The 57,671-nt window shown below is 55.3% G+C and carries 45 protein-coding genes, 1 tRNA gene and 1 other RNA gene (1 of these 47 running past the window's edge); 19 read left to right on the forward strand and 28 right to left on the reverse strand.

All coding sequences use genetic code 11. From position 1 onward, the window contains the following. Nucleotides 1–180: 180 nt before the first annotated feature. Nucleotides 181–1,524 (reverse strand): Na+/H+ antiporter family protein, encoded by a 1,344-nt coding sequence (locus AC13CY_RS11175; protein ID WP_062362828.1) that lies wholly within the window; start codon nt 1,522–1,524, stop codon nt 181–183. Between the two features lie 207 nt (nt 1,525–1,731). Here AC13CY_RS11175 and AC13CY_RS11180 point away from each other — a divergent pair, with 207 nt between their 5' ends. The 6 genes from AC13CY_RS11180 to AC13CY_RS11205 all read left to right on the forward strand — a co-directional run bounded on the left by AC13CY_RS11180 (nt 1,732) and on the right by AC13CY_RS11205 (nt 6,967). Next, nucleotides 1,732–3,126 (forward strand): GntP family permease, encoded by a 1,395-nt coding sequence (locus AC13CY_RS11180; RefSeq protein WP_074210648.1) that lies wholly within the window; start codon nt 1,732–1,734, stop codon nt 3,124–3,126. Nucleotides 3,127–3,188: 62 nt separating this feature from the next. Then, nucleotides 3,189–4,397 (forward strand): MFS transporter, encoded by a 1,209-nt coding sequence (locus AC13CY_RS11185; RefSeq protein ID WP_044628013.1) that lies wholly within the window; start codon nt 3,189–3,191, stop codon nt 4,395–4,397. 224 nt (nt 4,398–4,621) lie between these two features. Continuing rightward, a complete protein-coding gene (locus AC13CY_RS11190) occupies nt 4,622–5,389 on the forward strand; it encodes a DUF1538 domain-containing protein (protein WP_128082409.1) in 768 nt (255 codons plus the stop codon). Next, complete coding sequence (gene umpB, locus AC13CY_RS11195) at nt 5,386–6,201, forward strand: Na,Li,K/H(+) antiporter subunit UmpB (RefSeq protein WP_054641502.1); 816 nt, start codon at nt 5,386–5,388, stop codon at nt 6,199–6,201. The genes AC13CY_RS11190 and umpB overlap by 4 nt, the downstream gene beginning before the upstream one ends. Further along, nucleotides 6,191–6,544, forward strand: coding sequence for a P-II family nitrogen regulator (locus AC13CY_RS11200; protein ID WP_044628015.1), 354 nt, complete (start codon nt 6,191–6,193; stop codon nt 6,542–6,544). The genes umpB and AC13CY_RS11200 overlap by 11 nt, the downstream gene beginning before the upstream one ends. Nucleotides 6,545–6,559: 15 nt before the next feature. Then, nucleotides 6,560–6,967, forward strand: coding sequence for a CBS domain-containing protein (locus AC13CY_RS11205; protein WP_044628016.1), 408 nt, complete (start codon nt 6,560–6,562; stop codon nt 6,965–6,967). On the opposite strand, the gene AC13CY_RS11210 is transcribed toward AC13CY_RS11205, so the two are convergent. The 3 genes from AC13CY_RS11210 to AC13CY_RS11220 are packed head-to-tail and all read right to left on the reverse strand — an operon-like array spanning nt 6,960 to nt 9,656. Then, nucleotides 6,960–7,895 (reverse strand): metal ABC transporter permease, encoded by a 936-nt coding sequence (locus AC13CY_RS11210; RefSeq protein WP_044628017.1) that lies wholly within the window; start codon nt 7,893–7,895, stop codon nt 6,960–6,962. The genes AC13CY_RS11205 and AC13CY_RS11210 overlap by 8 nt on opposite strands. 9 nt (nt 7,896–7,904) lie before the next feature. Beyond that, the gene (locus AC13CY_RS11215; RefSeq protein WP_044628018.1) at nt 7,905–8,729 is read right to left on the reverse strand and encodes a metal ABC transporter ATP-binding protein; all 825 of its coding nucleotides are present in this window, start codon (nt 8,727–8,729) and stop codon (nt 7,905–7,907) included. A gap of 6 nt (nt 8,730–8,735) precedes the next feature. Next, nucleotides 8,736–9,656, reverse strand: coding sequence for a metal ABC transporter substrate-binding protein (locus tag AC13CY_RS11220; RefSeq protein ID WP_044628019.1), 921 nt, complete (start codon nt 9,654–9,656; stop codon nt 8,736–8,738). Nucleotides 9,657–9,809: 153 nt separating this feature from the next. Between AC13CY_RS11220 and mntR the strand changes: the two genes are divergently transcribed. After that, nucleotides 9,810–10,286, forward strand: a complete 477-nt coding sequence (gene mntR / locus AC13CY_RS11225; RefSeq protein WP_054641501.1) for a manganese-binding transcriptional regulator MntR — start codon at nt 9,810–9,812, stop codon at nt 10,284–10,286. 213 nt (nt 10,287–10,499) lie between these two features. Here mntR and brxL read toward each other — a convergent pair whose 3' ends face one another. From brxL to AC13CY_RS11310, 17 genes are all read right to left on the reverse strand, one after another. Further along, the gene (brxL, locus tag AC13CY_RS11230) at nt 10,500–12,584 is read right to left on the reverse strand and encodes a protease Lon-related BREX system protein BrxL (protein WP_074210649.1); all 2,085 of its coding nucleotides are present in this window, start codon (nt 12,582–12,584) and stop codon (nt 10,500–10,502) included. Nucleotides 12,585–12,656: 72 nt separating this feature from the next. Continuing rightward, nucleotides 12,657–15,287 (reverse strand): BREX-1 system phosphatase PglZ type A, encoded by a 2,631-nt coding sequence (gene pglZ, locus AC13CY_RS11235; RefSeq protein WP_074210650.1) that lies wholly within the window; start codon nt 15,285–15,287, stop codon nt 12,657–12,659. Continuing rightward, nucleotides 15,288–16,034, reverse strand: coding sequence for a hypothetical protein (locus AC13CY_RS11240; protein ID WP_074210651.1), 747 nt, complete (start codon nt 16,032–16,034; stop codon nt 15,288–15,290). After that, nucleotides 16,012–17,196 (reverse strand): AAA family ATPase, encoded by a 1,185-nt coding sequence (locus tag AC13CY_RS11245; protein ID WP_074210652.1) that lies wholly within the window; start codon nt 17,194–17,196, stop codon nt 16,012–16,014. The genes AC13CY_RS11240 and AC13CY_RS11245 overlap by 23 nt, the downstream gene beginning before the upstream one ends. 40 nt (nt 17,197–17,236) lie before the next feature. After that, complete coding sequence (locus AC13CY_RS11250) at nt 17,237–17,557, reverse strand: hypothetical protein (protein ID WP_074210653.1); 321 nt, start codon at nt 17,555–17,557, stop codon at nt 17,237–17,239. Nucleotides 17,558–17,578: 21 nt separating this feature from the next. Continuing rightward, a complete protein-coding gene (locus tag AC13CY_RS11255; RefSeq protein WP_172514445.1) occupies nt 17,579–17,803 on the reverse strand; it encodes a hypothetical protein in 225 nt (74 codons plus the stop codon). Between the two features lie 287 nt (nt 17,804–18,090). Next, on the reverse strand, nt 18,091–19,785 hold the full coding sequence (locus AC13CY_RS11260) for a P-loop ATPase, Sll1717 family (RefSeq protein WP_172514444.1): 1,695 nt from the start codon (nt 19,783–19,785) through the stop codon (nt 18,091–18,093). A gap of 125 nt (nt 19,786–19,910) precedes the next feature. After that, a complete protein-coding gene (gene pglX, locus AC13CY_RS11265) occupies nt 19,911–23,612 on the reverse strand; it encodes a BREX-1 system adenine-specific DNA-methyltransferase PglX (RefSeq protein WP_483052526.1) in 3,702 nt (1,233 codons plus the stop codon). Beyond that, complete coding sequence (locus AC13CY_RS11270) at nt 23,609–25,078, reverse strand: ATP-binding protein (RefSeq protein WP_483052527.1); 1,470 nt, start codon at nt 25,076–25,078, stop codon at nt 23,609–23,611. Before AC13CY_RS11270 ends, pglX begins: the two co-directional genes overlap by 4 nt. A gap of 178 nt (nt 25,079–25,256) precedes the next feature. After that, a complete protein-coding gene (locus AC13CY_RS11275) occupies nt 25,257–25,637 on the reverse strand; it encodes a type II toxin-antitoxin system VapC family toxin (protein ID WP_089675692.1) in 381 nt (126 codons plus the stop codon). Beyond that, entirely contained in the window at nt 25,637–25,897 is a 261-nt protein-coding gene (locus AC13CY_RS11280; RefSeq protein WP_062374361.1) for a type II toxin-antitoxin system Phd/YefM family antitoxin, read from the reverse strand. Before AC13CY_RS11280 ends, AC13CY_RS11275 begins: the two co-directional genes overlap by 1 nt. Nucleotides 25,898–26,130: 233 nt before the next feature. Continuing rightward, on the reverse strand, nt 26,131–29,814 hold the full coding sequence (brxC, locus tag AC13CY_RS11285) for a BREX system P-loop protein BrxC (RefSeq protein WP_483052528.1): 3,684 nt from the start codon (nt 29,812–29,814) through the stop codon (nt 26,131–26,133). A gap of 192 nt (nt 29,815–30,006) precedes the next feature. Continuing rightward, nucleotides 30,007–30,630, reverse strand: a complete 624-nt coding sequence (locus tag AC13CY_RS11290) for a DUF1788 domain-containing protein (protein ID WP_289111458.1) — start codon at nt 30,628–30,630, stop codon at nt 30,007–30,009. 149 nt (nt 30,631–30,779) lie between these two features. Next, a complete protein-coding gene (locus AC13CY_RS11295) occupies nt 30,780–31,382 on the reverse strand; it encodes a DUF1819 family protein (protein WP_228219535.1) in 603 nt (200 codons plus the stop codon). A 205-nt stretch (nt 31,383–31,587) separates the two neighbouring features. Continuing rightward, an RNA gene (gene ffs, locus AC13CY_RS11300) (signal recognition particle sRNA small type) lies at nt 31,588–31,684 on the reverse strand. Nucleotides 31,685–31,729: 45 nt separating this feature from the next. Next, a tRNA-Met gene (locus AC13CY_RS11305) sits at nt 31,730–31,806 on the reverse strand. 102 nt (nt 31,807–31,908) lie between these two features. Next, nucleotides 31,909–32,841 (reverse strand): choline ABC transporter substrate-binding protein, encoded by a 933-nt coding sequence (locus AC13CY_RS11310; RefSeq protein ID WP_062359358.1) that lies wholly within the window; start codon nt 32,839–32,841, stop codon nt 31,909–31,911. A 208-nt stretch (nt 32,842–33,049) separates the two neighbouring features. Between AC13CY_RS11310 and betI the strand changes: the two genes are divergently transcribed. The 11 genes from betI (at nt 33,050) to AC13CY_RS11365 (ending at nt 47,772) form a co-directional block, all read left to right on the forward strand. Continuing rightward, nucleotides 33,050–33,658, forward strand: coding sequence for a transcriptional regulator BetI (gene betI, locus AC13CY_RS11315; RefSeq protein WP_044628022.1), 609 nt, complete (start codon nt 33,050–33,052; stop codon nt 33,656–33,658). A 10-nt stretch (nt 33,659–33,668) separates the two neighbouring features. After that, complete coding sequence (betB, locus tag AC13CY_RS11320; protein ID WP_172514439.1) at nt 33,669–35,138, forward strand: betaine-aldehyde dehydrogenase; 1,470 nt, start codon at nt 33,669–33,671, stop codon at nt 35,136–35,138. Between the two features lie 55 nt (nt 35,139–35,193). Then, entirely contained in the window at nt 35,194–36,870 is a 1,677-nt protein-coding gene (betA, locus tag AC13CY_RS11325; protein ID WP_062359360.1) for a choline dehydrogenase, read from the forward strand. Nucleotides 36,871–37,075: 205 nt separating this feature from the next. Further along, nucleotides 37,076–39,562, forward strand: a complete 2,487-nt coding sequence (locus AC13CY_RS11330; protein WP_273681909.1) for an acyl-CoA dehydrogenase — start codon at nt 37,076–37,078, stop codon at nt 39,560–39,562. A 369-nt stretch (nt 39,563–39,931) separates the two neighbouring features. Continuing rightward, nucleotides 39,932–41,032: an ABC transporter ATP-binding protein gene (locus AC13CY_RS11335; RefSeq protein ID WP_062359362.1), complete on the forward strand. Its 1,101-nt coding sequence runs from the start codon at nt 39,932–39,934 to the stop codon at nt 41,030–41,032. Further along, nucleotides 41,025–42,125: an ABC transporter ATP-binding protein gene (locus AC13CY_RS11340; RefSeq protein ID WP_058577767.1), complete on the forward strand. Its 1,101-nt coding sequence runs from the start codon at nt 41,025–41,027 to the stop codon at nt 42,123–42,125. Before AC13CY_RS11335 ends, AC13CY_RS11340 begins: the two co-directional genes overlap by 8 nt. Then, nucleotides 42,118–43,005 carry a carbohydrate ABC transporter permease gene (locus AC13CY_RS11345; protein ID WP_062359363.1) on the forward strand — a complete coding sequence of 296 codons (888 nt, stop codon included), beginning with the start codon at nt 42,118–42,120 and terminating at the stop codon, nt 43,003–43,005. The genes AC13CY_RS11340 and AC13CY_RS11345 overlap by 8 nt, the downstream gene beginning before the upstream one ends. Nucleotide 43,006: 1 nt before the next feature. Further along, nucleotides 43,007–43,900 carry a carbohydrate ABC transporter permease gene (locus AC13CY_RS11350; RefSeq protein WP_044628029.1) on the forward strand — a complete coding sequence of 298 codons (894 nt, stop codon included), beginning with the start codon at nt 43,007–43,009 and terminating at the stop codon, nt 43,898–43,900. 11 nt (nt 43,901–43,911) lie between these two features. Further along, nucleotides 43,912–44,184, forward strand: coding sequence for a DUF2160 domain-containing protein (locus AC13CY_RS11355; RefSeq protein WP_044628030.1), 273 nt, complete (start codon nt 43,912–43,914; stop codon nt 44,182–44,184). A gap of 82 nt (nt 44,185–44,266) precedes the next feature. Then, nucleotides 44,267–46,006 (forward strand): ABC transporter substrate-binding protein, encoded by a 1,740-nt coding sequence (locus AC13CY_RS11360; protein ID WP_044628031.1) that lies wholly within the window; start codon nt 44,267–44,269, stop codon nt 46,004–46,006. 125 nt (nt 46,007–46,131) lie between these two features. Continuing rightward, the gene (locus AC13CY_RS11365) at nt 46,132–47,772 is read left to right on the forward strand and encodes a glycerol-3-phosphate dehydrogenase/oxidase (RefSeq protein ID WP_044628032.1); all 1,641 of its coding nucleotides are present in this window, start codon (nt 46,132–46,134) and stop codon (nt 47,770–47,772) included. 102 nt (nt 47,773–47,874) lie between these two features. On the opposite strand, the gene AC13CY_RS11370 is transcribed toward AC13CY_RS11365, so the two are convergent. The 7 genes from AC13CY_RS11370 to AC13CY_RS11400 form a co-directional block, all read right to left on the reverse strand. Next, nucleotides 47,875–48,099, reverse strand: a complete 225-nt coding sequence (locus AC13CY_RS11370; protein WP_044628033.1) for a hypothetical protein — start codon at nt 48,097–48,099, stop codon at nt 47,875–47,877. Nucleotides 48,100–48,630: 531 nt separating this feature from the next. Then, nucleotides 48,631–50,115, reverse strand: a complete 1,485-nt coding sequence (glpK, locus tag AC13CY_RS11375) for a glycerol kinase GlpK (RefSeq protein WP_058577770.1) — start codon at nt 50,113–50,115, stop codon at nt 48,631–48,633. 149 nt (nt 50,116–50,264) lie between these two features. Next, complete coding sequence (locus AC13CY_RS11380; RefSeq protein ID WP_483052529.1) at nt 50,265–51,023, reverse strand: DeoR/GlpR family transcriptional regulator; 759 nt, start codon at nt 51,021–51,023, stop codon at nt 50,265–50,267. A gap of 116 nt (nt 51,024–51,139) precedes the next feature. Next, nucleotides 51,140–52,978: an SLC13 family permease gene (locus tag AC13CY_RS11385; RefSeq protein ID WP_483052530.1), complete on the reverse strand. Its 1,839-nt coding sequence runs from the start codon at nt 52,976–52,978 to the stop codon at nt 51,140–51,142. Between the two features lie 129 nt (nt 52,979–53,107). Further along, on the reverse strand, nt 53,108–53,911 hold the full coding sequence (locus AC13CY_RS11390) for an enoyl-CoA hydratase-related protein (RefSeq protein ID WP_137092870.1): 804 nt from the start codon (nt 53,909–53,911) through the stop codon (nt 53,108–53,110). Next, nucleotides 53,908–56,088 carry an acetate--CoA ligase family protein gene (locus tag AC13CY_RS11395; protein ID WP_483052531.1) on the reverse strand — a complete coding sequence of 727 codons (2,181 nt, stop codon included), beginning with the start codon at nt 56,086–56,088 and terminating at the stop codon, nt 53,908–53,910. The genes AC13CY_RS11390 and AC13CY_RS11395 overlap by 4 nt, the downstream gene beginning before the upstream one ends. Nucleotides 56,089–56,154: 66 nt before the next feature. After that, entirely contained in the window at nt 56,155–56,964 is an 810-nt protein-coding gene (locus AC13CY_RS11400; RefSeq protein ID WP_089674754.1) for an enoyl-CoA hydratase/isomerase family protein, read from the reverse strand. A gap of 188 nt (nt 56,965–57,152) precedes the next feature. Here AC13CY_RS11400 and AC13CY_RS11405 point away from each other — a divergent pair, with 188 nt between their 5' ends. Further along, nucleotides 57,153–57,671, forward strand: partial view of a MurR/RpiR family transcriptional regulator gene (locus tag AC13CY_RS11405; RefSeq protein WP_083024107.1) — the 5' portion only. Its footprint extends 375 nt past the window's final position; only the first 519 of its 894 coding nucleotides appear in the window; it begins with the start codon at nt 57,153–57,155; its stop codon lies off the right edge, out of view.

Below are 57,671 nucleotides of genomic sequence, written 5' to 3' on the forward strand. Positions count from 1 at the left end.
TAACTTCCTATGGCTTCCTTCAGACCCCACCGTTGGCCAGTGACGCCCTTGCCAGTCGGATTGTCTTCCCCTCAGTCGGGGTGACGCCATCTTCTTTCAGATGGCCGGGTTTGCCGGCTTCGCCGGGCAAACAAAAAAGGCCGCCCGCCATTTGGCGGCCTTTTTCGGATGATGCGCAGATCAAAGCGTCATGGCCGCCAGCCAACCAAACGCAATCAGCGGAAGGTTATAGTGAAGGAAGGTCGGCACGACGCTATCCCACATATGGTCATGCTGGCCGTCCACGTTCAATCCTGAGGTGGGCCCCAAAGTGGAATCCGAGGCTGGCGACCCCGCATCGCCCAAGGCGGCAGCGGTGCCCACCAGCACTACGGTCGCCATGGGTGAGAAACCAAACTGCACGGCCAGTGGTACGAAGATCGCCGCAATGATGGGAATGGTTGAGAACGAAGAGCCGATGCCCAGGGTAATGAACAGGCCGACCAGCAGCATGACCAAAGCGGCCAAGCCACGATTATCGCCAAACAGATCGAAGGCACCCGCCACCAGCGAGTCGATATCGCCGGTGGCTTTCATGACTTCCGCAAAGCCTGCCGCCGAAATCATGATAAAGCCAATCAAAGCCATCATCCGCATACCGCTGGTGAACAAATCATCAGCCTCGCGCCATTTGAAAATACCACCCAATGACAGCAAGCCGATACCCACCAAGCCTCCAACGATCATCGAGCCAGTGTAGAGCTGAAGGCCTAACGCCGCCACGATCGCCACGCCTGACATGACTAACCCTAAGAGGTGCGGTTCGACAGGCGTGTGCGTCTGGCCATTGAGCGCGGCCACGTCCTTGCTCGCGTAGCTACGCTGGCCGCGGTAGCTAAACAGTAGGGCGACCAACAGGCCCATGGCCATGCCTCCCACCGGAATCGCCATGGCCATGGGCACCATGCCACGCGAGATCTCCAGCCCTAGTGGCTCTCCGGCACTGTTCAGGTTTGCCAACAAAATATCGTTCAAGAAGATCGCCCCGAATCCTACCGGCAGCAGCATATAGGGTGCCGTAAGACCAAAGGTCAGCGCGCAGGCAACCGCGCGGCGGTCCAGCTGCAAGCGATTCATCACCGCCAGCAGCGGTGGAATCAGCACGGGAATGAACGCGATATGGACCGGAATGGCATTTTGTGAGGAGATGGCGACCAGTAACACGGCCACCAGCAGCAACATCTTCACCCGCGCTTGGTGGGCGGCGGTCGCCTCTTTACCTAGCAAGGTGATCAATCGATTTGCCAGCATGTCCGGTAACCCAGAACGAGAGATGGCCACGGCAAAAGCGCCTAAGGTTGCGTACGCCAGCGCCACCTGCGCGCCTCCGCCGACGCCCTCGTTGAACGCGCTGAGCGTATCGTCCAGGGAAAGGCCTCCGACCAGCCCCCCTACTAACGCACCGACCACCAGCGCAAATACGACGGACACACGAAGAAGCGACAGTGCCACCATGACGAGCACTGCGAGAATTACTGCATTCATGGAAATACCCTGGGTTATTGGAAGGTCATCAACGCCAAAGGTGGCGGATTTTAACAGATGAGGCGCGCTTAAGCAGGCGAAAGTGACGCTCTCTTTTGGTTACGACTTTAGTCACAACGCTATTGCTGCTATGCAACATAATGCCTAGTATCCCGGCCTTCGTTTACACGCACCGATAACTAAATTAACAAATACTTAGGATCCTGTATGGGCATGCTCGCTATTATCGTCTCATTGTTGCTGTTGATGCTGCTGGCCTACCGAGGTATCTCGGTCCTCCTGCTTGCGCCGTTAATGGCCGCGTTAGCGGTTTTACTATCAGGCGACGGCGCTTTTTTACTGCCGATTTACACCAACACCTTCATGGGCGCCCTGGGTAACTATGTTATGCAGTTCTTCCCGCTTTTCTTGCTTGGTGCGCTCTTCGGTCAGTTGATGGCAGATTCAGGCGCCGCTCAGTCCATTTCCAACGGTATCGTCAAGCGGCTGGGCACGCATCACGTGGTGCTGACGGTCGTCATGGCCTGCGCCGTTCTGACCTATGGCGGCGTCTCGCTGTTCGTCGTGGCCTTTGCCATTTACCCGATCAGCCGTGAGCTGTTCCGCCAGGCCAATGTGCCCAAGCGCCTCATCCCCGCCTCCATCGCTCTAGGCTCCTTCACCTTTACCATGACGGCGCTGCCCGGCACGCCAGCCATCCAAAACGCGATTCCCATCCCTTACTTTGGCACCAACAGCTTCGCGGCACCGGGGCTTGGCATCATTGCTGGGTCGATCATGCTAGGTCTAGGAACGTTCTACCTTCAGTCGCGAGTCAAGAAAGCCGCTGCCCAAAGGGAGGGTTACGGTACCCACACGGAACGTGAAACCGATACCCACAGCGACGTCGACACAGCACCCGGCATGCCGCTGGCCATCGCGTTGATCCCACTGGTTATGGTGATTGGTCTCAATGCCCTCTTTACTTACTGGGTATTCCCGGCGATGGACCTGAGCTTCATCAGCGACGCGTTCGATAACGTCACACCCAGCCGACAGACCGGGCTTTGGGCCATTCTGATTGCCCTGCTGAGCGCCTCGGCTTGGCTGATCATCACCCGCTGGCGCCACTGGCAAGACTTGAAAGCCACCATCAATCAAGGCTGCTTTGGTTCGCTGCTACCTATTTTCAACACGGCCTCTGAAGTGGGTTACGGCGCGGTCATCGCCAGCTTGGCAGGCTTTGCCATCCTTCGCGATGCGGTGCTCAATGTCTCCCCCGGTAACCCCCTCATCTCCGAAGCCATGGCGATGAGCGTGCTGGCAGGCATCACCGGCTCCTCCTCCGGCGGGCTCTCCATTGCACTCCAAACCTTGGGTAGCGAGTATCTGGCCATGGCGCAACAGGCTGGCATCGACCCAGAGCTCATGCACCGCGTGGCGACGCTGGCCGCGGGCGGCATGGATACGCTCCCCCATTCCGGCGCCGTCATCACACTTCTGGCCATTTGCGGGCTGACCCACCGCCAGTCGTATGGCAATGTCGCCATGGTCACCATCGTGCTCCCCATCGCCGCGCTGATGAGTGTGATTACGCTCGGCACCCTATTTGGAAGCTTCTAAAATCGCCAATGCCATGCGATAGTTGATTAACGCGTTAACCAATCCACCATAAGAGACGTGCCATGGCCCTTCAGAAACACCATACGCTGCTGTTGATCGTGCTCGCCAGCTTGGTTATTTCCACGGCCATGGGGCTACGTCATGGGTTCGGGCTGTTTCTCGAGCCCATGAGCAGCGATTTCGGCTGGGGGCGCGGCGTTTTTGCGTTCGCACTGGCCGTCCAAAACCTCATTTGGGGGCTGTCCCAGCCATTTACCGGGGCGCTGGCCGACCGTTTTGGCGCGGCCAAAATCATCGTGGCGGGCGGCATCCTCTACGTACTGGGGCTCTGCTTCATGAGCCTTTCGACCAGCGCGCTCGGCATGACCGTCAGCGCGGGTCTGCTGATTGGCTTCGGCCTATCGGGAACGACGTTTTCGGTGATTCTGGGCGCCGTCGGCCGGGCCGTTCCCGCTGAGAAGCGCAGCATGGCCATGGGGATCGTCAGTGCGGCGGGCTCGTTTGGTCAATTTGCCATGCTGCCCGGCACGCTGGGATTGATCGAGTGGCTAGGCTGGTCCTCTGCGCTCCTGGCCATGGGGGCGATTGCCGCACTCATGATACCGCTGGGCGCCATGCTCAAAGACCGGCCCAGCCCGAAGGCACTGGGCGACTTGAGCCTGCGCGATGCGCTTAACGAAGCGGCGGGGCAAAAAGGATTTTGGCTACTTTGCCTGGGCTTTTTCGTCTGCGGCTTCCAAGTGGTGTTCATTGCGGTCCACTTGCCAGGCTACCTGTTCGATAACGGCTTGGCCGTCCAAGTCGGCACCACGGTGCTCGCGCTGGTGGGTCTGTTCAATATCGTGGGCACCTACACCGCTGGCTGGATGGGGGGTATCTGGTCGAAACCGCGCCTATTGAGCTGGCTTTACCTCATCCGGGGCGTGATCATCACGGCCTTTATCGCCCTACCCCTGACGACGACCAGCGCTTATCTCTTCGGGATCGCCATGGGGCTGTTATGGCTCTCCACCGTTCCGCTCACCAACGGTATCGTCGCATCGGTGTTTGGCGTTCGCCATCTCTCGATGTTGGGCGGCATCGTGTTTCTCTTTCATCAGCTGGGCTCGTTTATGGGCGTGTGGCTGGGTGGATTTTTGTACGACCTCACCGGCCACTACGATACGGTGTGGCAGATTGCCATCGTGCTGTCCGTGGTCGCCGCCGCGCTCCACTGGTTCATCAGTGAGAAGCCGCTGGCACGCCCCTCTGCGGGACAGGTGACGACATGATGCGTTCAAGTCTATGGTGGAGTTTGATTGCCCTACCGATAGTGAGTGGCTTGATATTGCTGGCATGGTGGGGCTGGCACGCACTAGACCCTTCGATGCTGCTGTTAGGCAGCCAACTTTGTTGACTAGAGAACACTCGCAACGTGTCCTAGATCAAAAGAGACGACATGCGTAACCATTACACTGATGAGTATAGACGTATCAGCCATTGAAAAAGGGCACTAATGAACTTTATTCACTCTCTCGCCCTGCAGCTCAAAAACAGTCTTCGGGATTTGCTACCCGTTGTGCTGGTTATGAGCTTCTTTCAAACGCTCGTCATCCAACAACCTCTTCCCGATACATTGGCGCTTTTCGATTTAGCACTAGGGCTACTGTTTGTAGTGATCGGGCTAACGCTCTTCATCAAGGGGCTAGAGCTGGGACTGTTTCCTTTAGGAGAGAACCTCGCACGTGCTTTCGTTCATAAAGGTTCTGTCGTTTGGCTCCTTCTATTTGCTTTTGCACTGGGGTTTGGATCCACCGTCGCAGAGCCAGCACTGATTGCCGTGGCGGCTCGTGCAGCGATTGTCGTCTCCGAAAGCGGTCTGATCGAGAATAGCAGTCTCGCCCAAACGTCCTTTGCGTTCACGCTCCGCATGATCGTAGCGCTTTCCGTAGGCACCGCCGTGGTCGTTGGCGTACTGCGTATCTTTAAAGGCTGGCCGCTGCATTTGATGATCATTGGTGGTTATATTCTTGTACTGCTCTTGACGCTGTTAGCGCCTGCTGAGCTCGTTGGCATTGCTTATGATTCGGGAGGTGTCACGACATCGACCATTACTGTCCCTCTTGTTACGGCACTCGGCGTTGGCTTGGCCACGGCCATCAAAGGCCGCAACCCTATGCTGGACGGCTTTGGTTTGATTGCATTTGCTTCCGTTATGCCCATCATTTTCGTACTGCTTTTCGGTATTGTTGGCCTTGATCTCGTTGCAGAGGGAAGATCATGAATATGCTGGCTGTTTTTTGGGGGACGCTACGCGATATTCTTCCCATCGTGGCGATTATTTTTGGCTTCCAATATTTGGTGATCCGCAAGCCGGTCAAACGGTTTCTTAAGGTCGCTATTGGTTTTTTCATGGTATGGGTAGGACTCTCTGTCTTTTTGATAGGGCTAGAGCAAGCCCTGTTTCCCATGGGTGAGTTGATGGCCAGCCAATTGACACACCCCGATTTTCTACCTGCCATGACAGAGGGAGCTCAGCGGCATTGGAGCGACTACTACTGGGTCTATATTTTCGCGTTTACGATTGGCGCAAGCACTACGATTGCCGAGCCATCGCTGATCGCGGTGTCGATCAAAGCTGGCGAAATATCCGGCGGTACGATCAACCCTTTTACCCTGCGGCTCGCCGTTGCCCTCGGCATGGCCGTTGGAATCACCCTGGGCGCATGGCGCATCGTCATGGGCCTACCTTTGCAGTGGTTCGTGCTAGGAGCGTACTGCCTAGTGATTGTCCAAACCCTACGATCCCCAAAGTCGATTATTCCCCTTGCATTCGATTCCGGGGGCGTCACGACATCGACCATTACCGTGCCGATCATCGCCGCGCTAGGTCTTGGATTAGCCTCCTCGATACCCGGTCGTAGCGCGTTAATGGATGGCTTTGGAATGATCGCGCTTGCCTGCCTATTCCCTATTATCACGGTAATGGGATACGCCCAAATTGCTCGATGGCGAAGCAATAGGCCATCGAAAATACAGCCGCTCTCAGGCACGTCAGTGACAAAGTCTCATCAAGGAGATACCCATGCGCTTTAAACTCATTGTCGCGCTTGTAGAAGATGAGCTAAGCGACCAGATACTTCAGGCAGCTAGAGATGCTGGAGCCACCGGCGCCACTGTCATCAATAACGCGCGTGGCGAAGGCTTAAAAAAAGCAAAAGGCATTTTTGGCATGGACATTACGTCGCAACGTGACGTGCTGCTCTTTTTAGTGGAGGAGCATATTAGCCGTTCAATTCTCGAAGCGATCGCGGAAGTGGGTGCATTTGACGACACGTCGGGAACAGGCATCGCCTTTCAGCTAGACGTCGAGGATGCGGTAGGCGTCGCACACCAAGTGAAATCCCTCGAAGATGCATTCGATCAACCGCTAGGCTAGAGAGAGGCTTTAACAATGGCAAGCTCATCACTGACGGAGCGCACTGCCCAGGACGTCATGCACTCCCGCTATGTGACGACCGATGGTTTTATGACCGTTACTGACGGCATTGAACTAATGAGGCAATACGATGCCACCGCTATCATCGTTGATAGGCGCGATGAGAAAGATGAACTGGGGCTTGTGTTAGCCTCTGATATTGCTAAAAAAGTGCTCGCAGTCAATCGCTCTGCAGACCGTGTAAGCCTTTACGAAATCATGAGCAAACCGATCATTAGCGTCCGTCCGGAAATGAATATTCGCTATTGCGCTCGCCTGTTTGCTCAGTTTGGTTTATCCCAAGCACCGGTCGTCGATGCAAAACACAGCGTCATTGGGATCATCGACTACCCACGGCTCGTCATCGGGTGGGAAACTAATTAGCGCCTCCCAAGCTTCGATGCCGCCAAAGCCGCATCAGCACACCGTGCTTTGGCGAAAACAGCAGCGCCGTGAAGAAGCACCCCGTTGCTACCAAGACGATGGTGCCACCGGACGCTACGTCAAACGCAAACGAGAGCCATAGCCCCAACACGGCAGACCCCACCCCAATCCCCACGGAGATAAACAGCATCGTTTTGAAGCGGTCGGTCAGCAAGTGGGCCGTGGCGCCCGGCGTAATCAGCATGGCCACCACGAGGATGATACCGACGGTTTCCAAACTGGCCACGATGGTGAGCGTGAGCAGTAGAATCAAACCGTAATGTATCACTCCCGTATTGAAGCCAAGCGCTTGGGCCTGCGTGGGATCGAAGGCGTAAAGCATGAGCGGACGATAAGCCAGCCATACCACCAACAGCGCAACAAGGCTGGCCGCCAACGTGAGCAATAGTGCCGACTGCTGCACTCCGAGCACGTTGCCAAACAGGATATGCATCAAGTGAGTGCTAGAGGCGATCTTACTGATCAAGACCACGCCCAGCGCAAATGCCCCGGTAAACATGATCCCCATGGCGGCATCGGATTTGATGCGCGTGTGCCGCTCGATTGCCCCAATACCGAGCGACGTCAGCGCTCCAGTGACGAAGGCACCGATAAAAAAAGGCAGGCCCAGCAGGTAGGCAACCGCCACCCCAGGCAGCACCGCATGAGAGATCGCATCCCCCAGCAACGACCAACGCTTGAGCACGACGTAACACGAAAGCATGCCGCAGATGGCTCCCACCATCATCGACGTGAGCAGCGCACGCTGCATGAAGGCGTACTGAAACGCCTCTGATACGCTGTCGGGCATTAGGTTCACGGGCACCATCAGCGCCGCAATGAGCCCCGCCACCAGCGCACTACTCCAAACATCCAACGTTTCTAACATTCAAGTCGCCTATTCTTTGCTGGCAAATGCAGGAAGGCGGACACGCCCGACATCCGCTGGAGAATTTGCAATAGAACTCACCGCAAGTTCGGCCAACTTGCTATCGCTCAGCATTTCGTCGGGCGCGCCCTCGCCGCGAATGAATCGATTGATCAGTACCACATGGTCCACGTAGCGACGCGCGCCCGGCATATCGTGCGTCACCATCACGATGGTTCGCCCGGCTTCGCGTTCGCGTTTGAGCACGTCGAGAATGAGTCGCTCGCTAGGTGGGTCGACCCCCGCGAGCGGCTCATCGAGCAGCAGGATACTCGCCTCTTGCGCTAACGCACGCGCTAGCAGCACGCGTTTTTTTTGTCCGCCCGATAAGGCCCCGATCGGCCGCTCGGCATATGCCAGCATATCAACGTCGTTTAACGCCTTTTCCACCGCATCACGATGCCGTGACGAATGCCAACGCGCAGGAAGCAGCCTCCGCCACCACGCATCTTGACGCATGTGGCCATAGCGGGCGCTCATCACGGTTTCCCACACCGAAATAGGGAAGTCCCACTCGATGGCCTCTCGCTGGGCCATGTAGGCAATGCGCCCGGCTTTTCGATGATGCTCGATGGCTTGACCAAATGCCGTCACGCGGCCGCGTAAGGGTTTCATACTACCGGTCAGCACGTGAAACAGCGTCGACTTGCCAGCCCCATTCGGTCCGACGATGGCCGTCCAACGCCCGCTTGGCAGCGAGAGGTGAATATCCTCTAGAACGGGCTGACGCTGGTAAGCCGCATAGACACCGCTCACATCGATGGCGCTGGCGGGTTGAGACGGTAGTGAGGACATTGTGATTTACTCGCTAGCCAAGTAGCGACGCAGCAAGGCAACGTTATGACGCTGCATGGCAAAGTAATCGGCAGCCTCCCCGTCAGGCTCACTCAACGAGTCGACATACAGCGGCCCGGCAACGGGAAGCCCCGTATCACGTGCGATACTGGTCACATGGCGGTCAGAAATCGTGCTTTCCCAAAACAGTGCCGCCGGTTGACGCTCGTTGATTCGATCGATGACCCGCATCAACTGACGCGGAGAGCCCTCTGTTTCGGCATTGGTCCCCCAAACGCCGTCGTGCTCGAACCGATACGCGTCGGCAAAGTAGAGAAAGGCTGCTTCACTGGAGAGCAGCACGCGGCGCTCTTCGGGAATGGCTTCGAGCGTTTCTTGGAGCTCGACATGTAGGTCGTGCAGTTGCGCTTCCAGTGCCGCTGCACGCTGCTGAATCGCATCGGCTTGATGGGGCAGGCTATCCTCCAACGTGTTGGCAATGGCTTGTACATAGGCACTGGCAGCCCGCGGGTCCATCCACAGGTGTGGGTCCACGTCGCCTTCCATCTCACCGGTGACGATCGTTTGCGTCGGGTAACCCGACGCCTCTGCCACGGCGATCATAGGTATGTCATCGTTGACCGTCGCCGATACTTGGCGCATCCACTGCTCGAGCTGATAGCCGTTATAAAAAACGATGTCGGCGTCCTCGAGCGCAGCAAAATTATCTGGGGTTAGCTCCCACTCGTGCACTTCGGCGTTGATCGGTGTCAGCACCGTGACGTTCGCATCATCGCCGGCCACTTTCTTCACCAAGTCGCCAAGAACTGAAAACGTCACGGCAATCTCGATGGGCGGATTTTGCAACTCATCGGCCTGAGCACTGGTCACAACGCCACACCAGGCGAACGGCACGCTCAAAGCTGCTAGCAAGTATGGTTTAGCCACTGGATCTCTCTTCTGTGCTAGGCTCGTGTTACAGATAACTTTAGCTCAACAAAAAAGCAATGTGCAAACAGTTTAGCCTTGGCTAACAATTATCTTCAAAAATGCGCTACCATCGCCAATTAACGTTTCCACTAACTTTGATAACCTTTGCCAATGAGTGATCACCAACAGCGGCGCACCTCCTCCCCCTCTGGACACAGTGGTGATGCACTACCGCCTGTGGAACAGCACGCACAGCAGTATGAAACGGTGCGCAATGCACACGAAACCGAGTTGATCGAAGATTATGTCGAGCTAATTGGCGATTTAATTCGGCATCGCGGCGAGGCACGCGCCGCCGATATCGCCAATCGTATGGCAGTAAGCCAAGCAACCGTATCGAAAATGATTCGTCGCTTGAATGAACTAGGATTAGTGACCAGCAAGCCCTATCGCTCGCTTTTTTTGACCGAAGAGGGTCAGAAAATGGCGGAAACGTCTCGGGCTCGCCACGACATTGTATTGCACTTTTTACGGGCGCTCGGCGTAGATGACAGTACGGCAAGAATTGATGCCGAAGGGATGGAGCATCACGTCAGCGATAAGACGCTCACCATCATGCAGCGCTTCACCGAACAGCAGATTAAGTAGCCGCCCTCTCTCCCTAGCGGGGCACCCGAAGTGTAAAGTCATCGAACCACGTTAAGTGATTCGATGACTAAACCGAATGTTATCGGCCTCTAGCATAGAGCGTATTCAGATCTTGATATTATCCGCCACCTTCCAGACACCAGGTGAATTCCTTAGTGCCTTCTGCAGTGCGTGCGAAACTATGAATGCAGTATCACGGTAGACTCATTAACCTTAATCTACCCCAAGCGCTTTGACCACTGCGTCAATCGGTTCGGCATAGAAACTGGTTTGAAACTTGGTGAACAGCTCACCGGGGATGGTAGGAATATCCATGGCACTGCTCATGGGCAGGGTGACGCGCTTGCCACCGGCGTCGAAGGCAACCTGCAGGCATTCCGCTAAGCTTTCGACGGGTTTTAGGCTTCCTCCCAGGCTCATATCGCCCAGCACGACCATTTGGCTCTGAGTAGGTTTACCTACCAGCCCTGAAGAGAACGCGACCAAGCTGGCGAGTGAGAGGTCACGCAAAACGCCGCTATTTTGCAGGTCGACCACATGCAGGTGGAAATCGTGCTCTAGCACCTTGCGGGCTCCGCTGATGCGGCTGGCATTGGCCTTGAAGTAATCGAACGCCATTTTGACCTGCTCTTTGGCGGCGGTGGAGTTCCAGAGCCCTGACATGGCCAGCTTGCCACTGCCTGCGGTTACCTGCATTTCGATGCGATAAACCCCCGGCATGCCCTTATCACTCAGGCCAATGGTATGCACCACCCCTGGCTTGCCCTGGCCTTCTGGAATCAGGCCGCCACCGCCCTGCTCTTTCACCGACACAAAGTGCTCTTCCAGGGTCTCTTTGTCGATGTAGCTGAAATGAACATCGTAAAACTCCATGCCACCAATCTTTTTCAGCTGCTCCTTCACGCGGCGGCGTACCTGCATGGCGTACTCAAGGCAATCCCGCACATCATCTTTCATCAGCCCTTGTGAACCGCCGCCATGGGGAAACATCAGCTTCAGCAGGCCCGACACCGTTTTACGTACCGCGATCACGTCACGCTGGTTGAGGTTATCACCCAACGAGAAGTAGCGATCAATCGCATCAGCGAAGCTGCGCTTGCGCATTTCACGGAAGAATTCCGCTAGGTAATCGACGATAAACCCATAGCGCTGAGTGAAGAATGAGGGCCGCATCTTGGGGATTTCCCAGCCGGGAATATAGGCATGGAAGCGATCAAAGAACGCGGCATCAATCATGGCATCAGGGAATGGCGTCAATAGGTGGCTGGTTTTCACCAGCGACTCCACGCTTTGGTTGATGTTGCCAACGAACACCATCGAGGCTGAGGCTTCCATCTGTTCGCGCCCACGGGCAAAAGAACCAGAGGCCATGTAATCCTTCATGATCTGCACCCCGTCCTTATCCTTGAACGAGATACCGGCCACTTCATCGAATGCCACCAAATCCCACATACCCACCAGGCCAATGCGCCGTGAGCTCATGTTGTAGAACAGATTAGCCACCGTGGTTTGCCCGCCGGAGACCAAAATGCTGTTGGGCGAGCACTCTTTGTAGATATGGCTTTTGCCAGTGCCCCGTGGCCCTAGCTCGCAGACGTTGTAGTTGTTCTCGACAAACGGAATCATCCTGGCCAGCAGATGCCACTGCACGCTCTCATCCAGCTCGGCAGGTTCCATACCAATCGAGCGAATCAGCACCTCACGCCATTGAACATTGGTGAACCCACGCCGCCCTTCAAACAGCTCGTCCATGTTCATGTGAGGCATCTGAATCGGCTTGAGCAGGCTGACACCAAACGGCGAGCTTGTTTGCCCCTCTTCATGAAAGTAGCTGAGCGTGGCAATCACCCAAATACCGCCTACCAGCAGCTTCTCGTGCTCTTTAACAATGCCTGCAGATATTTCGGCATCTTTGATGCCCAGGTTACTGAACGCCGCTTCATAGCGGTCTTTTTTCTCATTAAGACGCACCGTGACACGATCAATCACCTTGAAGCTGCCGCGTTCGCGCACGATGGATTTCACTTTCTCCGCTTCATCCGGGCGAACGTAGTTATCCGTCAGAATGGCCTTGACGTTTTCCAATCCCGTAGCGATCACCTCCGCATCGTCTGAGGCGCAGTACATACCCAACAGGTACTCCAGCACGTACACGGGCACGTTAGCGCCCTCTTTCACGCGCTGGGTGAGATCCTTACGCACCACGCGGCCCGCAAAGTGCGTGTTGAGCAGCGTATCCAGATCGGCGTCCTGAAGGGCATCGGTCACGTGCGTGGCGGAAGATGAGTCAAAATCCATGTGGGCGGTCACTCCTGAACGACGAAAAAAGCACAATGCACAAACATAAAAGCTTCCCAGCTGATGACGGGCCTAGAAAAAATCATCCGTAAACGCGAGATCGATCACCACTCGGTAGCGCTCCCGCTCGGTGCCCAGGTCTTTATCGCGCAGCACCAGGAAGTAGTCATTCTTACGGTCAAATGACGTGCCCGATAGCGAGAGGCGCACCGACTTCATGCGCTCGTTCATATTGTCGCTTGCGCTATCGAAGGTCACGACTTCTTCACTGGAAACCACCTCGCTGCCCGCGTAAATCGCCACCGACAGCGTGACCGGGCGGAGGCGCTCGCTGACCGCTTCGGTTTGCAGCAGGTCGAAGCGCTGAATGTTATTGACCATCTTCAGCGATGCCTTGGGTGAGATCACTTCCACCTTGCGGCTAGTGCGCTTTTCTACCTTCTCGCCCCGTAGCTGCTGAACGGTGAGCACGGGCACCACAATTTCCTGGGGCATAATGCCCCCGTGTACAAAGCGCGCCCCGCCGACAAAGTGAAAACGGTGTGCGCCTTTGGGTATCCAGAACTGGGTGTCGCAGGCGGTGCCTGCCGTATCGCGGGTATGGCCGTGCCACACGCTGGGGTTGTCGGGCAGCGACTCGCCCAGCACATAGCGCTTTTTGCTTTTGAAGGCCGACGTTGGCTTGTCTGACAGCGCCGTGCGGTCGGTAGCATCCAACGCGCTGCGCTGGAACAGGAAACCGTGGTCGGCGGTGACCAGCACCGTGCTGGTGTTCAGGTGCATGAGAATTTTACGGGTCAGCTGATCCAGCTCATCAATGGCATCCTCCACCGCTGCAAACGTCTCGCTTTCAGTGTTAGCGGCATCCCCACGGGCATCCACCACGTTGTGGTAAACGTACATCAGCTGCACGCCTTTGATCTTTTCACGTCCTTCTTCACGGCTCCAGCCTTTTACGTCCTCGGCGGTCACGGCTAACGCCTCCCCGCCTAGCGCGGCTTTGAGTAACTTACTGCGGTTCGCCGTGCCTTGGGTGGATTGGCCATTTACCAACACCGTATCGCTGCCCGGCTGATAGCTGAGCTCTCGGTGCGGTAACAGCGAGGCCATCCCCAGCGTGGTGTAGCTAGGCACCACACCTAACTGGCTTTTTAACGTCGCTTCGCTATAACGCTTAGCATTAATGCGCTCACGCAGCTCTTCCGCCGCTTCATAGCGGAAGGCATCGCTAATCACCACCACCACACGCTTTTGACGGCTAGCGGCTAGCTGGGGCTGCACCCAGTCGCGGTAAAAGTGTTGCTGGCTGGGGATATTGGGCAACTTCCAATGAGTGAGCCGCTGTTCGGCTTCCACGCGCTCGCTCCAGTTACGGGTGAGCTGGCCTAGGAACCACTCGTCATAACAGCGCTCAACAGCGGCATCCAGGTTTTTAAGCAGCTCCACGCCAGTGGCATCCGATGCCACCGCGTAATGACGATAGGCGGTATCAAAACGGTAGAGATCTGTTTGGTAAGCGTGGTAGAGCGCCTCAACACTCTCGTAATGAAAGCCTTTGGCATGCTGGTGACGCAGGCTAAACAGCGCAATCGCTGCCGTCAGTGCGGCATACAGCTGCCGATAGCGCTCGCGGCGGGCATCGTTTTTATGCCGCGATGCCCAATAACCGTCCAGGCGCGCCACAATGATGCTGTCGAACAGTTTCAGGTCGCGGGCATCCGCCGTGGGAATCGCCTGGCAGAGATCGACAATGATCTGCTTCTCCACCACCTCAAACGTCGCCACATGGCTTAGCTGCTCTAGCGGCACATCCTGCAGCTTGTCATCAATGCGCTGGGCATCTGCCACCCACCCGGAGATCACATCGAACGCGGGGTAAAAGCGCGAGCTATCTCGCCAGCGGGTGAGCAGCGCCCGCGAAGATGCTCGCGCATTAACAGAGGGAATGGCCACCTGACGCGCCCAGTCAGGAATATCAGAAATGCTCTCGCAGTAGCCAGTAATCAATAACCGCAGCATTAGCTGGCCGAAGTTTAGCGGCGCTTCACCGTTGAGTTCTGCTTGGCTAGCGGGGTAACCCACCTCGGCCTGCAGAGCACGCACCAGCGCAGGCACCAAGGCGTACTTCTCGGCTTCGACCAACGCCGCTGGGTTCGTCTCTAACCCCAGCTCATTGGCCACCGCTTCTTCAGCCAAGTGGAACAGCAGCGTGGCCACGTCAAGAGACGTGGCCCCCACCACCACGGCCAGCATCGCCAGATCCAGCTCATCTTCACTAAGAGAAGGCGTGACCAAACGCTTCAACGCTTCGATTCGCTTACGACTGGCCAAGAACGCCTGCCGCTGCGCCAAGTGCTCGCGCAGTACATGGCGGGTTAGGCCCAGCTCATTGAAAATCATTGAAACGCGGTCGGCGTAAAAGCGGCCAGAGTACAGCTTGATATCCAACAGCCAGTCCTCTTCTGGGGCTGGCTCGGCGTAGGGAAAATAGAGCAGCGTGGGCGTTTCCGGCTCTTCCAGCTCCAGGCGTAGCTTCACGCCCAGGGTGGACTCCCCCGCCATATTGATCACCTGAACGCCTTCCAGCGCGAGCTCATCCAACGACTCAGCAAAGTGGCCAGGGGCGTCGTACCAGAACACAATCCGATGACGGTCGGTGAAGAAGGCGTGTTGTAAGCCCTGCTGGAGTTGGTCGAGCTGCATCTAACTTCCCTGCCGAATAATCAAGTTCACAACTGCTTCCAGCCGGTGTTTAAAAGCATTTAGAGAAGGCATATCGATATTCTCCCAATGTATATTTCCGTCTTTGGCAGTTTCAGATAACTCATCTGCCGAGGTTTGCCCCTGGAGCGCCGCATCAAGCTGATTTTTGAGCGCATGGGGGCTATCATCATTGCCCGAGGCTTCCTCCAGCGCAGCGCAATGTTGGTAAGGAGACTCTGGCTTCAATGCACATAACAACCAAGCTTCGGATTTAGGCATAGGAATCATCGCTACGCCATGTGGAAAACCTTCCGCCTCAAAGCCTTGCAGCACGGAGTTATATTTCGTTTGCCAATCGCCACGCCCAGCAGATGCCGTACCGTCACTATCGCGAAACAGCACCGCAATCACGTCGTCACCAATCTCAGCTGCTAGTTCTTTTGCACACTGCGCTAATGCACGCGCATTATTAAAGTAATAGCCTGTTTCTTTTGCGCGTTTTTTACCCGGCAAACGACTAGGCTTCTTCACGGCGGATGGCCTTGTCGCAACCAGGTGCTGCTTACTCACAAAGTTAACAAGTCCGGCTTGAAGGTGAGAGAACTCATAGCCCTGCACCTGTTCTACCCACTGATCCACCAGCCATGCCATTGGCCCCGGCTTAAAAGCTTCCACGCGACAGGCTTCTGCCGCTGGGTAGCACACGCCTATATCACTGGGGCCTTCACCGCTTAGCAGCAGATACATCCTTGCCCCCCTTAGCGCTAAGCGATTGAATTTCAGTGGCTAACTCCGTTAGCTGAGTATCAATAAACGCCTCACCCGGCCCCATAAACTGCAGTTTCTCTGCCAGTGAAGGTATTTCAAACAGACGTATTGACTGGGTGGCCCCTTTGGCATTTTTATACAAATAAATAACGCCTTGCTTGGCAACCTCGTCTTCCAAATAATTGAGAATAACAGGACTATGCGTGGTCACCATCACTTGGTGCTCGCTCTCGACCAGTGCATCTACCAAAAACTCGACAAGCTCTGGGTTAATGCCGTTTTCAATTTCATCGAATAGTAAAAAATGCTCATCGGACGCCAGCTGTGAAAGCACCGCCAGTAGGCGTAGCAAACCATCATTAACATGGCGCGCAGGCGTGCTCAGTACCTTGCCGCTAAACTGCTCGGCAATATCCAGATGCTTCCAACCAGAGCGCAACGAGCGGGTATCAATACTGGCCAGCTGAGGGTAGGCATGTTGCAGTTTCTCCAACAGCCGCTGACGAACCTCACTACCCTGCTCATGCAGATACGCAGAAAGCTTTTGTCCGCCCAAGCCTAAATGCCCTGCTGAATCTCGTGTGCGTTGGCGAAGGTGCTCTGGCGAAAGTAAATCCAGCGAGCGAATATTGGCTAGTACTTCTTTAAGCGCCTGCAGCGGCTCACCTATCTGTTTACGTTTTAGCTGCGAGAGAATCGAGCCTTGGTACTCGAACATAATTTCGCTTCTTACATCACGTAGACTGCCCTGCTTCACGCTGCGGTCTATCCAGAACTCAGCATCTTCTACTTTCAAGAGCCGCACACCATCACAGAAAGCCTCTTCCGTTGTGCAGCGCAACGACTGTCGATTAAAGCTGGCTGACCACTCAATTAAACCGTGCTTTTCCGTCTCAACCTGAACCGAAATATCGACATTTTGCTTAGCCGTCAGCTTCGAACCCAGGTCTCGCGGCTCCCATTGGCGCTGTTCTAACCAGCTATCAATATCACCGCGCATCTGCTGCGAAATGAAGTCCAACGCCTGAAGCACGGTTGATTTACCCGCACCGTTAAGCCCCACCAAGCAGCTAAAACGCGACAAGCCTATTTCAAAATCAACCAACGATTTGAAATTATCGATGCGTATTTGATGAATCATGTGGATGTCACCCCTATACAATTTGCGCTGCTGTCACCCATTAGGTTTGAAGCTCCATTTCCACCGCTGACTCATCCCCACAGTGAATGAAAAAGCACCCTTTGGCGGTACGCAAGGATGAGAGCTTAAACCAGCCACGGCCAGATTTCTCATCGCCCTCATCATTGCCCGACCAACTGAAATCGATACGCTTGCCGCCTTCTGAAAGGCGGTAGTCAAGCTGGCCTTCAACAGCACCGAAGATAAAATAGCCGAGTCCATTATCATCAAACCGGAAGTGGCCCGGCTCAATCAAATCGACAAAGTCCTGATCCCACGTTTCCATCCAGGTGATACGCCAGCGGCCAATAGGAGTTGTCATCAAAGCTCCATACATTGCACTTTATGGATTGATTTCATCTGCGAAGATATCATGCTCAATAGCATCCTCAATCGCGGAATCTAGGCGTATAAGCAACGCCTCAAACGACTCGCCAGGCCGCCTAGCTAACATCGCAAGGCAATTAGCTTCATCGCTTGCAGAAGCACCGCAGCGCACCGGCCCAATTCTACCGATGGTGATTTCACCCTCGTTATCAATCAGCTCTTCGATATTTTTTAGCTTCATCAATACGGCACCTTTTAATTGCGGGGCACAAGCGGTTTTCCATACAAAAGCCCCTTCAGCTCAAGAGTAGCGATCTTGTCGCTACGAACATCCGCCAGAATCTGATTCACCGCTGCTTGCTGACCTCATACTTCGCCATGCGGTGACTCTTCAATTAACTACGGCCTACCTTCGCTGCTGTTCCCATTTACAAACCAACGCAGTCATTCCCGCGTACACTTGGCGGTAATTCTTTCCGCCGGACACGCACGGGCGACCTATCACTCATAAAAAAACGTAAGGCATTGCTATGCCTTACTCTGCACCTGTTTCTTTGGCATTGGTGATGCTTTGTATAAAATGGGCAACTCATACCCTCTTCTCTTTATATCAGGATGAGCATCAGCGATCTTCAAAAAACCTATTACTTGCAAAAAAGATATAAAATCGATTGCATCGTCTTCTGTGATATCAGGAATATTTCCTTTGATCCACTTAAAGTCAAATTTAGTTTTATTTCCTCTTTTAGCCAAAAAAACCTCAAAGCTTTTAGTCCATCTACCTTCTAAAGTACCCACATTCTTAACATAGGTATTTTTAGCCGACACATAAGCATCATACACACATTTCTTTTTGAACAAATCCCATTCCCAGTCATTATTTACCAAGACAAGCTCAGAAATCTGGTCAGGATTTTCTTCATAATAAGACGCAACCTGGTTAACCACTTCTTTAAGAAAAATAAGAATATAGCGAGGAGTACAAACATTATTACCATCTAAAAAATGACTACTCAAAAACTCAAAAGTTGAAATCTCCACATACTCTTGCTTATCATTACAATAATGGATGAGATCCCTAGGAAACAGCTTAGTGATAATCGATTTATCGAATTTCTCAAAAAGACTGGTCTCTCTTTCAACTTTTTCTTTTTTTCTAAAAAGAAATTTCACAAATTTCGGCGCATTAGGACTCAGTAGTATCTTTTCTCTTAAACTTAAATCAAACTCACTTAGGTCAGTTGCTTGCAAAATCTCTTCAGGGCGCACAATTTTTTCATTTTTAAGCGCAATAATTATTCTAGTAGCCAAAAATCTAAGGGTTTCATCCTTACTCCACCGCAAAAAAATTACATTATCACTTACTTTGTCATAGCCTAATGAAGAAAAGTCTAGTCTATCAAACAAGTCTGCGCGAAGAAAAACTTTTAGGTTTATATATTGATCTGAAGAAAGGTCGTCATCAACATCTAAGAGGGCACTTATAAATTCTTTTTGGGTTATATATTCAACACCAGCTACAAACTTGTCAATTTTGTCTATAATTACGGTAGCACGCTTAAAACCACGTTCTTTTATAGCCTTAGAAATAGCCCTCTGAACTTCTTCTAAATTTATTTTTCCTTTATCAGCTTCCTTTTTATCTAATAAGCCAGCTTCAAAAGAAATAGGGTTATCAGCGATACGCGCTTCTAATTTCACCTTTGCACTTGAAACCAAATTCTTTATTTTAGTGACAATATCCGAATAGCTATCTGCACTATTTGAAGCAATTAGAAAACCGTTAATCTCTTTTTCAGCATCGCTCGCAGGGAACCCCTCCTGTTGTGAAATTGATATTGCCACTTTAGATAGAACATTAAACTTCCATAACAACTGATAGAGTGTCTTTTCTTCCTTTCCTTGATAGTACTCTTTAACGAACTCACCTAACTCATTAAACGAAATAGCTTCTTCTAAGCTTACTATCATATCTTCCTTGTAAGAACCGATATTCTGGGAATTAAATTTCAAAAGCCTAAATAGCGTACTCTTCCCTGTGCCTATTGCTCCGACAATAATTGAATTTTTATTTAAGAAAAACTGACGCACTGATGACGTCACAATAAACGCTTCTTCAGCAACACAATCCCTATGCCCATCAGCACTACCAAAGTTAAGAGTTCTTAAACAACTTATTGGAAAATGATCCGGAAGTGATTTTTTAGCTTTTTTATTACCCACTCAACATTCTCCATTTGAATGATTAGCAAACATATCACATAGCAACGCTTTATAGTTGAATTCACGCACCGCCGCATTGATCCGGCAAATGCAGCATACTTCCGCCGCAGGCAGCCTTCTAAATCTTACACCGCCTTCTCCCCCGTCACGGCCTTCACTTCCGCCAACAAATCCCCAAACTTCCCGTAGTTCACCTTCACCCCATCATCCAGATCCAGTGAAATACGCTGGTCGGCGTAGTGGCGCAGCTTCTCGTCGAAGGTGTTGAGTTCGGCTTGTTGCTTGTAGAGCTTGCTCAATTCCTTCTCGATGGCTTTTGCTTCGGCGGCGGAGGTGCTGGCGTCTTTGTCTTGCTCTAGCTTTTCCACGTAGCTGGCGAGCTTGGTGGTGAGCGGGATGACGTAGTCGGTGCGCATCTCGGCTAGGGTGCTTTCGTTGTAGCGGTGCAGGTAAACCAAACACTCGAAGGCTTTCTGCTTGCCGGAGGAAAACAGCCAGTAAATGGGGCGTTTCTTGTAGGTGCGCAGGTGGTCTTTGAAGAACTGGGTGCTTAGGTAGCGGCGAATGGTGTCCAGGGCAGCCTCGCCTTTCTTGGGCTTAATGGCGTGCAGGCAGAGGCTTTCGGCGACGAAATCGAGGTTTTCTTGCAAATGTTCCTCACCCCACACAGTACGCACGAAATCGCGGAAGCGGTTGGTGGCGTCGTCGGGGAACCATTCCTGATCGGTGAGCGGGATGATGGCATTGTCATCCGGGGCGAAGTTTGGCTCGGGGATCTGGGCGAGGTAGTCGCGGACGGTTTCGCCCTGACTGGCGAGGATCAGGCCGGGCTTGTCCAGCGAGTAGCGGCCCATCATGCAGCCGATGGCGTAGCTGACCAGCTCTTTGAGAGTGTCGCACTGAAGCAGAGCTTCCAGCTCTTCCTCGGAACGGTTGCCGCCGTAGCGGTAATGGGGGTTGCAGGTGAGGGTTATATCCTTCAGTAGCACATCTGAAGAAACTTCATTCTGCAGACCGTAGATGTTGATAAATAACGTGTTATTTTTCTCCTCCAACAACTGCATGCCACGCGTCATTTCGCTCCAAGTAGCTCGTATATTATGGTAATTATCTTTTAACCTTTTCCCGTGATCATGACCACCAAAAAGGGGAAAAGTACTGAATCTCCACGATACCTCATAGAGGTCCCAATCACATTTTGCTATACTTATAGCATTTTTATAAATCAAATTTAGCTGATCTTTTTCACGCTGTATTGATTCAACATCAAAAGGAAGGTCACCTACACTACTAGATATAAAATGTAGCGTGGGATTCATAGTTTCGATAAGCTTCGTCCCTACCTTAGAGCACAAGAACGGCAAAAAAATATCAGCATCCACACCAAACAGCGACGGTGCTTCAACATTAAAAACGAAACCTGACTCTAAAAGGCGCGCACTAAAATGCGAGCTAGTTGTATGAGACCAAGTAACAGCTTCTTGATAATAGCGGTGTGTATTTTTTATTATCCTTGTGGGTGAGCCATATAGCTTGGTAGCGAATTTATACAGTTCCTCACCACCGCCTTTCCAGTTCAAAACAAAATCATTATTTCCATACCATTTGCGATACGGCCCACCTTTTTTATGTGGAAACCATTTACAATCACTAAGCCTTGCTAGATCAGCATTTTTCGCTTCAAATTCTACGTTCTTTACAGATACTTCGAACCACAACCTGAGAAATCTGTTGTTATCACTTGTTTGAAGACCTGACCCTGTCTCACCCAGCTCTCCAATCTTGGGAAATTTAGCGTAGGCTTCATAAACACCATCACCCAAGTCATACGCCACCGGACTCCCCGGAATCTTCTTAAAATCATCCGGCTTGGCGTCATAGAACCAGCCGCAGTCGCGGTTCTGAATGGCTTCAAGCGTCTTCGGGCCTTGATTGGCAGAGCCACGAAAATCCGACAGCCGAATATAGCTGCCGGTGTAGCTTGCGATATGGCCTTTACTCAGCGTGAAGGTACATATTGGCACCGTTGCCCCATCAAAGCCTGAGTATTCCAACTGAATCAAGCTGGTGATGACATCTTCTTCAATCAGTCGCTTACGCAGCTGCTCGTAGCTGGAGATAAACATCCAGACGAAGGGCGTCATAAAGCCAAGCTGGCCATGCTCCTTGGCAAAGTCTAGATTGCGGACGATATAGGCCGAAAATAGATCCTTTTCGTAGCCTTTGTAGGCATCTTTTAGGTATTTCTTCACCGCTGGCGTTTGATACTTACTGCCCATATACGGCGGATTCGCCACTACCGCATTGTAGCGCTGCGCCAATACCCAAGCCTGCTGCACTACCGGCACCAGCCGCTGGGCGGCGGCCTTTTGCATCATATCGCCGATGTTGGTGAGTTCGGTCAGGTCTTGCAGCAGTGCTTTCAGCGGCACTTCCCATTCATTGGGCACTTCAATCAGCGAGCCGAAGGTTTTGGCATCTTGAAAGCGCTCAATCAGGTCGGCCATCAGCTTGTAAGTGGCATCGTTGCTGGAAAGGTCTTGCTGTTCGCTCTCAAACAGACTTTGGGATTGGCCCTGGTGCCAGTCGCCGGTGAGGTTTAAATCGCGCCATAGGGTGTTGGCATCCAGGTGTTGGCTGCTTTGCATGGCCAGCACGTTCAGCCGCACATTCCTGCCTAAAATGCGTCGGTCGTCTTCGCGGGCTTTCATCAACAGCGCAAAGCCGGCAAGCTGGGCGGCGCGGTCGTCGATATCCAGGCCGAACAGGTTGTTTTCCAGAATCAGCTTGGGGATGTCGCGGGTGCGGTAGCCGCGCTCTTCGTAGATCGCCTTCAGCACGTTGTAGGCTTCGACCAGAATATGGCCGGAGCCGCAGGCGGGGTCGAGTACCTTGATGGTCTCGGGGTCGATACTCTCCGGGGTGATGGCATCCAGCTGGGCCTGTACTTCTGGCTCCTGCTCGGCGGGCTCGATGTAGTACGGCATCTCGGCCTTGAGTGGCGAGCCTGGGTAGGTTTGCAGCCACTGGCGGCCTACCGAGTTCTGCACCAGGTATTGCACGATCCAGTTGGGGGTGAACAGCTGGGTGGCGGCGGGGATGTCTTCGCTTTTCACCACCTTGCCGATCACTTCGTCCTTCTTATCGCTGATGTAGAACTGGTAGAGCCAGCCAATCACTTCTACGTCCTGCCAGTCGTCTTCGGGAATCGCTTCCACCAGCTCGCGGATCAGCGAATCGGTCTTGGTCAGGTTGTTGGGCAGCAGCAGTTCGCTGGCGTCGTCCAGCGGCTCGAACAGGAACGGCATGGCGTCATGCAGGGCGTGGCACTGGGCCAGCAGCAGCTCGCGGTAGAGGGTTTCATCCTGGGTGCCGTCGAGCTTGAGTTCGCGCACGCGGGCGGTGTCTAGCCCTGGTAAATCTACCTCTAAGCATTCCTCCAGAATCTGGAACTGCCCGGCTTCGCCCCCTGCCCCACTCAGCACGCGGCGGCCGTGGTCCAGGTAGCCGTGAATCTCCATATAGCGAATGGCGCACAGGCGGTTGAACCAGCTATAGGCGGCCTGCTCTATCGCTTGAGTAAAGCCATCGCGCTGCACCCACGCGGCCAGCGCTTCCCGTGCGCGCTTTAAGTGGGCGGGCACGGTGTGGGTTTGGCCATCCTGAGCAGTCATCACCAACACATCGCCCTTTAGCTCCAGGGGGGCAATCACCACACCGCCTTTGCCCTCCGGGCTAATGCCCACTCGGGCCGCCTGGCGCGTCATGGTGTCGATAAAGCGGGCGCGGGCCTTGGGGGCGTATTTTTTGATGTTGGCGGTGTTCATGTTAGATCCTTGAAAGTGTCTTGCAAAAAGCGCTGGCCTTGAGGGGTTAAGCGGTATTGTTGAAGGCGGCTATTGGGCTTTTCGGGCAGCGTCATTTCAATCAGCTGCTGCTGGCGTAAATTGCCTACTTGTTTATTGAGCTCACCGGAAACGCCCTTGTGACCCAGCTCACGCGCTATGGCAGCTTTACCCAGCGGCTCCTGCTGCAGTATCAACAGCACTCTGGCTGCCAGCGCTGACTCTAGCCGTGACTCTAGCCGTGACTCTGACTGCACTGACTCAGCCTGGGTCACTGAAGCTGACTGCTGGATAGAAACCGGCGTTGCCAGCCGAATACTCAAACGCACGCGGTTGGCAATTTCTTCAATATGCGGTTCAGGCAGCCCTTGGACTTGGGCTTCCGAGAAAATACGCTTCACACCGCTGCCCCACTGCTCTATCAGCCCAAGCTCACGAAACACGCGGGCAATCACTGGGTTGCGAATCATCGAAACGCCGCGTTTCATGTCTTCAATGGTCATGCCGGGCATCAGTAGTCCTGGGCTTTCAATCTCGATACGGTCGTCATAAAACGCAATGCGTATGGGGCTGCCGCGTTGGGAGTAGTCGCTGTGTACCAAGGCGTTAATAATCGCTTCACGCAGGATGGTCAGCGGGATACTCCACACATCGCGGCGACGCATGGCGCCAAACTCTGCCTGCTTGAAAGCATGTTTTTTGAGAAACAGCTCGATGTCATCAACCGCTTGGGGTAACGGCGCGTGAATATCTGTCTGGTCGAAAATCTCGACCTTATCGGTGCCGCGAAAACGGCCGCACTGAATCCAGGCATCTTCAAAGTGCCATTGGCGCTCGCGGCCAAACAGCAAAATTCCGCCCACGCTGGGTACTAGGCGACCTTGATACGAGACAAGTAGCCGTAACGTGCGAAGTTTATTGTCATCAAGCAGCTGTTCGCTGCGAAAGGCTTGCTGTATGGCGTTTTGGTCGAGGTCGTCACGGCTCAGCTCAGGCATGGGCTGAACGTCAAAGGTGGTTCCGCTCGCTTGGCGCTGCATTTCTTGAATGAGGGCCAGCCCCGCCTGCCGATTGCTAGAACCAAGCCGCACCAGCACACCGTTTTCTTCGCCAAGCGCTTTGAAAAAGTGTGGGCGTGCGCTGCTCAAAAACACCTCAATACACACCAGGGTATGTTCGCCCACACTCACCAGTTCAATATTGGGCAGTAGCCGGGGGTGAATGGCATCCGCGATCATGCTGGTCAGGCGCTCTTCTATATCCAGCGGATCATCCACGCCTAGCACGGTGCCATCATCGTCAACACCAATGATCAACTGGCCACCGGCCGTATTGGCAAAGGCGACCAGTGTTTTCATCAGCGGCTTGGGCGATGATAGGTCGCGCTTGAACTCAAGCTGCTTGCCTTCTGGCTCGCTTAGGCGCTGTTCAATGGTCGCGGTGGTCATAGGTGCCTTGTTGCCTTTTCATGTTTCTTTCCGCTTCGCTGTCCCGCGTCCCAGGACACGGGACGGCAGTGAACAGGCAATATTGGTCGTGTCAACAAAAATCGCTGAGCGCTAGCGCAGCTACTTGGTTAAGCATGGCGTTAGGGGGCGTAGTGTTTGGTGATTGACTCAGGACGAACTATTCCGGGCGAAAAACATCGATCTCCAGGCCATCGATATGGCGGTAATGGCGGTCATTGGCGGTGAGCAAAGGCACCCCTGCCTCCATCGCGGTGGCGGCAATCAGGGCATCGGCCATTTGCATGTTATGGCTTAGCGCATAGCTTTCGACCAAAAACATGGCACGCGAGGATATCCCCTCTTCCAGATGGCGGATGCTTGCTTGCCAGTAGATCAGTGCCTGGCGTAGCTGCCTTAGCTCCTGCTTGTTGCGCATGCCCTGCACCAGTTCCATATAAGTGACGGCAGAGAGCCAGAAACCTGGCGCGTCATCCAGGCGCTGGGCGGCGGCGCGGTTGCCGCGCAAATTCCAGATCAGCACATCCGTGTCCACCAGCATCAGTCGCTGCCCTCGAAGGAGCGCGGCGCGCGCAAATGGCGGACTTGGGTGTCAATCTCCTGGGCGCTTGCCTCGCCCTGATCTGCCCAGAGGCCGAACGCCGGGTTGGGGGCCAAGCGCTTGTTAGGTGTGGCAGACGCCACCCCCACTAGGCGAGCACATGGCTTGCCGTGGAAGGTGATCTCTACGGTCTCGCCACGCTGGGTAGCGGCAATCAAAGCTTTGGTTTGCAAGCGCAGCTGCTTGACGTTGGCATGCATGATGACTCACCTCTGCGGTATCGCTCAGACCCGACGCGGATGAACGGGTTATTTTTAAAGTGTAACCTGCTCGTCGATACCCTGCCAACCAGGATGCTTAGGCTTGGCGATAGTCGTTGCCCCTGTTGGCGGTTCAGGGTGCGTCGGTGAATTTGGCAACAGTCTGTTGCCAAATTGCAGCGGCCCCCTGTGCTCAGCTTGTCGCTCCACTTTCAACAAAAATCGTTCGAACACTAACGCACCTGTACCCGTTTGCCCGCTGAAAGTGACCCTTCCAGCTCTTTTCTCAGCTCGTCCATAAACGCATCGACTTCCGCTTGGCTTTCCAGGTACACCCCTCTATGCACGCGGCTGAGTACGTCGCTTACACGCACTCTTGCCACGGGTTTGGGGGCATTTACCGCCGCTGGTGCTGTTGCGGTGTGCGGGTCGTACGCTTTATCACCTGGTGCCGTTTGTGGGGCTGGCTTGGGGTTCTCTGATGTTGGAGCCGGTGTTGTGGTGTTTCCCGCAGGCGCGGGCGTCTGCCGCTTGGCCGCCTCAGCCTGTGCGTTGTGAAGCGCATCCAAGCTTTCTTCTTCTAAATCAACGGCAGTTTCGGTTTGCAGCTGGTAGATTTGCGCGACGCTGACCGATTGATTGACCGAGGCTTTAAGCTGCTGCAGCGGGTGCAGCAAGCGGTTGCTGAGCTCGGCGGTGCCAATGCCGCTTTTGGCTATTTCAGCGCTTACCTTGGCGATGCGCGTGTCGATACGGGCAATGGCGTGCTGGCGTTTTTCCTCTATCAGGCGGTTGTTCACCTCATCCAGCGTGCGTACCAGGCCATCCACCTGGTTCAGCATGGCGTAAGGCGCTTCGGCGCGGTAAATACGCTCACACTCGGCCAGCGCTTGCTGGGCCTGGGTGTTTTTCTCAAGCTCCAGGCGGTTCACCGCAAACCGGTTGAGCGCTTGCTCCAGCTGTTGCCACGTGGTGAGCTGCTTGGTAAAGAAGTCGTTGAGATCGCGGTAGTCTTCTTCAACATCGAGCAGCGTGTCTTGCTGGCTGGCGACGGTTTTGAAGAAATCAAAGCTATCGTCCAGTCGCAGCAGGCGCTCCACTTCGCGCAGTGAGTTTTCAATGGCATTGCGACCGGGGAAGTTGCCCACGTCGGTTTTGCTTTTGTACGCCTCTAGCTCACGCCGCCAGTGGGATAAGCGGTCTACGTAATAGGTAAACAGCTCTTTTTCACTGGTGGGGCCAAGCTGGCCAAACAGCTCTTTGGTGAGGTTACGGGCTTTGTTGAGTACCGCATCTTCGGTTTGGCGCTTTTTCTGGAGGCGGACTTCACTGCGGCGGCGGGCGTTGTTGAGTAGCTCAAAGGCTTCTTTACCGCTGAGCGCGGGGCCAGCGGTGTGGAAGGTTAAGCGCCCAGCGGCATGCAGGCGGCCCAGAATCAGCAGCGTTTCGCCTTCCGGCCAGCCGAAAGGTCGGTTGCTAAAACGCTCAATCAGCGGGTTCAAGGGCACCGGCTCGCCGCCATGTAGCGAGATATACTGCTCTACCTCTTTCACCGCTTGGGCGTTGCCCTCTTCACCATCCAGGTTGAGGTTCTGGGTGCCCAGGTCATCGGCGGTTAATACGGCCTGCAGCTCGCGCATCGGCTCGGGGCTAAGCGCCGTGAGCTGGCTCAGCTTGTTGTAGGTGTTTTCCAGCAGGTAGCGGCAGGCCTCATCCAAACGGGTATTCAACTGGTTGCGGTTGAGATCGAGCTTTTGACCGAGCGCGTACACGTCCGCATCTAGCAGCATCTCTTCCAGGCGCACCCGCAGGCGTTTTTTGCGCTCTTGGTTTTCACGGCCACGGTCGGCCAGAATGCGCTCTACGCTGTGGTCGTTGGCCGATAGGTTCAGGCGGATAAACTTATCGGTTTTCAGCAGGGTACGCAGTTCATCGGTAAAGCGCTTATCGTCGGGCAGCTTAATCAGCACTTGCCCACCGTTATCGCCGCTTTTGTGAATGCAGCCCGCTTCGCTTAGCTGCACGTACTCCACATCCAGCGGTGAGACCACCTCCACCCTTAGCTGGCTTTGATAGCGGCCATCCAGGGTGTGGCCATCCAGGTAGCGGCCAATGCTGTAGTCGGTTTTGTTGACCGGATAGCGGTATTTGTTGCGGTCACGAAACGAGTCTTTGAAGATCAGGCTTGAGAGCTCTTTGTTCTCGTCGCTGCTGGTGACTTCCGTGGCTTTGATCTTACGGGTGATGTCACGCTCTTCATTGGTGAGGAACTGGTATTCATCGCCGTTACGGGTTATCAGGCTCTCTTTTTCCAGCCGTGCCAGGGTCGCTTCCAGCTGCTCACGAATGGCAATACGGTCATCGTCGATTTGGGTCAGCGAGAGTGTCACCAGGTTATCGACCGTACCCTTCACCAGATCCACATAGCGGATCATAAACAGCGTGCGTAGGGTTTCGACATCAAACGCCTCTAACACGGGGTTTTCGCTGGCCTGATCAATGGTGCGCTTCACCGCTGTATCAAGAAAGCCCTCTACCACTGTATAGAAGCAGTGCATTGGTACCAGCGCGCCAATCGTCTTCTCTTGCACGGCTTTGGCGGCCATGTGGAACGCATCGAGCATGGAGCGCTCGCCATAGGCTAAGTGAGCGCCCGTCGCCCCTACCTTGCGGATCTCTTCAAAAACTTTTTGCACCAGTTGGAAGTGGTACGGCACAAAGGGGTAATTGGCGATAAAGCTTTCGACGCCTTCGATGTTTTTTAGCGTGGGGCCAGAGCGGTCAAAGGTCAGCTGGTTACGCAAAATGGAGCCTTTGGCCTCAAACACGCCTTCCAGCTCCGCGCGTGCCGGGTCGGTTTTCACCAGCAGGCGCTTTCGGATCACTTCGTCGGAGTTGGAGCTTGAGAGCGATAAGCGGGTTTTGAAGCGTCCGGCGATTTTGGAAAAATCGTTGGCTTTTGAGGCGGTCATTTCGCCTAGCACGGCATCCATATCCGCCTGGGAGGTGACCACGATCCAGGCACGCCCACCGCAAATCGTGCCCAGGTTTTCGGTGAGCGTTTGCAGAGTCAACATTAAGCGTGTGTCGCTGCCAATGAACTGGCCCACTTCATCCACCATGAACACCATGCGCTGGGTAGCTGACTGCGACTCCAAAAACTCTTTCACCCAGTGGCAGAAGTTCTCTACCGAAACGCTGAAGTTGGTTTCAGATTCCTCAAACCATTTATGCGCCGCTTCAGGAGAGAGATCGAGCGCGGCACCAATCGCTTGCTCGATATCGTCCTGGTAGAACTGATAGCCGTCTCGCTCCTCTTCCCACACCACACCACTGGCCTCGTTAAAGGCCTGCTTAAAACGCTCATACACACCGCGTTTTTCTAGGTGGCGCTCCATATGAGCAATGTGCGGGTAATCAGAGCTAAAGCCTTGGTGCTCGTTAAACACGCGCAGGAAGACGTTCAGGATGGGGTTGCCGTCGTCATTCGAGCTGGCCTTGCTGTCGATGTTGAACAGCACCACGTGGGCCGGTTCACGGACAGCCTTGGCGATGTCTGCCCGGATAGAGCTGTCTACCAGCTTCTGCTCATCAAAAAAATCAGCGGCCCGCTTGGCCTGGCCGTTGGCATCAAACGCTTCCGTGTTGGCGAGTAGGTAAGAGAGCGTTTTCAAAAAGTGAGATTTACCCGACCCAAAGAAGCCACTCACCCAAACGCCCACGCGATTGGCGATGGAAGGGTCATCCAAGGGGCTGGTGTAGGACTCAAAAAAAGCACGAAAGTGCTTTTCTAACTCATTGGTGACGACATACTCATCCAGCTCCTGGTAGATGGTTTCCTGGTCACGCTGGTCGGCCTTGACCACGCCGTTGATTGACCGGCTAAGCGGTTTGAGGAAGAGCTCTTGAATGTGCATATCTGTCCTGTAAATGTTTAAACCCTGAGTTTTGAAAGCACTGCTTAACCACAACCGACTTTTGACAGCTGCCCACACTGTCGTCCGGCCTCATCTATGGGGCTTCATCACTGTAGAAGGCTCTGCGATAACGTTAACAGTCACGGCTCACAACCGGGGCGAACGTAACACACCATAAGGCAACACGCCGCACTAAGGCACGAGCGCGAACGCACGGTAGTAGTTGTTGCTTTTGATCTGCTTAAACAGCGACATCGTCTGCCCGTCGTAACGGCCTGGGTAGAACAACACCAGCGGCTTATGACCGAGTGGCCCGTGTAGGGCATTTAACAAGCTGTGCGCACGTACCATGGGCCACAGGCTGCCAACACCGGTGAGCAATACGATATCAGGCTCATGCGACAAAGAGTGTCGGATGAGGTACGGGGCGAACTTGTCCATGTGCAGCGGCCCACGTAGCGCTTTGAGCAGTGCCGCATCGCCTTTGCTTTTTTGCATGGCAATGGCTTTGTCTAGGAAGCCACGCTCGGTCAGGTAATCCTTTAGCACTTCCAGCAGGTTGACCTGTGCCATTTTGATATCAGGGTGCTGCCGTGCCATTAACGAGGGGAGGAAATTCAGATAGGCACGCACCTGCAGCTCATGTTCGGGCGCGTAATCAAAAATCCAGAAGCCAATTTCATTACCCAGCCCCTGGCCCGCTAAAAAATCGGGCCGAGTGATTTTCTCAGCGACTTGGTTCAACCGTGCCCGTAGCTGATCATCCTCGTGGTGGCTAAAACCGCTGGGGGGTGGGTAGTGATTGCTCTGTGACATGCGGATGCGTCCCTGTGTCTAGCATGTTTGATGCAAGGCATTTTTAATGCAAAAGGCTTATTTTTGATAAGACTATGTCGCTTGCCACCTGCGTTGCAAGGTCTACTTAGTCGCGTTTTGACGTCAGCAATGAGAGTAGAGGGATAAAATTACCGCAACTGGCGACAACAGGCACTCAAGCGGACGTGCTGGTAGGTTTCAAGCAAGCTTTTTACTTCTGGACGCAGCAGCAAGGGCTGTAACTTGCGCGAGCGACTGGAGGCCAATACGCCGACTTCCGTCAACATACGATACACCACCTGCCCCATTTTACGTTTGGAGCTTTCCGCCCACCCTGCTATTGCTTCATCACGATGGGCACGCTCGGCTAAAAACTCATCCCACTGGTAGGCCTGAAGCGCCTCCGCCTGGGTTAAGAAAGCATCGGCGACGACACTTTCAAGAAACTCCACTAATAGCAGGTTACGTGCCATGGCCGCACAGAAAGACACCTGTGTGGCGAGCTGGTCGTCGCCATCGCGCAGCGCTTGCCAAAACGGTGGCTCCAACTTCTCTAAGCGCTTGCGAATCGCTTGCCCTGCACGCTTGGCCGTCGCTGGTCGGTTCTTCTGCAAGCGGTTATCAACGATGATTGCTTGGTGCCACTGCTCTTCATCGGCATCAGACAGCAGCAAATCGGCAACGGCGCGGCTCTCGCGCACCATCAGCCCACCGCCGATCAAGTCAGAATTGTAGCTGAAAGAACCAGTCACTGAGTATTCACCTATACCGTTCGTGTAGCGTCCTATTCCTATTAGGGCGCAGCTCAATAAACAGCATCATCGTATTGATGCATGATCGCCAGGAATCAGTGAGTCAAAGGGGCGCTTGAGGGGAATATAGAGCCAACTTGCAAGTAGTATTCGGCATACTCAGCGGCAATAGCTGGAAATAATAGTAGACCAGAAATGGAGGCGGCCCCAAAAGCCACATCCCGGCACACGCAGCCACCACTACCGTTGCTCCCTTCCGGGCCTGGCGGGGTTCGCAGTTTAGCGTTGCGGGAGGACCTAAGGGGCCACCATAGTCGTATGCTGTTGAACTGCATACTTGCGCTGATTGGTGGCTACGCCCTGATTTGAACAGGGGACCCCATCATTATGAGTGATGTGCTCTAACCAGCTGAGCTACGTAGCCTTTTCGACATCAGCGGGTGCAGATTATGCCTATATGAGTGAAAAAAGGCAAGCCGAAACGGCCTACCTTTTTTATTGCATACCTCACTCAGCTCAACCGAGCTTACAGCGCTGCTTTTACAACAGGCAGTGCTTCTTCGCCTTCACGCGTTGTCACACCCTCTAACCAAGCATCAAGGATCTCAGGGTTATCATTGAGATACGTGCGCGCCGCCTCACGCGGCTCAACGCCTTCATCCATAATGGCGCTCATTAATTGGTTTTCCATTTCCAACGTAAACGTCATATTGTTGAGCAGTTCACCCACATTGGGGCAGGACTCCACAAACCCGGCGCGAGTGTTGGTGTAAACCGTCGCCCCACCAAGGTTGGGGCCGAAATAATCATCCGCGTCGGAGAGATAGGCCATCTCAAAGTTACTGTTCATCGGATGCGGCTCCCACCCCAGAAACACCATCCACGTTTCATTCGGCACCCGCGCGCGGAGTTCGGCCAACATCCCCGCCTCGCTGGAATCGACCACCTGCCAGTCACCTAACCCATAGGCGTTATCGTCGATCATTTGCTCAATGAGCTCGTTACCGTCGTTCCCTGCTTCAATACCGTGAATGCGCTGCTCAAACTGATCTGCGTGCTCGGCTAAATCATTAACGGAGGTCACGCCAGCGTCATACACATACTGCGGCACGGCGAGGGTGTACTTAGCCCCTTCGAGATTCGCGACCAAACGCTCTACTTCACCACGCTCAATGTACGGATCGCTGATCGATGCCATCGATGGCATCCAATTACCCAAAAACACATCAAAATCATTGTTGCGTATCCCTGCATAAGCGATGGGCACCGAGACAGTATCCACGCGGGGCTCGTAGCCCAGCGCTTCCAGCACTTCACTCGCCAGCGCCGTGGTCACCGTAATATCGGTCCAGCCCACCTCAGCAAAACGTACGCTACTACATTCACTCGCGAAGGCCGTCACCGGTAAAAAAGCAGTGACGAATAGAGCACTTAAACGACGTTTAGATAGCTGTTGCATACATATTTCCCTCGTTGTCTGTTGTATTGATACGCCCTCTGCAAACGGTCGATGCAGGAGTAAGAAACCAGCAGACACACTTTTATTGATTGAACGTTCAATAAAAAAATGCCATTATATTCAGGTAACCATGCCTACTCCTGCTTTTCAAGGCGAGGAGCCAATGGGCATTCAACGTCATTAGGAGATAGCTGTGCCTAAGGTGGGAATGGAACCAATACGCCGCCAGCAGTTAATCAAGGCTACGATGGCGGCCATTGATGAGGTTGGCCTTGCCGAAGCGACGGTCATGCGCATCGCCCGTCACGCGGGGGTTTCCGCAGGCATTATCAGCCACTACTTTGGCGGTAAAGATGGCCTGCTCGAAGCCACGATGCGACAAATTTTGACGGACTTAAGCGATGCCGTCGCCGCGCGGCGCCATGCCTTAGAAGACGATTCACCGCGTGCGCACATTGGCGCCATTATTGAAGGCAACTTTGATCGCACCCAGGTCACCGGACCCGCCGCTAAGACGTGGTTAGCCTTCTGGGCCAGCAGCATGCACAAGCCCGTACTTCAGCGGCTTCAGTATGTGAACGACCGTCGTCTTTACGCCAACCTATGTCATCAATTTCAACGTGTCATGCCCAAAGCGGATGCCCGCAACGCCGCTCGTGGCCTAGCCGCCATGATCGATGGTTTATGGCTGCGCGGTGCGTTAACGCCTGAAGGCCTGGATGCCGCAGAAGCGCGCTATCTTGCGCACACCTATCTCGACCAGTTACTGACTCATTACGGATGCTATCAAGACGCATCCACTGCCGATTTTAAATAAGGAGATCAACATGACCGCTCAAAGCGCACAACCCCTCTATATTGGTGGTCGCCCGGTTGATGCCACCTCCGGCGAAACATTTACCGTTACCAATCCTTATGATGGCAGTCTGCTGGCCACGATTGGTCAGGCAAGCCAAGCCGATGTCGATAGCGCCGTTCAGGCAGCACAGCGTGGCCAGCGTGAATGGGCCGCCATGACCGGCATGGAGCGCTCACGCATCCTGCTACGTGCCGTAGCACTTCTTCGCGAGCGTAATGACGAGCTTGCCGAGCTGGAAACCCGCAATACCGGCAAGCCGATCAGCGAAACCGCCAGCGTCGATATCGTGACCGGTGCCGATGCTCTAGAGTACTACGCAGGCCTTGCCCCGGCGATTGAGGGCAGCCAAATTCCCCTGCGCGATAGCTCGTTTGTTTACACCCGCCGCGAGCCGCTGGGTGTCATTGGTGCGATTGGCGCCTGGAACTACCCGATTCAAATCGCCTGCTGGAAAGCGGCTCCGGCGCTGGCAGCGGGTAACGCCATCGTGTTCAAGCCCAGTGAAGTCACACCGCTAACGGCGCTTAAGCTTGCCGAAATCTTCACTGAAGCAGGCTTGCCCGACGGTGTGTTTAACGTGGTACAGGGCGATGGTCGCGTCGGCGCCATGCTGACCGAGCACGAGGGCATTGCCAAAGTCTCGTTTACCGGTGAAGTGGGCACAGGCAAAAAAGTCATGGCCGCTGCCGGTGGTTCCACGCTGAAAGACGTGACAATGGAACTCGGCGGCAAATCTCCGCTAATTGTCTTCGCCGATGCCGACCTCGAGCGCACAGCCGATGCCGCCATGATGGCGAACTTCTACTCCAGCGGCCAAATCTGCACTAACGGCACTCGCGTGTTCGTTGAGCGCAGCGTCAAAGAGGCGTTCGAAGCCAAGCTAGTAGAGCGCGTGGCACGCATCAAAGCAGGCGACCCGATGGATCCGAGCGTCAATTTCGGTCCGCTTGTCAGCTTCGAGCATCAGGAAAAAGTGCTCTCCTACATCGCGCTCGGCAAAGAGCAAGGCGCACGCGTGCTGGCCGGTGGCGACGCGTGGAACAGCGGCGAATGGGCCAAAGGCGCCTGGGCGGCCCCCACGGTATTCACTGACTGCACCGACGAGATGCGTGTCGTCAAAGAGGAGATCTTTGGCCCGGTAATGTCAGTACTCGCCTTCGACGACGAAGAGGAAGTCATCCGCCGCGCCAACAACACCAAGTACGGCCTAGCCGCCGGCGTCTTCAGCGAAAGCCTGAACCGCGCGCACCGTGTGATTCACCAGTTAGAAGCAGGCATCTGCTGGATTAACACTTGGGGCGAATCTCCCTCTGAAATGCCGGTCGGCGGCTATAAAGAGTCCGGCATTGGCCGTGAAAACGGTGTGGAAACGCTAAACCACTACACCCAGACCAAGTCCGTACAGATCGAGATGGGGCCGTTCGAGTCGGTGTTTTAAAGGCTGAGCCCAGCTTTCGTACACCGAACTCCCCTTTCTGGATGAGAGAACCGCTATGTCTCAAGCAACTGAGTTTGATTACATTATCATCGGTGCCGGTTCAGCAGGTAACGTGCTGGCCACGCGCCTGACCGAAGACAGCGATGTCAGCGTGCTGCTGTTGGAAGCCGGTGGCCCTGACTACCGTTTCGATTTTCGCACCCAAATGCCCGCAGCGTTGGCTTACCCACTACAGGGCAAGCGTTATAACTGGGCGTTCGAAACCGACCCCGAACCTCATATGGACAATCGCCGTATGGAGTGCGGGCGTGGCAAAGGCCTAGGCGGCTCCTCGCTGATCAACGGTATGTGCTACATCCGCGGCAACGCGCTTGATTACGACCACTGGGCCAAACAGCCCGGTTTGGAGGAGTGGGATTATTTAAGCTGTCTGCCCTACTTCAAAAAGAGCGAAACCCGCGATATCGGCCCGAACGACTACCACGGTGGCGACGGGCCCGTCAGCGTGACCACTCCCAAAGCGGGCAATAACCCGCTTTACCGCACTTTTATAGAGGCGGGCAAGCAAGCCGGTTACCCAGAAACCGAGGACGTCAACGGCTACCAACAAGAGGGCTTCGGCCCGATGGACCGCTTCGTAACGCCGAAAGGTCGCCGCGCCTCCACCGCTCGTGGCTACCTGGACACGGCCAAACAGCGCAGTAACCTGACCATCGAAACCCGCGCCGTCACCGACGTGATCGAATTCGAGGGTAAGCGCGCCGTCGGCGTCCGCTACGAGCAGAAAGGCCAGCCCAAGCAGGCTCGCGCGCGTCGCGAAGTGCTGCTGTGCGGTGGTGCGATTGCCTCACCACAGATTCTCCAGCGCTCAGGCGTCGGTAATTCGGAGTGGCTGAAAGAACTGGGCATTCCCGTGGTGCACGACCTACCCGGCGTCGGTGAAAATCTGCAAGACCACCTGGAAATGTACATTCAGTACGAGTGCAAAGAGCCTATTTCGCTCTACCCTGCACTGAAGTGGTACAACCAGCCGAAGATTGGGGCCGAGTGGCTGTTTAACGGCACCGGTATAGGCGCAAGCAACCAGTTCGAGTCCTGTGGCTTCATCCGTAGCCGCGATGACGAGGAGTGGCCAAACCTGCAGTACCACTTCCTGCCTATCGCCATTAGCTATAACGGCAAGAGTGCCGTTCAAGCGCATGGCTTCCAGGCACACGTCGGTTCCATGCGTTCAGAAAGCCGCGGCCGTATTCGTCTGACATCTAAAGACCCCCACGCGGCACCGAGCATTCTGTTCAATTACATGGCCAAAGAGAAGGATTGGGAAGAGTTCCGCGACGCGATTCGCCTAACTCGCGAGATCATCGCCCAGCCCGCCTTCGACCGATACCGAGGCCGGGAAATTTCCCCCGGCCCGGACGTGCAGAGCGATGAAGAGCTCGACAATTTCGTCAAGCAGCACGCCGAAACTGCTTATCACCCCTGCGGCAGCTGCCGCATGGGCGAAGGTGACATGGCGGTGACCGATGCCCAAGGCCGGGTACATGGGCTCGAAGGACTGCGCGTGGTGGATGCATCACTATTTCCGGTCATTCCAACCGGCAACCTGAATGCTCCCACCATCATGCTGGCCGAAAAAATCGCCGACCGTATTCGCGGTCGCGAGCCCCTGCCCCGTGCCAGCGTAGATTACTACGTCGCCAACGGCGCGCCTGCCAAACAGGCATCGTAGCCTGAGACGAGTGCGGGCTTATCGACCCGCTGCGTCAAAACGCCATGGTTCCGCGCCATGGCGTTTTTTATGTCTTAACTGCGCTACATTGAAGATATAAAGCGAACGTATAACGGTGAAAGGCTTGCACTAAGCATCTTGACTCTGCGAATATTCAAACATACGTTTAAATACGTTCATTAACAACCATCCACGGAGATCCCCCATGCTCACCTTACTACTCATCGTGCTGGCCGTTGCGGGCTTGCTCGTGGTGATGCGCCGCGAGGCAGGTGCCACCGCTGCCCTTGCCCTACTAGGCGTACTGGGCTTAATTGGCGTTGTGTTAGGCGCACCGATCATAGGCACGTTGCTACTCATTGCCGCCGCCGCAGTAGCCGTGGCGGGCCTTCCTGCACTGCGCAGTAAATGGCTAACCCCGCGTATTTTTGCCACTTTCAAAAAAGTAGCGCCGAAAGTATCGGCGACCGAGCGTACCGCGCTGGAAGCGGGTAGCGTTTCCTGGGATGGCGAGCTTTTTTCAGGTAAGCCCCAGTGGCAATCGCTGCTCGACTTCAAAGACGATGGCCTAAGTGACGAAGAGCAGGCGTTTTTAGACAACCAGTGCTCAAAAGCCGCTGGCATGTGCAACGCCTGGGATATCGCCCGTGAGCGTGCCGACCTGCCCCAAGAGCTATGGGACTACCTGAAAAAAGAAGGCTTCTTCGGCATGATTATTCCGAAGGAGTACGGCGGTTTGGGCTTCTCTGCCAAGGCGCAATCCATGGTGCTGCAGAAGCTCTCCGCCAACGAAACCCTGATGGTGACTGTAGGCGTGCCCAACTCTCTCGGCCCTGGCGAACTGCTGCTGAAGTACGGCACCCAAGAGCAGAAAGACCACTACCTGCCGCGCCTAGCCGATGGTCGTGAAATCCCCTGCTTCGGCCTCACCGGCCCCCGCGCAGGTTCAGATGCGACTTCCCTTCCAGATACCGGCGTGGTGTGTAAGCAAGTCATTAATGGCGAAGAAGTCGTGGGCGTGCGCCTGAACTTTGAGAAGCGCTGGATCACCCTGGCGCCCATTGCCACCGTGGTTGGCCTGGCATTCCGCCTCTTCGACCCGGAAAACCTGCTGGGCGAAGAAGAAGACCGCGGCATTACCCTGGCGCTGATCCCCCGCGATACCCAGGGTATGGACATTGGCCGTCGCCACCACCCGATTGGCAGCCCGTTTATGAACGGCCCGATTAAGGGTAAAGATGTGTTCGTACCGCTGGACACCATTATCGGTGGCCCGGATATGATTGGCCAAGGCTGGCGTATGCTGGTGGAGTGCCTCTCGATTGGCCGCTGCATCACGCTGCCTTCTGGTGCCACCGGCACCGCGCGTTACGCGCTGGGCTGGAGCGGCGGCTTTACCCGCGTGCGTCGTCAGTTCAACGTACCGGTCGCAGAGATGGAAGGCGTGCAAGAGCCCCTGGCACGTATGGCGTCATTGGCCTACATTTCGGCAGCCACGGTGTACCAAACCGCTAACCTGATCGACCATGGCGAAAAGCCAGCGGTACCCTCTGCCATCCTGAAAAGCCAGCTGACCGAATTTCAGCGCGTGCTGCTTAGCGATGCAATGGACGTGCACGGCGGTAAAGCAGTGACGCTTGGCCCGCGCAACTACTTGGGTATCGGCTATAGCGCGAACCCGGTAGCCATTACCGTAGAAGGCGCGAACATTATGACCCGCAACCTGATGATCTTTGGTCAGGGCGCTATTCGCTGCCACCCTTATGTGCTGGAAGAGCTGGCTGCCAAAGATGCCAACGATGTGAAAGCCTTCGATAAGGCGTTCTTTGGTCATGCGGGCCTGATTTTCGGCAACGCGGCCCGTGCCTTCACGCTGGGCTTCGGTCTCGGCAAGCCCAGCGTGCCGTTCAGCGGTCCGGCCGCTGGTTACGCCCAGGATATCGCGCGCCTCTCTGCCGGCTTCGGCCTGTGTGCAGATGCCGCCATGGCCAGCCTCGGCTCTGAGCTGAAAAAACGCGAAATGCTTTCCGCCCGCCTGGGCGATATCCTTTCCAACCTCTACCTTGCTTCTATGGTGCTTAAGCAGTGGCATAACGGCAATAAAGTAGAAGGCGAAGAAGGCCTACTGCATTACAGCATGCAGTTCCTGCTTAACCGCGCAGAGCAGGCCTTTGTTGAGATTTTTGACAACCTGCCAAACCGTGCGCTGGGTAAAGTACTCAACGTCGTGGTCATGCCTACAGGCCGTCGCTGGAATAAGCCACATGATGACTTAGCCCGCGATATCGCACGGCGTGTCTCTACCCAAAGCGCGCTACGCAGCAAGCTGCTAACCAACACCTGGGACAAAGACGACGGTACAGAATCTAACCCGTTGGCACGCTACAACGCTCTGCTGAAAGAGTACGACCGCGCGGAGGCTATTTACCGCACGGTAAACAAAGCCTACGCCAAAGGTGAGCTGCCGCAAACGGCACTTCACCCCGAAGCACGGGTAGAAGCCGCTCTGGAAAAAGGCTTAATTAACGAAGAAGACGCCGCCTTCATGCGCACATTTGAAGCTGAAGTGCTGGAAATGCTGACCGTCGATGACTTTGCTTACCACGCGTTTGCCAACGACAAGTCGACACTGATCGACCATAACGCAGCACCTGCCAAAGCATCGCCGCAGGCAGAGACCAGCGTTAAGTAAATGGCTTTTAGCCCTCGACCAACCGGCCCACCAAGGGCCGGTTTTTTATGCCACCCGCATGTTCTAAAACGAATCAAACGAACATTATAGCCATAGGGCGTAGTGGAGACTGAGCAAACCGAGCTTCTTACTCACCCTGAAAACTCTATTTTTGAGTTCTTCTACGCCTAAAAGCGAATACAAACGGCCATCAAAAGCGTTGCAAGTTCGCAAATGATCAACTAGCCTTTCGTTAATGAAAATATCGCATGGGTTGGTTGCCACACAATAATCGGCAAATAAGTACGGCCAACCACCCTCCCTCGCGATCAGCGCACTACACAATTATCGATACCACCTATCAATAACAACGACGCTAGCGAGATCGGCATGTCCTTACATTTGCAAAATATCGACCACGTCGTCGGGGGTCAGACCCATATCAGTGGGGTTAACCTCGAACTGGAACCAGGTTCCTTTAACGTGTTGCTCGGACGCACGTTGGCGGGCAAAACCACGCTCATGCGTCTAATGGCAGGCTTAGAGCAGCCCACCCGCGGGCGTATCTTCATGGACGGCAAAGATGTCACCGGCGTTTCGGTTCGCAAACGCAACGTGTCGATGGTCTACCAACAGTTCATCAATTACCCCAGCCTGACGGTACGCGACAATATTGCTTCACCGCTGAAACTAGCCAAAACGCCTCAACAGGAAATTGATCGGCGTGTCGGCAGTATTGCTGAAATGCTGCATATCGAACATCTGCTCGACCGCTACCCCCAAGAGCTCTCAGGGGGGCAGCAGCAGCGCACCGCCATGGGCCGGGCGCTAGTCAAAGATGCCGATCTGATTTTGTTCGACGAGCCACTGGTCAACCTGGACTACAAACTGCGCGAAGAGCTGCGCGACGAGCTGCGTGAGCTGTTCAAAGCCCGTAACTGCATTGCCGTTTACGCCACCACCGAACCCAACGAGGCGCTGGCACTCGGCGGCAATACGGCCGTGCTGCATGAAGGACGGCTGCTCCAGTACGGCCCCACCGAACAGGTATACCGTGAGCCCAACGGTCGTCATAGCGCCGAGATGTTCTCCGAACCGCCGATTAATATCGTGCCCGGAAAGCTGACCGCAACGGAAATCACTTTCGACCAGTCGCTGCACTTCCCCTGCGACCCCGGCCTTCAGCGGCTCACCCCGGGCGATTACGACTTTGGCGTACGCGCCTCTCATATCACCCTCAAACCCCAGTCAGTCGACGATCTCGAGCTGCCAGTCAGGGTCGACGTCGCCGAGATAAGCGGTTCTGAAACGTTCTTACACGTGCGCCATGAGCGCTTCCCTCTGGTGCTGCATTTAGCGGGAATTCACGAGTTTCACGTCAACGATGCGATCAACGTGTACTTCCCAACGCATCAGCTCTACGCCTTCGATAAACAGGGCAGCACCGTGCACATCCCCTCTTCTGCTCAAGGGAGCGTTGCTCATGGCTGAGATTACTTTAAAAGGCTTGGCGCACAGCTATAGCAAAAGTCCTAGCAGCCATAGCGACTACGCGATTCGTCAGATGGATCACGTGTGGCACCAGGGCGGTGCTTATGCACTGCTGGGCCCGTCGGGCTGCGGTAAATCAACCCTGCTAAACATTATTTCTGGCCTGCTGGAACCCTCCGAAGGTGACGTACTGTTCGATGGTCACCGTGTGAACGAGCTGCCGCCGGAGGAGCGCAACATCGCCCAGGTGTTCCAGTTCCCGGTGATCTACGACACCATGACGGTGTACGACAACCTGGCTTTCCCGCTGCGCAACATGAACACCCCCGAGTACAAGGTCGACCCGAAAGTTCGGGAAATTGCCGATATCCTCGACCTCACGCCGCTCCTCTCCCGGAAAGCCAAAAACCTCACCGCCGATGAGAAGCAGAAAGTCTCCATGGGCCGCGGGCTAGTGCGTGACGACGTCTCTGCCATCCTATTTGACGAACCCCTCACGGTGATCGACCCGCAGCTCAAGTGGAAGCTGCGCCGTAAGCTCAAAGAGATCCATGAGCGCTTCAATATCACCATGATCTACGTTACCCACGACCAGCTCGAAGCCTCTACCTTTGCTGACAAAATTGCGGTGATGTACGACGGTCAGGTGGTGCAGTTCGGCACGCCTCGTGAACTGTTCGAAAAACCGGCGCATACCTTCGTGGGGTACTTCATTGGCAGCCCGGGGATGAACTTCATGAGCGTCACCCATCAGGCGGACAAAGTGATGTTTGGCGAGCTGCCGCTACCCGTGAATGAGGCCGTTAGCCGCAGCGTGGCGGCCGCAGGCTCCAGCAATATCAAGCTTGGCATTCGCCCGGAGTTCATTACGGTCAGCAACTCGCCGGAGCCAAACAGCGTACCGGTTGAAGTGGTTAACCTGCAGGACTTGGGGACCTACTCGCTGCTGAGCTTTACCTTGAACGGCCAGTTGTTCAAAGCGCGCCTGCCTGAAGGTCACGCGCCGGTAGGTGACGCTGCTCATGCAGTGTTTTCCGATCAGCACATCGCGCTCTACGTCGATGAATACCTAGTGGAGATCGGCCATGAATAATAAAGTACTCAATAACCGCGCATGGCTGCTGGTCCTTCCCATGCTGGTACTGGTGGCTTTTTCGGCCATCATCCCCTTGATGACCGTGGTCAACTACTCGGTTCAGGACGTGCTGGGCCCTAATGCGCGCTTCTTCACCGGTACCGAGTGGTTTCATAGCATCTTGAACGACTCGGCGCTTCGCGACGCCTTCGTGCGTCAGATTCTTTTTTCTCTGACCATTTTGGCCATCCAGGTGCCGCTCGGCATTGGCATTGCCCTGATTATGCCTAAGCGCGGCTGGCAGGCCTCTGCCGTACTGATCTTGATTACCCTGCCGCTTCTGATCCCATGGAACGTGGTGGGCAGTATTTGGCAAATCTTCACCCGTGGCGATATTGGCCTCATGGGTTACGGTCTGCGGGAGCTAGGGATCAACTACAACATTACCCGTAATTCGGGCGATGCCTGGGCAACCATTATCTTGATGGACGTTTGGCACTGGACTCCGCTGGTGGCCATGCTCTGCTACAGCGGCCTGCGTTCGATCCCCGAGGCTTACTACCAAGCAGCACGTATCGATCGTGCCTCCAAGTGGGCGATCTTCCGCTACATCCAACTGCCCAAACTCACCAACGTTCTGGTCATTGCGGTGCTGCTGCGCTTTATGCACTCATTCATGATCTACGCCGAGCCCTTCGTACTAACTGGCGGCGGCCCGGGTAGCTCCACCACCTTCCTGAGCCAGTCACTCGCGACTATGGCTATCGGCCAGCAGGATCTGGGGCCCTCTGCCGCGTTCTCGATCATCTACTTCCTGGTTATTTTGCTCGTGAGCTGGGTGTTCTACACCACCATCATGCACATGCAAAAAGATAAGAACCCGCACGGGGGAGCATGATATGTACCGCTTAGATAACGCCCAGCAGGGCGAGAAATACAACACCATTTTTAGCCGGACCACCCCGGCACAGCGGCGCAAACGTAACGCGCGCAGCCGGTTCCGTTCACGGTTTCTGCTGGGGCTGTACCTGTTCCTGATGATCCTGCCAATTTATTGGCTGATTAATATGTCGCTGCAGACCAACAGCGAGATTTTGGGCTCCATGACGCTATGGCCCAAAAACCTGACGTTTGATAACTACATCGGCATTTTCACTAACTCCAGCTGGTACATGGGCTATGTGAATTCAATGCTGTATGTAGCGCTCAACATGCTAATCACGATTTGCGTGGCGCTGCCTGCCGCCTATGCCTTCAGCCGCTACCGCTTTATTGGCGATAAGCACCTGTTCTTCTGGCTGCTCACCAACTTGATGGCACCGCCTGCGGTGTTTCTGCTGCCCTACTTCCAGCTCTACTACTCGGTAGGTTTGTTCGATACCCATATCGCCGTGGCCCTGGCCCACTGTTTGTTCAATATTCCGCTGGCCATCTGGATTCTCGAAGGTTTCATGAGCAGCGTGCCAAAAGAGATTGATGAGACGGCGTATATCGACGGCTATAGCTTTCCGCGCTTCTTTATCAAGATTTTCATTCCTATGATCCGCTCCGGTATCGGCGTCACGCTGTTCTTCCTGTTCATGTTCTCGTGGGTAGAGCTGCTGCTGGCACGCACGCTGACCGCCACCGACGCTCAACCGATCGGCATGATCATGACGCGGACCTCCACCGCATCGGGCATTGACTGGGGCACGCTTGCCGCCGCTGGTGTACTCACCATCGTGCCGGGCATTTTGGTGGTGTACTTCGTTCGCAACCATATCGCCAAGGGCTTTGCCCTGGGCCGCACCTAAGGAGCACCGTTATGTCTTGGATGGTATGGACGACACCGACTGCCATTTTCTTTTCATCCATTGCAGCGATGCTAGCAGGGATGACGCTGTGGGAGATCTTATCCCCCACCGTCGAACGCAAGGGGTTTCTACCCATTAGCACCACCCGCGGCGACCGGCTGTTCATCGGCCTGCTCTCCGCCGCGTTTATTCACCTGGGGGTGATTGGCTTCACAACGCTATCCATTTGGATAGCGCTGGCACTATCAGCGGTATGGCTGCTGGTGTTGATGCGCTGGGGCTAGGCCGACGGCTTTCTCAGCGGATGTACGGCGGTATCAAGGACGCTCACGTCATCAAGGAAGAGCACAACAAAACGAGGTCAATATGCGTAATAACAAGTTCAAACTCACTACCCTCGCCGCTAGCCTAATGCTCGCATCGGGAAGTCTCATGGCAGATGACCACGACGCGCGGGCCATAGCGGAGCGCCTGGTAGACGAGCACTTCCAAGACTCGACGCTCAGCCGCGAGGAGCAGATCGAAGAACTACTCTGGTTTGCCAAAGCGGCCGAGCCGTTCCGCGGCATGGATATTCAGACCGTAGCCGAAGGCCTGACAACGCACGTGTATGAAAGCGAAGTGCTCGCTCCCGCGTTTAGCGAGCTGACCGGCATCAACCTGACCCATAACATCATCGGCGAAGGTGACGTGGTCGACACCATGCAGAACCAGATGCAGTCGGGCAACAGCATCTACGACGGCTTCGTCAACGACACCGACTCCATCGGCACGCATATTCGCTACGGCACCACCATCAACCTAACCCAAGCCATGGAGAACGAGTGGGCAGACTACACCCTGCCGACGCTGGATCTGGACGACTTCATCGGCCTGCAGTATGGCACCGGCCCGGATGGCAGCCTTTACCAGCTACCCACCCAGCAGTTCGCCAACCTGTACTGGTTCCGCTATGACTGGTTCCAGCGTGAAGACTTGCAAGAGCAGTTCCGTGACATTTACGGCTACGATTTAGGCGTGCCCACCAACTGGACCGCTTATGAAGATATCGCCGAATTCTTTACCGAGCATGTCGGTGAGATCGACGGTACTAAGGTCTACGGTCACATGGACTACGGCCGCCGCGACCCCTCTTTGGGTTGGCGCTTCCACGACTCCTGGCTCTCCATGGCAGGTATGGGCAGCCCCGGCGTACCGTCCGGTAACCCGGTGGATGACTGGGGTATTCGTGTGAATGAAGAGAGCCAGCCGGTCGGCGCAAGCGTCAGCCGCGGTGGCGCGACCAACTCACCTGCTTCCGTCTTCGCCATGCAGAAAGCCGTGGATTGGCTGCGTGATTTCGCACCGCCCGAAGCCCAGGGCATGACCTTTGGTGAAGCTGGCCCCGTGCCCGCCCAGGGCCATATCGCTCAGCAGATCTTCTGGTACACCGCCTTCACCGCTGACATGACCGACCCGTCTGTTGCCGTCACCGACGACGAAGGTAACCCGCTGTGGCGCATGGCACCCTCTCCCACTGGCCCCTACTGGGAAGAGGGCATGAAGGTGGGTTATCAGGACGTAGGTGCCTGGACCTTCTTCGATTCTACGCCTGAAGATCGCCGCACGGCCGCTTGGCTGTTTGCCCAGTTCACCGTGGCGAAAACCACCTCGCTGGAAAAACTGATGGCGGGCCTAACGCCAATTCGCGAGTCGGATATCTTCTCCGAGCAGATGACCGAAATGGCACCCCGACTGGGCGGCCTGGTGGAGTTCTACCGCAGCCCCAACGAGTCTAACTGGACGCCTACCGGCACCAACGTACCGGACTACCCACGCATGGCACCGCTGTGGTGGCAGAACCTGGCACCGGTGATGAGTGGTGAAGTCACGCCCCAAGAAGGCCTCGACAAGCTCGCCGCCGACATGGACAACACCATGAACCGCTTGGCACGGGCCAACGTCTTCGACAGCTATGCCCCGGTGCTGAACGAAGAACGCGACCCGCAGTACTGGCTTGACCAGGAAGGCGCCCCCAAAGCGAAGCTGGATAACGAGATGCCGCAAGGCACCACCGTTCCTTACGATGAAATGATGGAAGCATGGATGGCGGCCGGCACCCGCTAAGACCTATAGGGCGGGCGCCAGCCCGCCCCTTTTCCGTGGTGTCATCAGCGGCGGGCATTGTTGCCCTCTCCACTCGTTGAGACCGCAACCGACACGGGGCTTTTTCTTAATTAATTGGAACCGCTATGAAACTGCGTAACCGTAATGTCGAGAAATTGCACACTGATGACTTTGACGCACTGATTATCGGTGGCGGCATCAATGGTGCAGCAACCGCCGCTGCTCTTGCGGGCAAAGGTGCTAAAGTAGCCCTAATCGACCGTGGCGACTTTGCCGGCAGTACCAGCATGCACTCCTCGAACCTGGTTTGGGGCGGCATCAAATACATGGAAAGCAAAGACTTTGCGCTGGTACGTAAGCTCTGCAAAAGCCGCAACCACTTAATCAAAAGCTACCCGTCTACCGTTCAAGAAATTCGTTTCCTTACCACGATTACCAAAGGTTTCCGCCACTCTCCGCGCTATTTGTGGGCGGGCACCTGGCTTTATTGGCTGATGGGCAACGGCTTCACCAAGTTACCGCGCTTGCTCTCGCCCAAAAAGATCAAGCAAGAAGAGCCGATTATCGATATTGAAGGTGCCGTTGGCGGGTTCGAGTACTCAGATGCTTACCTGCATGATAACGACGCTCGCTTCGTATTTAACTTCGTACGCCATGCCCTTAACTACGGTGCCGTGGCGGCCAACTACGTCGAATCGTTGGGGGCCGAACGCGAAGGCGATACCTGGGTGACCAAAGCCCGCAACGTAATGGATGGCAGTATCTTCAATATTCGTTCCAAAGTGTTGATCAACGCCGCTGGCCCCTGGGTCGACCAGCACAATGCCCTGACGGGGCAAAAAACGTCCCACCAGCACCTCTACTCGAAAGGCATTCACTTGATTGTGCCGCAGTTAACCGACACCAAGCGGGTGCTGGCGTTCTTTGCCGATGATGGGCGGCTCTTCTTCGTCATTCCGATGGGCAACCGCACCTGTATCGGCACCACCGACACTCATATGGAGCACCCCGAGGTCGACGTCACCGCCGACGATATCGCGTTCGTTTTGGAGAACATCAACAAGCGCCTGACGCTCGACAAACCACTCACCCAAGCCGACATCATATCGACGCGCTGCGGGGTACGCCCTCTCGCCATCAAGGCCGACCAGGGCAGCGACCGCGACTTCCTGCAGCTATCGCGCAAGCATGTCATCGATACCAATCCAGAGAGTGCCCATATCAGTATCTTTGGCGGCAAGCTCACTGATTGCCTCAACGTGGGCGATGAAATTGCCGAGGAGGTAAAAGCGCTTGGCGTGGCGCTCAGCGATCCTAACTTTCACTGGTATGGCGAGCCGCCCGAGCCGGTGAAGCAGCAGTTTATGGATCAAGCCAAGCGCATGAACCTGGATGCCATGACGGCGGCTACCTCTTCAGAGCCGCTCTCCTCAAGACTATGGCGACGTTATGCAGAACAAGCGATTCCCATGCTTGAGAAAATTCGCCAAGACCCTTCTGAAGCCGATATTTTGATCGAAGGCACCGAGTACATCCGCTGTGAACTCGAGCACGCACGTGACCATGAGATGATCACGCAGTTGGAAGACTTCTTACGCCGCCGCGCCAAGGTGTCGCTGGTCGTTCACCATGAGCAGCTGCGCCAGTCACCAGGCCTAAAAGAGGCCTGTCGGGTCCTCTTTGGCGAAGAAGCAGAAGAACGATTTACCACCTACTTCAAAGAGAATCGTGATACGTCTCGGCCGTCGGTTGAAACGCTCTCTTAAACAGAAGCGAGCATTTTAAACCGTCACTCTTGCTCACATAAAAATCCCCCTGCTAACTCAATAGCAGGGGGTATTAATATCGTGAGCAAGTGTGTTAAGGCATCACTCTTCGTGTTCGACGAGCAGTTGAGAATCGCCCGCTAATACCTCATCCCATGCTTCTTCCAGCGTACAGCCTGAACGACTATCAATGGTGTCGATAACTTCGACGGCATGTTGGAGCGACTCACGATTGCTCTTCAACGCCAATACTAGCTTGGCTAAATCTTGCTTGCTGAAAGAGCTAGCGATACGGTCGGCTTGTTGGCTCAATTCGATGCAGTTCATGGTTAGTCCCTCATGGTATGGTCAGCCGCTGCTCGTTATTGTTTGATACTTCGTATGAATAATCGAGCAGCCATCTTAATTAACGACGAATGGTGACATTGCTACTCATGCTGGGCCGGGTAAGTGCCCAGTTCGGTAACTGCGAAACGGTCACAAGCGTTACAAGACCTTCGCCTTAAGCGCCCTGGTAATACGGCAGCGCCTCGGTATGTAGCAAGGATAAGTGCGACGTATCGGGATAACAAAACACCGCCCTGATCCATGACTTCACTATGGTTCACGGCTGCCATGCTCACAATGCATCATTGGCAGCAGGCTGGGTTGTAGTTTGACTACATAACACCCATAGAAGCGCTATCGATGACGTAGACTTTCAAGAAGAGAGTTAAACGACTGTTTTAAAAGGGTAGGGAAAAATCAATGGAGAAGAACTAACACGTCTTTAAAAGATAAAAAACGCCATAAAAAAACGCCGCTGTGCGACAGCGGCATCTTTTATGGCGCTTCTATGGCGCTTCGCGGCGGCGTTGTTTACGTAGAGCGCACACGGGATACCGCATCCAACCAGCCCTGGTAGAGCTTTTCACGGGTCTCCTCTTCCATGGTCGGCGTAAAGCTGCGCTCGCAACGCCAGAGCTGCTCGATCTCCTCTAGCGTGTCGTACCAGCCAAGACGTAACCCTGCCAAGTAAGCCGCCCCAAGGGCCGTCGTTTCCAAAATGGTCGGACGGTCAACTTGGACATTGAGCATATCGGCCAAAAACTGCATGACCCAGCTGTTCTTCACCATACCGCCATCCACACGCAGGTTGCCCGGCGCAGCCTCCATATCATCGTTCATACAGTGCTGCAGGTCGCGGGTTTGGTAACACACCGCCTGCAGCCCCGCCGCAACGATTTCGGCGATGCCAGTGTCACGCGTCAGGCCAAAAATAGCGCCACGGGCCTTAGGGTCCCAGTGGGGCGCGCCTAGCCCGGTAAAGGCTGGCACCAAATAAACGCTGTGGCCGCTGCGGGTTTTCTGGGCCAGCGCTTCGGTTTCAGAAGCATCGGCAAACAGATTCAGACCATCTCGTAGCCACTGCACCGTGGCGCCTGCTACGAAAATACTCCCCTCCATGGCGTAAGTAGGTTTGCCGTTGATACGGTAGCCAATGGTGGTCAGCAGGCGATTACGCGATACCGAGGCCGTTTCCCCGGTATTCACGATCATAAAACAGCCGGTGCCGTAAGTGCTTTTACCCATACCGGGTTTAAAGCACGCCTGCCCAACCAGCGCCGCCTGTTGATCACCCGCGACGCCTGCAATCGGCAGCGGCGCGCCCAGCCAGTGGGCCTCGACCGTGCCAAAATCATCGCTGGAATCGTTCACCTCGGGGAGCATATTGGCGGGCACATCAAATAGCGCCAGCAGCTCCTCGTCCCAAGTTTGGTCATGAATGTTGAACAGCGCCGTGCGCGAGGCATTGGTGGCATCGGTCACGTGACGTTTACCATCGGTCAAACGCCACATCAAAAAGCTATCGACGGTGCCGAACGCCAGCTCGCCCCGGGCAGCACGCTCGCGGGCGCCCTCGACGCAATCGAGAATCCAGGCCAGTTTGGTGGCGGAAAAGTAAGGGTCGATCAATAGTCCAGTTTTCGACTGTACTAACTCAATATGCCCCTCGTCGCGTAGCGCCTGACAGCGCTCGGAGGTGCGACGATCTTGCCAAACGATGGCGTTGTATAGCGGCTTGCCTGTGGCGCGATCCCACACCACCGTGGTCTCACGCTGGTTGGTAATGCCGACCCCATCCACTTGTTCGGGGGTTATCTGGGCTTTGCTGAGCACTTCCCGGCAGGTCGCGATCACCGATTCCCAGATATCTTCCGGGTCGTGTTCGATCCACCCATCTTGCGGAAAGTGTTGAGGAAACTCTTGCTGGGCAACTGCCGCTATTTGGCCTTGGCGGTCAAACAGAATCGCGCGGGAGCTGGTCGTGCCTTGATCGATGGCGAGAATAAAGGAGGACATAGCGCATTCACTTTGTTGTAGGTTCTTTCGATTTTGTCTGTTTTGTTTCGTTTTATTATCATTCAAGGCTACTCCAGGCGTATGGAATGCTCAAGTATGAAACTCTGCCACCTTAGCCAAAGCACCCCTAAGCGCTGTTGTAGCAGGCGCTAAGCAATGTGCAGCGCTACATCGTGTTGGGTGAGCAGCCGTTGAATCGCCTCGGGGGGCTTACGGTCGGTAAACAACGCATCCAACTGTGAGATATTGCCCTGACGCACCACCGGGTTACGGTGGAATTTCGAGTAGTCGGCGGCTAGATACACCCGGCGGGAGTTGGCAATGATCGCCTGGGCAACGCGTACCTCTTGGTAGTCAAACTCCAGAAGCGAGCCATCCTCGTCGATGCCGCTGATCCCGATGATGCCGTAGTCCACTTTGAACTGATTGATGAAGTCGATGGTGGCCTCGCCGATGATCCCGCCATCCCGAGAACGTACCTGCCCGCCCGCGATGATCACGGTGAAGTCCTCTTTATGCTGAAGAATCGCCGCCACGTTCAAGTTATTGGTAATAATCTCCAGCCCTTGATGCTCTAAAAGCGCCTGGGCGATCATCTCGTTACTGGTACCGATATTAATGAACAGCGATGCGTGGTGAGGAATGTGCTGCGCCAAACAACGGGCAATGCGCTCTTTCTCTTCTAGGTGTAGCGTTTTGCGGGTGCTATAAGCGGTATTCACCGTGCTTGATTCCACGCCTACGCCGCCATGTACGCGTCTCACGCGGCCTTCGTTGGCCAGCGTATTTAAGTCACGGCGGATGGTTTGCGGCGTCACCGCGAAGTGTTCGGCGAGCTGTTCAATACTCATATAGCCGTGCTGGCGAACCAGTTCGACGATGGCATCCTGGCGGTACTGTTGGTTCATAAGCCCGGCCTGTTCGATATTTGTTGGTCTATGTGCGTTATAGATTAGCAAAATTTTCGGAATCTAATAGCGCGAACATTCGAACAGGCCAGGTGCTGCCATTACTTTAGGCTATGTTAGAGCGGCCACACCCACAAAATCGCGGGAATGGCTACGGCCATCACCACAAGCGAAAGCGGCAACCCCAGTTTCCAGTAATCTCCAAACCGGTACCCCCCGGGGCCCAGCACCAGGGTATTCGACTGGTGTCCAATCGGGGTTAAAAACGCACAGGAGGCGCTGACGGCTACCACCATCAAAAACGGGTCCAGCGAGGCATCGAAGCCGTTGGCGAGGCTCGCCGCAATCGGCGCCATAAGTAGAGCCGCTGCCGCGTTGTTTACCACGTTGGAGAGGAGCATGGAGAGCAGAAACAGCCCCACCAAGGAAACGACAATCGGCCACTCTACGCCAAACCGCAGCAGCGCATCGGCAATGATATCAGCACCGCCACTGGTCTCCAGCGCTTCACCCACCGGCAACATGGCGGCAAGCAGCACAATCACCGGGCCATCAATGGCTTGGTAGCCATCCCGCAAGGGCAGCACGCCAATCAGCAGCGACACCAGCGCCGCCGTGCTCATCGCAACAGCCGCGGGCAAAAGATCAAACAGCATCGCGACAATCGCTAGCGCGAAAATACCCACCGAAATAGCCAGCTTACGCGGCTGGCCTAAATGTAGCTCGCGGTTGGCCAGCGGCAAACAACCCAGCGTCGATAAACTATCGGCGATTTCGTTTTCGCTGCCCTGCAATAGCAGCACGTCGCCGGTTTGAAAACGAATGTCGCGCAGGCGCTGCTTCAGGCGGCCACCATCACGGGCCACGGCCACTAAGTGCAAGCCAAACTGATGGTTAAGGCGCAGCTGTCGCACGCTGCGATTAATCATCATCGAATCATTACGAACAACAGCTTCAATGAGCTGTAGGCCTTCGGTATCGACCGGCTGACGTTCATCGCTCTTCTCCGCGTCCACGCGCTGCTCCTGCCCGTCCTCTGGCTCTTCAGGTTCGGCAATGGCGCTAAGGCCCACTTTGTCCTCCAGCAGCTTCAGCTCATCGGGGCCGGCTTCCAGCAGCAGGATGTCACCCTCACGAAGCACGCCGTGAAACTGGTAGCCCGCCCGGCGATTATCTTCACGCACCACCGCTAAGACAGGGATGGTCTCATCCAGCTCATCGCGCAATTGTTGAAGGGTGAGCCCATTAGCTTTGGAGTCTTCAGTAACATTTAGCTCTACTAGATAGTTGGCGGTATCGAACATATCGTCTGCCGCCGCCTGCCCACTGCGTTTGGGGGTCAAGCGCCAGCCTACCAGCACAATAAATATCAGGCCAGCAAGCGCTACCACAATGCCCACCGGTGAGAAGCTAAACATGCCGAAGTTTTCACCGGTCATATTGCCCCGGTAAGCAGCAATGATGATGTTGGGTGGCGTGCCAATCAGCGTGGTTAAACCACCCAGCAGCGAACCAAACGCCAGGGGCATTAATAGCAGTGAAGGAGACGTATTGTGTTCCCGTGCAAGGCGCATCGCCACCGGCAGCAGTAGCGCCAGCGCCCCCACGTTATTCATCACCCCAGACAACACCACCACGGTACCCACGAGCACGAGCAGTTGCAGCATTAGGCGCTCGCCCACTTTGAGCACCTGATTGGCGATGACATCCACCACTCCAGAGCGCTCAAAGCCACGGCTTAACACCAGCACCGCCGCCACGGTAATCACCGCCGGATGGCCAAAGCCTGCAAAGGCGTCATCCGCAGGCACCAGCCCCAGCATCACCGAGCCTAGCAAGGCAGCCAAGGCCACCAAGTCGTAGCGGAAACGGCCCCAAATAAAGGCGACTAGCGTGAGCCCCAGCACGATGAATACCAGCGTGCTGGGAGAGAGTCCTATGCTTTCCAGAGTCATGTGCGTGCCATCTCCCTATGTTGTCGCTCCTCTTCCCTGACACGGAAAGTGCGGAGTGTTCAGCATCACATTAGGCGATGACTATACAGCCGTACAAGCACTGAAAAATAGGAAAAAATAGCGCGCGGGTTAGCGTTTCATTCGTGCCAGTAACCGCTCAACGGCTTCTAGATGTTCTGGCTCGTTGTGGCACATGCCTTGGAACACGGCGCACACATCCAGAAACGGCTTTAGCTCCATATCCGGGGCCATTTTCATGAGCCGCTTGGTGAGGCGCGTTGCTTTCGGCGGCTGGGCCGCCATGCGGTTGGCATGTGCCAAAGCGGCCTCCATCAGCTGCTCCGGCTCCACGACTTCCAGCACTACACCGTAGGCAAGCGCTTCATCAGCGCTGATCACCCGGCCTGAGAGGGTTAGCTCAAAGGCACGCTGGTAACCAATTTGGCGCTGCATAAACCACGCCCCGCCATCGCCGGGGATGATGCCTAGGTTGAGAAACGTCTCCCCAAAGCTCGCCTTACGGGATGCAATACGCAGATCCGCCATATTGGCCAAATCAAACCCGGCACCAATCGCTGCACCATTCACGGCGGCGATGATGGGCACTTCTACCTGATTAAGTGCCAGGGGCATTCGCTGAATCCCTTGCCGATAGCGCTCAGCGACTTCGGCTACGTCCCCCGCAAAGTCGCCGCTGCGTTCGGCCATGTCTTTTACATTACCCCCGGCACAGAAAGCGCTCCCCGTTCCGGTGATCACCAGCACCGAGACGTCCTGGCAACGGTTCACCCATGCGGCGGTGGCGATGATATCATCCACCAGCGCCGTGCCGGTAAGCGCATTGCGCACGTCGTGGCGGTTAAGCGTGAGCGTTGCCACACGGTTTTCCAGCGTTAGGGTAGCGTCGGTTAATTCAGGTAGCGTTCGGCTCATGATTGGCGCTCCACAATAATTCGTGCATCGACGATGGCATAGTTAGCGGCAGAATGACCTTTCGGATAGGCAATCACCGGGTTCAAGTCTAGCTCGCAAATCTCCGGATAGGCCTCCACCAATCGGGATATCTGCATCAGCAGTGACACTAGCGCCTGCTTATCGACACCCGCCGCCCCGCGTACTCCCGCCAGCACTTTTTGCGCTTTGAGTTGATCGACCATGGATTGCGCGTCGTGCAGGGTCAGCGGCAGCGAGCGGAAGGCCACGTCTTCGAGCACCTCCACAAAAATGCCGCCCAAGCCAAACATCAGCACCGGGCCGAAAATCGGGTCGCGCAGCATGCCGATAATCACCTCAACGCCCTTCTCCGCCATTGGCGTGACCAGCACGCCCTCTATCTGGGCGTTCGGGTCGTAAGCCTGGGCGTTTGACTGAATGGCCTGAAAGGCATCGCGCAGTGGGGCTTCACCCACCAGGTTGAGCTTGACCCCGCCCGCGTCGGATTTATGCAGAATATCTTTCGAGACCACCTTCATCGCCAGCGGCTTGCCCTGCGTGCACTGGGCGATCTCGGCGAGTTCGTCCTCACGACGCACCAACCACTCCTCGGGCACCGCGATACCGTGTTCCGCCAGCAGCCCCTTCGCCTCAAACTCCAGTAAATCGCGCCCTTCCGCCTTGGCCGCTTTTAGCATGGCCTTGCCTGTTTCCGCTGGCGCGGCGGGCGCTATCGTCTCCTGTACTTGTTGGCTGGCCAGGTACTCTCCTCGCTCACCTAAGGCAGCAAGCACGCGCACTGCATGCTCAATCGAGGAATACACCGGCAAACCGGCTTCGTGTAAACGGCGCAGCGCAGGCGGCTTGATGGGTGCGTAGAGGCTGTAAATCACCAGCGGCTTCTCGGAGGCTTGAGCAAGCTCTACCATGCGCTCTGCGCCACGCATCTCATCGCCCATCAGCGATTCCGCAAAGCGCAGGCTATACCCGCCGAGCATGCCGACCAGAAAGACGCTATCGACGCCTTCATCCGCCATCACCAGCTCAATGCAGCTTGCCAGCAGCGAGGGGTTCGCATCCGAGGAGCCCGCCACGTCCACCGGGTTAAGGGTAGATGCCTGAGGCAGTAACACCTCGCGCAGTGCAGAGCGGGTAGCGTCAGAAAGCTCGGCCAGCGTCAGGCCCGCTTCAGATAACCGGTCGGCGGCAATGGTGGCTTGGCCGCCGCCGTCAGAAATCACAGCGACGCGCTTACCGGGGGCTTTTTGCAGCCGCCCCAAGCCTTCCGCCACGGGCAGGATTTCGTCGGAGTACTGCACCACGCTAACGCCTGCCTGGCGCAGCAGGTCTACAGTCATTTGATAACTACCGGCCAACGCACCGGTATGGGAGCTGGCAGCCTTTTGGCCCTGCTCGGTGGCACCGGATTTATACACCACCACCGGCTTCATGGCGGTCACGTCACGGGCCACTTTCAGAAACTGCTGCCCATCACGGAAGCCTTCCACGTAGAGCGTCGCCACACGGGTATGCTCGTCTTCCCCTAGGTAGCGCAGGTAATCGTTAAAGCCGATATCACTCTGGTTGCCCGGGCCAACGTAGGTGCTGAACCCCACTTGCCCGTTATGCTGGGCTTCCAGCGCAAGAGAGAGCAGCATATTGCCGGACTGCGACACAATGCCGATATCACCCGGCTTGACGTTATCCAGCGCCAGCAAGTTAATTTGGTGGTGCAGGTTAAACATGCCAGAAGTGTTTGGGCCGATGATACGCACTCCGTGGGCACGGGCGATCTCCATCATCTGTGCCTCCAGCGCTGCCCCCTCTTCGCCGGTTTCGCCAAACCCGCTGGCCAGAATGACCGCCCCTTTCACCCCCCGGCGGCCACACTCGGCAATCAGCGCAGGCACGCTGGCGGCAGGCGTGCATAGCAGCGCAAGCTCAGGGCGGCCCGGCATCTCGGTGAGTGAAGGCCACGCCTGCACGCCTAAAATGTGATCGGCTTTGGGATTGATGGGGTAAATATGTCCCTGGTAGCCGCCATTAATCAGTCCAACCATGGCTTTGTAGCCCCGTTTGGTGGGGTCTGCAGAAGCGCCTACTACGGCAATGCCAGAGGGCGCTAAGATATCATGCAGCGGGCTGCGGACTGGGAGATGGCCTTCGAGAGTATTCATTGCGTGACCTGTTTGACAAAGAAGTGCATGACGGAGTGATACCAAGCTAATTCAAGAGGGCCGAGATCATTGGCCCAAAAAATTTGGCGCTCGCCGCTCGGCAAAGGCATCGACCCCCTCTTGCCAGTCCTCGGTGGTGGAGCAGGTAAACACCGCATCCAGCTCCTGCTGCAGCTGGCTCTCCATGCTGGTATGGGCGCTGCGATTGACCAGCGGCTTGAGCATCGCCATGGAGACCGGCGCCTGCTTGGCAAGCCGCTCGGCGAGTGTTTGCGCTTCGGCCATCAGCTGCGCTTGGGGGTAGCTGGCCAGCGCCAAGCCGATCCTGGCGGCTTCTGGCCCATGAAGTTTGTCGCCCAGATAGAGCAAGCGCCGGGCTTGGGTGAGCCCTACCAGTTGAGGCAGCAATTTTGAAACACCGCCGCCCACGCAAGTGCCAATACTGGTTTCTGGAAAACCAATCTGCGCCTCGTCAGCCATCACGATAAAATCGCAGGAGACCGCCATCTCCGCGCCTGCCCCCAGCGCATAGCCGTTCACGGCTGCTACCACCGGCTTACTGAGTTTGGTGATGGCTTCGCATACGTCGTTGCCCAGCTGCAAATACGCCCGGCGCTGAAACAGCGTGCGCTTAGCGCTGCCGTGGGCCTTCATATCGGCACCGACACAAAAGGCGCGCCCTTCACCGGTCAGCACCACCGCCCGGACCTGAGGCGACTGCTGTGCTATTCGCAGCACATCCAGCAGCTCTTGGTAGAGCGCCTCAACAACGGCGTTGAGGCGCTGCGGGCGATTCAGTCGCACGGTCAATACGCGGGCATCCAGAGTGACCAGCAGCGTTTCATAATTGGGCAGCGCAGTAGCGTCAGCAGGCATGGTGCTTTTTCTAACCTCCTCGGAGCAGTCGTCAAAACTTAACAAAACATTTGTTTCTTTATCTTAAATAAAAAGAAACAAACGTGTTTTTTTGAACGATAGAGTAGTCGCTGGGACGGCGTCAATACATCTGTAGCAAAAACATTTATCATTGGTACAAATGTTTTATTTTCATAAAAGAGGGTGCCATGCCAGACAACGCCACTCACGCCACCAGCCTGGACAGCATTCACCAGCAGCTAGCCGAGAGCTACGCGGCGCTTAGCCCACAGCTCAAGCGCGCTGCCAGCTATGTGCTGGAACATCCTGCAGAGATGGCGTTTCAGTCGATCCGCAAAACGGCTCAGGCAGCATCCGTCACTCCCTCCACCCTGGTCAGGCTAGCCAAGCGGCTTGGATTCGAGAGCTACGAGCCGTTTCGGGAAGTGTTTCAATCGGCGGTACAGGCAGCGCCGGTGGAGCTATCCGGCCGCGCCAGCCAGCTGAAGCAGCAGCACCGAAACCCAGAAGCGGCGCTGTTTGCGGAGGTAGGCGACGCTGCCTTCGATAATATTGGCAGGCTGTTTACGGCAGATAACCAAACGCGCGTCAAAGAGGCCGCTGAGCGAATCTTGGCCGCGCGGCGAGTCGCCGTGGTCGGGTTTCGCGACACCTTCGCCTGCGCGTACCACTTTGCCTACGTGGGGCGCATTGCGATGCCGGAAGTG

Source organism: Vreelandella sp. L-15, assembly GCF_056857635.1.

Excerpts from the sequence above, each read along its gene's own strand:
- AC13CY_RS11255 (WP_172514445.1), bottom strand. The coding sequence starts at position 17,803 with ATGAAGCTAAAAAATATCGAAGAGCTGATTGATAACGAGGGTGAAATC.
- AC13CY_RS11330 (WP_273681909.1), top strand. The coding sequence starts at position 37,076 with ATGCTCACCTTACTACTCATCGTGCTGGCCGTTGCGGGCTTGCTCGTG.
- AC13CY_RS11385 (WP_483052530.1), bottom strand. The coding sequence starts at position 52,978 with ATGACTCTGGAAAGCATAGGACTCTCTCCCAGCACGCTGGTATTCATC.
- AC13CY_RS11395 (WP_483052531.1), bottom strand. The coding sequence starts at position 56,088 with ATGAATACTCTCGAAGGCCATCTCCCAGTCCGCAGCCCGCTGCATGAT.
- AC13CY_RS11335 (WP_062359362.1), top strand. The coding sequence starts at position 39,932 with ATGTCCTTACATTTGCAAAATATCGACCACGTCGTCGGGGGTCAGACC.
- AC13CY_RS11345 (WP_062359363.1), top strand. The coding sequence starts at position 42,118 with ATGAATAATAAAGTACTCAATAACCGCGCATGGCTGCTGGTCCTTCCC.
- AC13CY_RS11270 (WP_483052527.1), bottom strand. The coding sequence starts at position 25,078 with ATGACCACCGCGACCATTGAACAGCGCCTAAGCGAGCCAGAAGGCAAG.
- betA (WP_062359360.1), top strand. The coding sequence starts at position 35,194 with ATGTCTCAAGCAACTGAGTTTGATTACATTATCATCGGTGCCGGTTCA.
- AC13CY_RS11210 (WP_044628017.1), bottom strand. The coding sequence starts at position 7,895 with ATGTTAGAAACGTTGGATGTTTGGAGTAGTGCGCTGGTGGCGGGGCTC.
- betI (WP_044628022.1), top strand. The coding sequence starts at position 33,050 with ATGGAACCAATACGCCGCCAGCAGTTAATCAAGGCTACGATGGCGGCC.
- AC13CY_RS11360 (WP_044628031.1), top strand. The coding sequence starts at position 44,267 with ATGCGTAATAACAAGTTCAAACTCACTACCCTCGCCGCTAGCCTAATG.
- AC13CY_RS11365 (WP_044628032.1), top strand. The coding sequence starts at position 46,132 with ATGAAACTGCGTAACCGTAATGTCGAGAAATTGCACACTGATGACTTT.
- AC13CY_RS11310 (WP_062359358.1), bottom strand. The coding sequence starts at position 32,841 with ATGCAACAGCTATCTAAACGTCGTTTAAGTGCTCTATTCGTCACTGCT.
- pglZ (WP_074210650.1), bottom strand. The coding sequence starts at position 15,287 with ATGCAGCTCGACCAACTCCAGCAGGGCTTACAACACGCCTTCTTCACC.
- AC13CY_RS11370 (WP_044628033.1), bottom strand. The coding sequence starts at position 48,099 with ATGAACTGCATCGAATTGAGCCAACAAGCCGACCGTATCGCTAGCTCT.
- AC13CY_RS11400 (WP_089674754.1), bottom strand. The coding sequence starts at position 56,964 with ATGCCTGCTGACGCTACTGCGCTGCCCAATTATGAAACGCTGCTGGTC.
- AC13CY_RS11355 (WP_044628030.1), top strand. The coding sequence starts at position 43,912 with ATGTCTTGGATGGTATGGACGACACCGACTGCCATTTTCTTTTCATCC.
- betB (WP_172514439.1), top strand. The coding sequence starts at position 33,669 with ATGACCGCTCAAAGCGCACAACCCCTCTATATTGGTGGTCGCCCGGTT.
- AC13CY_RS11390 (WP_137092870.1), bottom strand. The coding sequence starts at position 53,911 with ATGAGCCGAACGCTACCTGAATTAACCGACGCTACCCTAACGCTGGAA.
- AC13CY_RS11185 (WP_044628013.1), top strand. The coding sequence starts at position 3,189 with ATGGCCCTTCAGAAACACCATACGCTGCTGTTGATCGTGCTCGCCAGC.
- AC13CY_RS11350 (WP_044628029.1), top strand. The coding sequence starts at position 43,007 with ATGTACCGCTTAGATAACGCCCAGCAGGGCGAGAAATACAACACCATT.
- AC13CY_RS11180 (WP_074210648.1), top strand. The coding sequence starts at position 1,732 with ATGGGCATGCTCGCTATTATCGTCTCATTGTTGCTGTTGATGCTGCTG.
- mntR (WP_054641501.1), top strand. The coding sequence starts at position 9,810 with ATGAGTGATCACCAACAGCGGCGCACCTCCTCCCCCTCTGGACACAGT.
- brxL (WP_074210649.1), bottom strand. The coding sequence starts at position 12,584 with ATGGATTTTGACTCATCTTCCGCCACGCACGTGACCGATGCCCTTCAG.
- AC13CY_RS11275 (WP_089675692.1), bottom strand. The coding sequence starts at position 25,637 with ATGCTGGTGGACACGGATGTGCTGATCTGGAATTTGCGCGGCAACCGC.
- AC13CY_RS11240 (WP_074210651.1), bottom strand. The coding sequence starts at position 16,034 with ATGTATCTGCTGCTAAGCGGTGAAGGCCCCAGTGATATAGGCGTGTGC.
- umpB (WP_054641502.1), top strand. The coding sequence starts at position 5,386 with ATGAATATGCTGGCTGTTTTTTGGGGGACGCTACGCGATATTCTTCCC.
- AC13CY_RS11250 (WP_074210653.1), bottom strand. The coding sequence starts at position 17,557 with ATGACAACTCCTATTGGCCGCTGGCGTATCACCTGGATGGAAACGTGG.
- AC13CY_RS11215 (WP_044628018.1), bottom strand. The coding sequence starts at position 8,729 with ATGTCCTCACTACCGTCTCAACCCGCCAGCGCCATCGATGTGAGCGGT.
- AC13CY_RS11380 (WP_483052529.1), bottom strand. The coding sequence starts at position 51,023 with ATGAACCAACAGTACCGCCAGGATGCCATCGTCGAACTGGTTCGCCAG.
- brxC (WP_483052528.1), bottom strand. The coding sequence starts at position 29,814 with ATGCACATTCAAGAGCTCTTCCTCAAACCGCTTAGCCGGTCAATCAAC.
- AC13CY_RS11290 (WP_289111458.1), bottom strand. The coding sequence starts at position 30,630 with ATGTCACAGAGCAATCACTACCCACCCCCCAGCGGTTTTAGCCACCAC.
- AC13CY_RS11245 (WP_074210652.1), bottom strand. The coding sequence starts at position 17,196 with ATGATTCATCAAATACGCATCGATAATTTCAAATCGTTGGTTGATTTT.
- AC13CY_RS11340 (WP_058577767.1), top strand. The coding sequence starts at position 41,025 with ATGGCTGAGATTACTTTAAAAGGCTTGGCGCACAGCTATAGCAAAAGT.
- AC13CY_RS11205 (WP_044628016.1), top strand. The coding sequence starts at position 6,560 with ATGGCAAGCTCATCACTGACGGAGCGCACTGCCCAGGACGTCATGCAC.
- AC13CY_RS11200 (WP_044628015.1), top strand. The coding sequence starts at position 6,191 with ATGCGCTTTAAACTCATTGTCGCGCTTGTAGAAGATGAGCTAAGCGAC.
- AC13CY_RS11190 (WP_128082409.1), top strand. The coding sequence starts at position 4,622 with ATGAACTTTATTCACTCTCTCGCCCTGCAGCTCAAAAACAGTCTTCGG.
- AC13CY_RS11175 (WP_062362828.1), bottom strand. The coding sequence starts at position 1,524 with ATGAATGCAGTAATTCTCGCAGTGCTCGTCATGGTGGCACTGTCGCTT.
- pglX (WP_483052526.1), bottom strand. The coding sequence starts at position 23,612 with ATGAACACCGCCAACATCAAAAAATACGCCCCCAAGGCCCGCGCCCGC.
- AC13CY_RS11280 (WP_062374361.1), bottom strand. The coding sequence starts at position 25,897 with ATGCATGCCAACGTCAAGCAGCTGCGCTTGCAAACCAAAGCTTTGATT.
- glpK (WP_058577770.1), bottom strand. The coding sequence starts at position 50,115 with ATGTCCTCCTTTATTCTCGCCATCGATCAAGGCACGACCAGCTCCCGC.